Genomic DNA, 57,671 nt, shown 5'->3' on the forward strand with positions numbered 1-57,671 from the left:
TTACCTTATAACCCAACTTACACACGAGTGAAACAGGAAACATAACTGGTAAAAACTTCAATTGGCCTGATTCATTGCCGAACCACCCGGATTAATAACCTGGCGTTTCTTCTGATAATGGGAAAGTTTCTGTTTGACACTGCCCATTTTCACCGGCTTACTGATATAATCGTCCATTCCTGCCTCGGTACAGCGCTGCTGTATACCTTCCATTACGTTAGCTGTCATGGCTATAATGACAGGTTGGTGCTTCTGAGACACGCTTGCGCGTATTTTTCTCGTACATTCCAGACCATCCATCACTGGCATCTGCAGATCCATAAAAATAAAGTCATATGGCGACGAGTTTTCGAGCACCATGTCGAGAGCCTTCTGCCCATCTTCCGCAATATCTGAGAGAAGTCCAAGCTTGTGCAACATGATGGCCATCAACTTCTGATTGATCGGATGGTCATCCACGATTAATACCGTTGCATGTTTATCTTCATGATTAACGTCTGTCAGCTTCTCTTCGCCGCTACCCTGGACCAGTTCCGTTTCAATGTAACGCTTGGCCTGAATGGTAAACACGAAGGTAGCCCCCCGCTTTTCAGAGATATCAAGATAAATCTGCCCACCCATCATTTCGACCAGTGTTTTACAGATGGCAAGGCCAAGGCCAGTTCCACCATATTTTCGAGTCATGGACGTATCAAGCTGAGAAAACGGCTGGAACAAACGATCCACTTTCTCAGGTGCGATGCCTATTCCTGTATCTTTAACAGCAAATTCCAAAGACATATTGCCGTCCTTCTCTTCGTTCACGGACACAATGAGATACACACCGCCCTGCTCCGTAAACTTCACCGCGTTGGCAATCAAATTCAGCAGCACTTGGCGGAGACGTGCCATATCTCCATAGATTAATTCAGGCACAGCATCTTCAAGGAAAAAATCCAGTTCCAGACTTTTCTTACCTGCTTCTGCAGCGAACAGACCGAGCACTTCACGTATGCAGGAAACGAGTTCAAATGGATGCTCCTCCAGCTCCATTTTGCCGGACTCCATTTTGGTGAAATCTAGAATATCATTGATTACCGTGACGAGTGCATCGGCACTGCGGCGAACGATATCCACATATTCCTTCTGATCTTCCTTCAACTCGGTTTCCATCAACAGGTCAACCATGCCAATGACTCCGTTCATGGGCGTACGAATCTCGTGGCTCATCATGGCCAGAAACTCCGTTTTGGCATTAGCCGCAATCTCGGCTTCTTCTTTGGCCTGCACGAGTTGCTGATTCATCTTCTCCAGTTCCTGTGTCTTCTGGTGAAGCAACATTGTCTGTGTCTTTAGTCTTTTGTTGGAGATAAACATCTCTACAAAACCCTCGATTTTGGACTTCAAAATCTGGGGAATAAACGGTTTGACCATATAATCAATGGCTCCCGCTGAATATCCGGCAAACAAATGCTCAGCCTCTCTGCTATTCGCCGAAATGAAGATGATGGGCACATCTTTGGATTTGTCTCGTGCCTTGATTAATTTAGCTGTCTCAATCCCGTCCATCCCAGGCATCTGCACATCAAGTACAATGACCGCAAATTCGTCTTTGAGCAGACACCGGAGTGCCTCTTCTCCGGAATTTGCCTTGACGAGTTTGTATTGCTCTGATTCCAGAACCGCTTCGAGCGCAAGCAGGTTCTCAGGGCGGTCATCTACCAATAATATGTGGATTGGTTCATTGAGCCCCATAACTAAGCCTAACCCCCTATTTGATTTTCCGGTATATTTTTTCGGTCCGGTCTAACGGCTCATAGGCATCACTATATTCTGTAAAATGAATGGATTCTTTCGATCCCAGAACGAGTATGCCAAAGTGGCTCAAGCTCTCATGAAACAGCCCGTGCACATGGTTCCGCAGCTCATCGTTGAAATAGATCATGACATTGCGGCAAAAGATAACGTTAAACTCATTAAACGACCTGTCAGTTGCCAGATTATGTTCGGCAAAAATAATGTTTTTCTGAAGAAACGGGTGAAATATAACGGAATTATATTTCGCTGTATAGTATTCGGAGAAGGCTTTCGTGCCCCCTGCCTCCAGATAATTTGTTGTAAACAACTTCATTTTCTCAATACCGTATACGCCTTCCTTGGCCTGTTGCAGTGAGCGGTCATTCATATCCGTCGCATAGATTCGTGCCTTGTCATACAGACCTTCCTCATGCAGCATAATTGCCATGGAATACACTTCTTCACCCGTAGAGCAGCCTGCATGCCATATCCGAATATAAGGATAGGTTCTCAGAATAGGAATGATCTTCTCCCGAAACATGCGAAAAAGTGATGGGTCTCGGAACATTTCCGTTACCGGAATGGATAAATTCTGTACAAACCGTTCAAACGATGAACGATTGTGCAGTACCTTTTCCTGTAGTCCGGATATGCTTTTCACTCCTTCCGCATGCGCATAATGCCATATTCTTCTTCTTAGGGATGGCAACGCATAATTTCTGAAGTCATACCCATACAAACGATGCATTCCTTCCAGCAGCAATTCAATCTCGATCAGTTCCCGTTCTTCATCTTGCGGTATACGGATCGTATCTGCTCCCGTCTCGTTAGGTTCCCACGGTGTCATAACTTCTCTCCACTTCGTCTTTGGTTACTTGCGTATGCGTTATTCTCCTTCATTACCCAAACCATACGCTTACGAATACAGCCATACCCGCATTAACGATAACAATTGATCGGTTTGAATCGGTTTTTTCACATAATCGGATGCCCCAGCCTCAATACATTTCCCTCGATCCTCTTTCATCGCCTTGGCTGTGAGGGCAATAATCGGCAATTTATCAAATTTCGGGTTCTGTCTGATCCGTGTCATCGCCTCGTATCCGTCCATCTCTGGCATCATCATATCCATCAGCACCAGATCAAACTCCGGATTTTTCTCGAGTGCCTCCAGCGCCTCACGACCGTTCTCAGCAAATGTAACATCCATACGGTACCCTTCAAGCACACTGGATAATGCAAACACATTTCGAATATCATCATCGACAAGCAATATCTTTTTGCCTTCGAACAAGGTTTCTTTATTATGAAGCTTCTGCAAAATACGGCGTTTGTCCTCTGGCAGGTTGGCTTCTACCCGATGCAGGAACAATGTCGTCTCGTCCAATAATCGCTCCGGTGACTTCACGTCTTTGATAATGATCGATTCCGCATATTTACGAAGTTTCATCTCTTCCTTGGAATCCAGCTCTTTACCCGTGTAAATGATGATTGGCAAATCATTCAGATATTCATCATCCCGAATCTGATCAAGCAATTCGAAACCTGTCATATCCGTTAGCATCAGATCCAGTACCATACAATCGTAACGCTGGCTGTGTAATTCATTCAGTGCCTCTTGCCCTGTAGAAACAGCCGTGATAGCCACATCATCATGACCGATCAATTCAATGATTGCTTTGCGCTGAATTTCATCATCTTCAACGATGAGCAGTCGTTTTAATTGATTTTCCGTATAGGATTGGATATGGGAGAATGCTTTATCCAACGAATCTTTGCTGGATGGTTTTTTCAGATATGCGATGGCCCCCATCATCAACCCCTGTTTCATATCATCCACAACCGAAATAACATGCACCGGGATATGACGTGTTACGGAATTACTCTTCAGTTCACCCAAGATCGTCCAACCATCCATCACAGGTAGCTGTATATCCAGAATGATCGCATCAGGCAAGTATTCCCGAGCCATCTCCAGTCCAGTATCTCCCTGAAGGGCAACCAATGCCTTGAAGCCGCGGCCTCTCGCCATGTCCATCAGAATATGAGCAAATTTCACATCATCTTCGATGATCAGCAACGTTTTATCACCTTCTACGATAGTGTTAGTATCGTCTTCTATTCGTGACAGCTCTGCACTGCGAGCAGGCGATAATTCAGCCATAAGACTTTCTTCCGGTTCAGATGCCAAAATGGATTGTTGCGGAATACGGACAGGTTGAATATCCGGCACCAGCGTTTGTTGTTGTTCTGAAGATACTGCCGCTTCTCTTGTTGCCTTTTCCTCCGCCCATTCAGCCTCTTCATGATTATCCGGCAGGAACAGGGTAAAGGTGCTTCCCACGCCTTCTGAAGATTTCACCTGTATTGCCCCACCAAGCAGACGTGCCAATTCTCGGCTAATCGATAAACCAAGACCCGTACCGCCATATTTGCGACTCGTCGTACCGTCTACCTGCTGGAACGCTTCGAAGATCAGATCCGTCTTGTCTGATGGAATGCCAATGCCGGTATCTTTGATGCTGAATCCAAGATATTGCTGATTTGTATTCAGATATCCAGGCAATTCCTCTGGCTTCATACGCTTTGCAATCAGACTCACCGAACCACGGTTTGTAAACTTGAATGCATTCGATAACAAGTTCCTTAAAATCTGTTTCACTCGATGACTGTCTGTATAAATCCATTCCGGTAGTGAACTATCAAAATCAATATTTAGATCCAGTTCCTTCTTGTTAGCCATCGGACCAAAGTTCTGGGTGACAAAGCCCGTTAATTCATCCAATCGGACGGTTTCGTAGTTGATGTCCATCTTGCCTGCGTCTACTTTAGACAGATCGAGAATCTCATCAATCATCTTCAGCAAATCTGCACCTGACATATAAATGGTTTGTGCATATTCCTGCTGTTTGCTGCTGAGATTGCCATCCTTGTTCTCCGACAATAACTGAGACAATATGAGCAGACTGTTCAGTGGAGTACGAAGTTCATGCGACATATTGGCCAAAAATTCTGACTTGTACTTACTGGTCATCGACAATTGCATCGCCTGTTGTTCCAATTGTGTCTTCGTTTTCTCTATTTCATCATTTTTCTCTTCCACTTCACGTACCTGTTCTTCAAGCGCACGCGTTTTGGCAATCAGTTCGGTATTAAAATGTTCCAATTCCTCCTGCTGACGCTGTAGCAACTCCTCAGAACGTTTAAGCGCATCCGTCTGTTCTTCCAGATTCTCATTGGAACGGCGCAATTCTTCCTGTTGTGTCTGCAGTTCCTCGGATTGCACCTGTAACTCTTCCGTAAGCGCCTGCGACTCCCGCAGCAACTCTTCCACACGAAGACGTCGCCGAACATTATTGAGGATGACACCCAAATTCATAATCAACTGACCGAACAACTGCTTGTGCATCTCATTAAAACCTTCGAACGAAGCCAGCTCCACCACACCGATTAATTCGTCTTCAAACACAACCGGGTAGATCATAATTCCTGCAGCTCGCGCAGAACCCGAAGCAGAACCAATGCTCACATATTCGTCAGGTGTATGATCCAGCACAATTGGACTCATATCCAGGGCTGCCTGACCAATCATGCCTTCCCCGATCCGATACACCTCTTTACCGAGCTCCCCATTTTCTTCAAAAGCATATGAACCATAACGTCTCAGCTCATCCGGATGCTTCTCTTCGTCAATCAAATACACCACACCAAGCTGTGCACCAAGCACAGGTGTAAATTCACTGATAAACATCTGGGAAATTTGACGAATGGAGCCGATTCCCCGCAGAAGTTCGGGCACTCTCGCAATGTTGGAACTCATCCAGTTTTGATCCTGCTGAGCCTGTACATAGGCTTTCTCGATCTCAAGCTTCTCTTCCAGATCGTTAGAGACTTCTTTGAACACGTTGGCAATCTGACCGATCTCATCCGTGGATTTGATTTGAATCCGGCGGATGGTTCTATATCGCCCTTTGCCAAAACTCGTAATCATCATCGACACTGTATTCAGCCCACGCGTAATGCTAGGAAGCACCCACAGGATGACTCCCAAGGCAAGCAGTAATCCCGCGACCATAATACTGATCGTAATCTGAACCGCTCTGGTATATGCAGCGTTGGCATCTTTGATCTCGGCATCAATCTCCTGATCCTGATAACGAGACAATGCATTCAAGCTGTCCACCGTTTCCTTCTGCACCGCAAGTCCAGTGGAATTACGATAACTGTTAGCGTCCTCCACCCGTTTCTGGGACATCAAGCTGGTTATTCTTGTTGCATAATTCGTGTAAGCATCCCACGCATTATTCACACGGTCTACAAGTTGATGTTCAGAAGCGGTATCTGCCCGGTCTCTCACCTGTTCTAGATAACGGACACCTCTGTCCTTCATTTTCTTCAGATCTGCTTCTGTCGCGTTGACCGAATTGCTCGGGTTTAACAACAAGTTAGCTAGCACTTTGGCAATATCATTGACTTCTCCACGTGCCGCGGAAGTAAATCGCACCTTGAGATAACGTTCCTGATACATCTGATCGATCTGTTTATTACTGCTGTTAAGCCGCTCGTAGCTTACAAAAGTAAGAGCAATCATAATGGCCATCAAGGCGGTAAAACCAATCAGCAGTTTATTTCTGATTTTCATTCCGTTACCGCCCCTTTATCTAACGTAATCCATACGAGACACTTATCATCATCCCGTTCCGGATTCAATTCATCATCGAAGAACAAAGCCTGCATCGCCTCTTCATTCCATGCATGGGAGCCTCTTAATTGTTCTTTCAAAAATTCCAACTGTTGCTCCTGATCGCCCTGAACGGCTTCAAGCAAGCCATCCGTATACAGCGCAATATGTCCATCGCCTTCGTAATGAATAGTCTGCGGTTCAATATCCATTTTGTCGAACAATCCCACTGGGTAGCATACGCTGTCAAATGAAGTTACACTGCCGTCACTGCGGAAAAACAGAGCTGGAGGATGCCCGGCATTCACATAATCAATCCGTTTCATACGCGTGTCTACGACTAAATAGATCGCTGTAAAGTAGTACTGCACCAATTGTTTTCCCAGATGCAACTGGTTAAAGCGACGATTTAACTCCTGAATAACCTTCTCCGGGTCTACATATGTCGTCACTGTATCCTTCAGCACAGATGCGATAAACATCGTGAACAGGGATGAAGATATGCCATGTCCCATCATGTCCAGAAGCAAAACCCCATATCGTCCCTCTCCAAGCGGGAACCAGGAGTAAAGATCACCTGCGAGCTCAAAAGATGGTTTATAGATGGCATGTACCTGAAACAACGGATCTTCGATGGCATGACTCAGCACGGCACTTTGCACCATTGCTGCAAGTTTAAGCTCATCCTGAATCCGCTGGTCACGCTCCTTGTGCCAGTCTTTCTCCTGTTTCAGACGTAAGGCCAGCCGGATTCGGGCCATCAATTCCACTTTGTTAATCGGCTTCGTTACATAGTCCGATGCACCTGCATCGAGCGCTTCGGCCAGCTTCTTGGAATCACCAATCGCAGTCACCATAATAATCGGGATATCTTTCAGGTTTTCATATTTTTGTACAATACTGCATGCTTCGATGCCATCCATTTCAGGCATCATCATATCGAGCAAGATCAGATCAATATCCGACGGCTTGGGACGTAGTTCGCTGTTATCTTCACCAATTCCCAATACTTCGAACATCTCCATAGCTGAGCTTGCTGTCACAATATCGCGGTAATTTTCTTTTTTCAAAATTTCTCGAATGATAATGACATTCGTCGGATTGTCGTCAACAATAAGTATTCTCATTTCTATCTCCTTATCTTTGGCGTCCGGGTTTGTCGATAGTTATCTATTCAACGAACAACCTTATTTATACAAAATTTGCATCTAGAGCGGGCAGTAGACATAACAATTCCTAGTCTAACTATAATGATAAATCCAGAAAATGACTATCAGCAAATCAAACCATTAGAGGTAGCTTTCCCTTGATTTTATGGTTTTTGCACCGGTTTATACCAGGGGTTTGGCCCATGACTGAGGCAGAACTTGCAAAAACATAGATAAGGAATGGGGTTTCCCCCATTCCTTATCTATGTTTTTGATTAAGTCTGTCCCGGTTCACCGCAGGGCACTACTTGATATAACACTCCTACGCTCAGGATGTACATATTAGTCTTTCTTTTTGGCAATGATCAGTACCTTGCCTTTATCCAATTCACTTTCATAGAAATCAGCCTCGGCTTCGGTAAAACCCATCGATACGATTTTGGCCCGAAGTTCGTCACCGCGTGAACGGAACAGATTCGCCATGGAATCAAATAAACCTTCCTCCTTGATGCCAATCTCGTTAGCATCTGCGGTATCTGCAATGCGATCTGTACGATCCTTCTCATGGGCAAGAACGAAGATATGATCAGCTAAGTATCCAGTCGTCTGCAGTTCTTTCACCGCTTCTACTGCTTGAACTCCGTTTTCTACCACTTTGGCATACGCCTGTGCATTGGTTGAATTCATCGTTTCCACTCTCCTCTGATTAATCTTCTTTATCGCGCTCTTATAGTATATAACCATACTATTTTACGTTGAAACGGAAGTTGGATCAGAATCTCAGGAAACCGTATCGTCGAAAAAGTCAACAGCGTCAATCTGCTTAGAGCCTGATTTCATATATACTTTAATCGCGTAATGACCACGAAGAAACACCTCGCCATCCTCAGCAACAGCGTAAGGCTCGCCCAAGATTTGATGAATAGCATCCATGTGCATTGGGACAGACTCCCCATTCAAGTTCAAGTAGTTATGCGAACCATCCACACGTATGAACTGAATCATGTCTGTGTCTTCACATATCCCCACATTTACATGACGAAAATGATATTCTGGACATCCCATATAAGGATCTTCTTTGATGGCATCTGGCTGACCTAACTTGGCAAATAATTCATGCTTTCCATCCTCTAGTGAAACGCCATTCAGAGTCCGAAACTGCTCGAACGTCTCGGAACGATCCATAGCCAGAGTCATCTCTGGCTCCTGTTCCTCCATTACCGTCCATTGCATGTCGTGAGCAGCTGGTGTTGCTGCCGGTTGAACGGAAAAGGGAGAAATTACGCTAAACATAGTCACTAGCAGTAGTTTCATCATGATTCTCACCCTTTCATCAAGTTCATCACCGCCCTGAAGGCTTCATCGATTATCAGAGAGCAGTCATGTTATTTACGCATCCGTTGCCACACATTAGCGGCGAGATCAATATAATTCATCCAGTTCTTCCCGCCCTTTGTTTTATCCTGATATGTAGCTTCGTAGGATTGCACGGTGCGCTCCGCAGGCGTCGCAGGTGGAGCTGTTACCTGATTGGATTCGGACGTTTTGCCTGCTTCTGCTTTGGATGGTCTATTCTGAAATCGGGTCATCAGTGTAGTGGACACCTGCTTGGCAGCTGCCGTTACTTCACTCAGAACTTCTCCCAAATTCTCAACGGATTCCATTACCGGGTCAATCTTCTTCATTTTGTGCTGTACATCAGCCGTAATGTCATTGGCATGTCGTACTGTCTGTTTTACTTCATAACTGAGTTCATCAATCGTTTTTTGTACTTCCTGCAGTGTCTGAGAAACATTGTCCAGTGAGCTCTGGGCAGATTTTAACGTGCGAATCAAAAAGAAAACCAGTACAGCAAATGCCACTGCGATTAGGGCCACGCTCAGTTGATAGATCATAAAAGAACCTCTCTTTCCATGATTGCGTTCGGTTTTGTTATTGCTATAGTTACCCGAGGCTTTCCCGGGCGAAACAAAAGAAAAATGGTCCTTCAGCGATGTATAGAAGAAGAAAAAAACACCATGTTTCAAGTCATTGGACCTCGGTTAAGGTTAGACTACACAGGGCAGTGAGACAGCACAGTTCACGCCACAAACTTTAACACGAAAGGATGAATTCTCATGTTAAAATGGTCTGTCATATTTCTGATTATTGCACTGGTTGCCGGTATTTTCGGGTTCTTCGGAATTGTTGAAGCGGCTGCTTCGATCGCAAAAGTACTGTTCTTCATCTTTGTAGTACTCTTCGTTATCTCCCTCATTACGGGACGAAGCCGAATGCGATAAAAGCGGATGTCTGAATCTGATGATTGCATTACATACGAAAGCCGATGATGCCTCCGGGCGCGTCGGCTTTGGTGCGTTCCAAGACAGGTACACCTACCTATTTTCTATATTTATGTATTACACTCCCTCCTGCTTTATTCCAAAACACACCGCCGAAGAGTCCTGAAAAACAGGACTTTAATGATATAGTCAGCCCGATTTTATGCCTCGTAAGTCTGATTTTTACAGGCTTTCTATTTACCCACATATGCGCCAGTTGACTCTGGAGGAACCAAGAAAAAATTGTTATAATTTGTGATTCATAGACCAGCTTGCTTGGTTACTTTTAACACAGGACATCAAAAACTACATATTTAACCGAGGAGGAAAAACAAATGAAAAAAATCGTAAGTTTTGCCGCTGCTTTAACATTGATGGGTTCCATGGCTGCCGCTGCAGGTGCTGAGGAAGCGGTTACCGGCACGGTAACACCAACAACTTCCGGTACTGAAGCAACTACAACTTCACCGGCAACAACAAAACCGGCTGTAGAAGTGAACAAACCTGCTGTTCAGACTGTTGAAGGCAAGGTTGAAACCGTTACAGGCAGTACCTACAGCGTAAATGGTAATAATCCTGTGCCTGGATCTGACTTAATGTTTGAAGAGCCGCTTGTAAAACCGGGTGACGAAGTTGTAATGCCAACCATGTTGCTCAACTTGCTGGAACGCACATGGTTCTATGATGCACCAAACGGTAAACCAATCGGTGCTCTGAGCGCGCAAGTTGTTGATACAACAGGTGAAATTGTTGACGGATTCGACGGCGGCGAATGGGTCCAAGTATACACTTGGAAAGGTAAAGCCTGGATTCACGTTGCGATTCAATAATATCGTATAATCGTTTCTAACATAAGTAAAGAGGACAGTACGCCACACTCGCGTCTGTCCTCTTTTTGATATATCTATTTTGTGAAAACTCCTGCTTTAAGTGATTTATGGCAGGTGTGTTTCTTCAGATCGAGGCTCTACATGTACATGAACGTGCATAATGTTATGCGAACGTTTCAGTCGTGCCTCCACCTGATTACAGATTTCATGACCTTCTACCAGTGTTAATCCTCCGTCCACTTCAATGACTACATCTACCAAAACATGGCTACCATGTACTCGTGCCTTCACATCCTTGATCGTTTCTACACCAGGAACTCGGGCAACGGCAGATCTTAAATCCGTCAACTGCTTTTGATCAAATCCATCGGTAAGCAGATGAGTCGAATCACGGAAAATTTCCCAGGCTGTTTTACAAATTAGCAGACCTACCAGGATAGCAGCCACTTTATCCAGCCAAGGGAGTCCGAATTGTGAACCAACGATGCCGACGGCAGCACCGATACTCACCCAGGCATCGGAACGATTATCTTTAGCCGCCGCGTGCAAAGCCTGGCTATTAATTTTCTGGGCTAGACGCGAGTTGTAACGGTACACCCCCAGCATAACCACAGCACAGATCAAAGCTACGCCGGCTGCCCACAGGTTCGGAGCAGTGTAATCGCCAGCATACCAGGATCGTACCGCCTCAACCAATACTTGAAGTCCTACAACTGCCATAATAAATGAGGCAAGTAATGCCGCAATCGTTTCGGCCCGAAAATGACCATAGGCATGATCCGAATCCGGCGGTTTTTGCGATATGCGCAGGCCAACTAATACCGCGACAGAAGCCACAATGTCCGTAGCATTATTGATTCCGTCTGCAACCAGAGCACTGGAAGCAAACAAATATCCACAAATCAACTTAAATGCAGATAATACGAGGTACGCCGCGATGCTAATCCAGGCTCCCCGCTCTCCTTTACGTATCTCTTCATAAGCGTTCAAGGGGACGACACTCCTTTTCACGTTTCCAATAACTAGTTTTTCCATGGTACCAAATGCAAGCCGTGTGGGTCTATAGAAACAGTGTTGCCGGGTAGCATGGCTGTAGGCAAGCCGAAACAAAGTTTCCAAGAGGCAGGGCTTTAGTGATGAAGAAACAATGTTGGTTCAGGTAAAACTGGTGGAAAACGGCATTTTATCAGGTTGCCCTTGTGAGGCCTTTATAAAACGTATAAAATGAGTACATCCCGTCCAAATTGGACGGCTTACTGCAAGACCGGGAGGGATATATAATGAGCGAAAATAATGAACCGAAAAAGGTCAGCTTGCAAGACGCGATCCGTCAAAAGCTGGCACAAAAGAAAGAACAGCAAAACTCCGGCAACCAGTCGGGTGCTTACTTTGAAGGCGGCCCTAAAGCCATGAAGAGCCAGAACAACAAAAAGCCGAACAACCAGCGTCGCCGTACAGGCGGGTCTTAGGTTCGCGCCAGCATAAGAGCTGTATATCAGCATGAGCACGACAAAAAACCGCATGCCCTCCACTAGGAGGACTTGCGGTTTTTGGCTTGCACGTAGTTAAAGTGGAATTAAGCTTCCACCGGGTACATTTTGTTGCGCAGTTCTTTGATTTCGTCGCTTTCCAGATATTCATCATAGCTCATTTGACGATCAATCAGGCCTGTAGGCGTGATTTCGATAATCCGGTTTGCGATCGTTTGGATGAACTGATGGTCATGGGAAGTAAACAACATCGTTCCATCAAAGTCAATCATACCATTATTTAGTGCAGTAATGGATTCGAGATCCAAGTGGTTCGTTGGCTCATCGAGAATCAATGCGTTTGCACCTGTCTGCATCATTTTCGCCAGCATACAGCGAACTTTCTCTCCCCCGGAGAGTACGCTAGCCTTCTTCTGGGACTCCTCACCAGAGAACAACATACGGCCCAGGAAGCCACGCAGATACGTTTCATCCTGATCTTTGGAATACTGACGCAACCAATCTACGAGTGTCATATCCACACCGTCAAAGAATTGGGAGTTATCTTTCGGGAAATAAGCCTGAGTTGTCGTCACACCCCAAGTATATTCACCGCTGTCCGCTTCCGTTTCACCCATGAGAATATCAAACAACAGTGATTTGGCATTTCCGTTCGGGCCAACAAATGCAATTTTGTCACCTTTGTTCACCACAAAGCTCACATCTTTCAACATTTCCACACCATCGACGGATTTGTGAATACGATCCACGGTCAGCAATTGTTTCCCTGCTTCACGCTCAGGTTTGAAGTTAATAAACGGATATTTACGGTTGGATGGACGAAGGTCATCCAATGTGATTTTGTCGAGTTGTTTCTTCCGGGAAGTCGCCTGTTTGGACTTCGAAGCATTCGCGGAGAAACGTTGAATAAAGGCTTGCAGCTCTTTAATTTTCTCTTCTTTTTTCTTGTTAGCATCCCGTTGCAACGCAAGAGCCAATTGGCTGGACTCATACCAGAAGTCATAGTTACCTACGTACATCTGAATTTTACCAAAGTCAATATCTGCGATATGCGTACATACCTTGTTCAGGAAGTGACGGTCATGGGATACAACAATAACGGTGCCTTCATAATCCATCAAGAAGTTCTCAAGCCATTGAATGGATTCGAGATCCAAGTGGTTGGTAGGCTCATCGAGCAACAGGTTGTTTGGACGGCCAAACAACGCTTGTGCCAGCAATACGCGGACTTTTTCGTTCCCGCTCAGCTCTATCATTTTTTTGTCATGCATGTCACGATCAATGCCCAGACCGATCAGGAGTGCCGCTGCATCCGGCTCAGCATCCCAGCCGTTCTGCTCAGCGAACTCCCCTTCAAGTTCACCTGCACGCAAACCGTCTTCTTCTGTGAAGTCTGCCTTCGCATACAAAGCATCCTTCTCTTTCATGATGGAATACAGACGAGCGTGACCCATAATAACCGTTTCGAGAACCGGATACTCATCATATTCAAAGTGGTTTTGCTTCAAAACGGCCATACGTTCGCCCGGGGTGATGTGCACCTCTCCCGAGTTGGCTTCAATCTCACCGGACAAAATTTTCAAAAACGTTGATTTGCCGGCTCCGTTCGCACCGATCAGGCCGTAACAGTTGCCTGGCGTGAATTTGATATTCACATCTTCAAAAAGTGCACGTTTTCCGTAGCGGAGCGTGATGCCGCTTGTACTGATCATTAAGCATACCATCCTTTATTCGTTAATCTGCATACTGCATGAATAGCAACCTGCGTAAAATCATGGATTCAATATCCGATGCCTATTCTGGCACCATATTATAACACAAAAAAGCGGCAAATTCGAAAATCAGCCGCTTTTTACGGATTAAAGTTTTGGTAAATATGCTGTTCATGCACGTATGTTTATAGATTACCATATCTGGCTGGCTTTTGTTAGCCCAGTTATTGTACTTTTCATGGAATTTTAATGAATAATCACTCGGTCTCATCAGCTTCATGTCGAATGCGAAGAGTCTCGCCATGTCCCAGCACCCGAATCCGTTCCTTGGCAATACCGAGCCGTTCTCTCTCCGCCTCCAGCCGGTCCAGTGCTTCCTTGGGTGTGTCGTCCGCCAGCTTGAAGGTTCCATAATGCATGGGCACCATAAGCTGTGAGCCTGTCTCCACGAATCCTTGCAAGGCTTCCTCTGGTGTCACATGCTGGGAAGTCATAAACCATTCGGGATCATACGCGCCAATCGGCATCAGCGTTACGCCAATGTCGAAGCGTTCACCAATCGTTTTGAACTCCTTGAAATACCCGGTATCCCCGACAAAATACAGGACAGGTGGATAACCTGCTGCTTGTTTGTCATCGTGAGCTTTCTGCGATTCAGAAATTGCTGAAGCGGGCTGTTCCGGCACTTCTCTTGCTGCCGCACTCTCTTCTGATGCATGTACGACATGATTTGGCTCCAATACGTAACCGCCCCAGTGGGACGTATTGGTATCAAATAACGTTCGGCGTGTCCAGTGCTGAGCAGGCACAAACGTAATCTTCACTCCACCAAGCACCATATGATCCCACCATTTCATCTCCTGACAGCGGTGAAATCCCTTACGGATCATCTTGCGTTTCAAGCCGTCCGGCACAATCAGCAGTGTCTTCGATGTAATCAATTTGCGCAGGGAAGCCAAATGCAAGTGATCATAGTGTGAGTGAGAGATAAGGATGACGTCGAGCGGTGGAATATCCTGAATCGGAATGCCGGGTTCACCCAGCCTGCGTTGGAATCCCATCTTTTCCGCCCACACCGGGTCGGTCACGATATTCAGTCCATAATATTGGATGAAAAAGGTGGAGTGTCCGATCCACGTGATCGTGGTTTCTTCCCGGTTGGCATGTAAATAATCCAGTTCAGGCTCGTGCTTCGGCACCTTGTAGGAATAGTCCTTTACTTTGCGACGCCGCTGTTCTCTCCACTGCTTGAACTCCTTCAGTGTTTTGTCTGTACTGACATTATCGATATTGTTATAACGAATTTTGGGCATGAAGGGGCCTCCTCCCTTCCTCAGTTCTTAACATCAGATTACCCGTATCGGCAGTGGACGTACCACCTGACATAAGTACAGTGTCAATGTAATCAGTCCTTTGGATTTTTGCATACCGCCATATAGATAAACAGAAAGACAATCGCGGTCACCATAATCAGAGGCGGAGCATACATGATCGTAAACGTCTCAAAAAAGCTAAGCCCCGTGATGCCCGGTATGCCTTTCACCCCTTCTTCCAAAAGCGGATGCAAGTGCAATCCCGGATAAATACCTGCGGGCCATGCAGATCTCAGCACCGAAAGTTGCCGGGGTAGCAGAGCAGACAGCATATAGAGAATATTCGAAATCGTCGTCGCAAACATGGCGAAGTCATCCTTTCTTTTTCCCGGCGTTACCGCGTACATAATTGGCATCAAACAGGAACAGCTTCATAATCAGCACCAGAGATGGGATGAGCACCAGGAGCCCGAGACTGAATGCTGTGATCAGTGCAATCCCCATCGTTCGGTTCGTGAAGCTATCGTAAATATTGATGTACGGGTACAGAATATAGGGCAGATGTGAGCGACCATATCCGTACCAAGCAAAGGCAAACTGGAGCATCACCGCGATAAAACACCAGCCCAGGTATTTCTCCTTCCACACAAGCGACACCGCGATAACAAAACAGATAAAGGATGCGATAAACATCCAGGACATGTCCACCATACGTTCAAAGTGGGCCGGATTTTGTTTGTTAATTTGTAGAAAAGCCAGAAAACTCGCAAAAATCGTGGGCAAGCTCCACAGCAGCGCATACTCCCGAAGTACACCAAAGGCCGGTTCATCCCCGGCCCGCTTCGCGTAATAGGACAGGAACATCGCCGAAATGTACAGTACACTCACCAAAGCGAGCAATACAACAGACCATGTATAGGGATTTGTCAAAAATTCACGCCAGCGAAAGAACACCTTTTCGCCCACCTGTTCGATAATCCCGCCTTCGGATATCGCCAAAATGGTGGAGAACACTGCCGGGATTAGCAATCCCGTTGCTCCGTACAATGCCAGATAGATTCTGCTATTTTTCCCGTGGTTACCATAAGTATTGTAGGCGTAATACACCCCCCGGATCGCCAGTAGCACAATCGCCAGCGAACCCGGAACAAGCAGGGCTGTACCGTAATAGAACGCACTGTCGGGATAGAAGCCGACCAGCCCCACGACAAAGAAGATGAGAAACACATTTGTCACTTCCCACACCGGTGAGAGATAACGCTGAATAATGTTATGAATTTTGTTTTCATGTCCGGTCAATATGCTGTAAAAACTGAAGAAACCCGCGCCGAAGTCAATCGACGCCACGATCAGATAACCGAACAGAAACGTCCATAATATCGCGATGCCCGCAATTTCAAAGCTCAATGCACGATGCCTCCTTCCAGGCCGAACGAATCCAGTTCTTTCTCCGCCTCTTTGTTGCGGAACAGCTTGCTGATGACGCGGATGCATGAGAAACACAGCACCAGATACAGCAGAATAAACAGCACGAGCATCCACCCCACCGAAGTCGAGGTCGTCGCCGCCTCGGACACCTTCATATATCCGCGCAAAATCCAGGGCTGTCTGCCCACCTCGGCAAACATCCAGCCAAGCTCAATCGCAATCATCGCCAGTGGCCCGAGAAGCACGATGCCAAGCAGTAGCCATTTCGGATAAGGTTTGCGTCCGGGCAGCCAGCGGCGTAACACGTACAACACGGGGATCAGCAGGATAATGACTCCTGTTGTTACTTTCAGGTCAAACATATAATGAATGGACAACGGCGGCCTGAGATCGGCGGGATATTCCTCCAGTCCCTTCACTTCTGTATCCGGTCGGTTACCAGCCAAAATGCTCAGCGCATAAGGAATTTCGATGGCATATTTGACCTCGTTGTTTTCATCGAGAATACCGCCATACACCAGCGGTGCTTCCTTCATCGTTTTGAAATGCCACTCGGCGGCAGCCAGCTTCTCCGGCTGATATTTCGCTAGAAATTTACCTGAAGAATCACCGATCATGACGGTGCTGATTGCAAATACAAGCGCAGAAACGGTTGTGAGCTTGAGCGCTTTTTTGTAATACACATGATCTCGTCCTCGCAGCAGACTGAATGCCGCAATCCCTGCCAATACACCGGCACTCAAGGTATAGGAGGAAGCAAGCACGTGGGATACTTTCGTTGGTGTCGCCGGGTTAAGCATCGCGGCAATGGGATCGATATCTTTCATGATGCCGTTAATCAAGGTGAAACCTTGTGGCTGGTTCATGAACGAGTTCACGGTTGTGATAAATATCGCGGAAGCGGATGAGCCAAGAGCGACCGGAATGAGCAACAACATGTGCGTGTATTTCTTTTTGAAACGATCCCAGGTGTACAAGTAAATCCCGAGAAAAATCGCTTCTACGAAAAAAGCAAATGTCTCCATAAAAAGCGGCAACGCAATCGCTTGACCAGCGACACGCATAAACATGGGCCACAGCAAGCTCAGCTGTAAGCCGATGGATGTGCCTGTGACTACACCTACGGCCACCGTAATGACAAAACCTCTCGCCCATCGACGAGCCAGCAAGGTGTAATGAATGTCATTGGTACGTAGCCCCCGCCATTCAGCCAAAGCAATCATGAGCGGAACACCTACACCAATGGAAGCAAAGATAATATGCACAAACAGGGTCAGACCGGTTAGAATCCGGCTGAGCAGTACAGGGTCCAGAGATGACATGGGTACACTCCTCTTTCAGCGTAATCGTTATCGTTGTTTGATTGTTTCGTTGAATCGTTATGGGTTATGTACATGCCTGAACGGATTTTTAATAACTCATAATACGAATGATGCTTTTGACTACGGCGTACAGTACAACTACAGCCGCCACCAAACAAACGATGATGAGCGTTTTCTCTTGTTTGCGAAACATATACGTGGTGCCCTCCTTTTGCACAGAATGCAAATTATGGCTCTATATACAGTGTGCAAAAGTTCCCGTTTTTTTATCCCAGATGACGAAAAACAAAGTTAGAACGATAAAAAAAGCCTTTACCTTTCCGCACGGTCACGTGCCAAAAGATAAAAGCTCAAGATATTATAATAACGATATGTTAAGAACTAGAGAACAACGTCCTGTTTGGGCAACCTGACTTTGAACGTACTGCCTTTCCCTGGCGCCGACATGAAGGTCAGACTTCCTTGATGATCCTCCACAATTTTGCGGGAAATATACAGACCGAGGCCCGTGCCACCAATCTGACGATGATCCGAATTATCTACACGATAGAATTTGTTAAACAGTAGATCCTTCTCACTCTCGGCAATCCCTATGCCATAATCCCTTACATCGATGCACAGAGCCCCCTCTTCTTCCCATAATGTGACGTCGATTCGCTCTGCTCCTGGAGAGTACTTTACCGCATTGCCTATCAGATTATGCAATACTTGAACCATCCGGTTCTGATCCGCATAAGCAAAGAGATCACCATTAAAGACATGCACATAGATCCGCTGAGAAGACTTCATGTTCCATTGTTCTGCTACACCTTCAACAAGGTCCACGAGAGGAACGTAGGTCATATGATAAGTCATCCCTTCATTATCGAGTCGTTGGATATCAAGCACATCATCCAGCAAGCTGCTCAGACGTTTGCCTTCAGACGCAATAGTCTCCATAAACTCCTTACGTTGGGATGCCGGGAGGTCATACATTAACATCAGTTCAACATATCCCATGATGGTAGCCACAGGTGTACGAAGTTCATGAGAAACAACGCTAATCAACTCGTTTTTCATCCGGTTCAGCCGCTCTTCACCCGTTAAGTCACGAAATACGAGCAGGAATCCATGATTTTTCCCTGGCACGTCCATCTGTTTCATGTACAACGAAAAAACGCTTTGTTCCACGTTATCAAAATAGAAATTGGTCTCGATGAATGCTTGTTCTCCATCCAGAAATGCTCTTGTCTGTTCTGTCAGATTGAAGTTATCCGTCTGTACCATCGAATCGATGGCTTGAGCCAAGTCAGTGATGGATTCTCCTAGAAAATTACCTAGTCCAAACATCTCTTCTATTCGGCGATTCACAATTGTAATCGTGCCTGAACGGTCAGACATGACAAGTCCTTCGCGAACCGATTCAATGAATTGTTCACTGATATCGCGCTGTTCCTGAATTGCTGCCTTCTCTTGGAACAACTCCAGGTTAAGGTGCTCCAATACAAGGGCATGACGCACCCGGTCTTCTTCTGCACGAGTACGTTCTGTAATATCTTTGATGAACAGATTGTATAACGTCTCGTTTTTCCCCAATTGAATCTCTACAATTCGATACTCAATCGGAAAAACGGAGCCGTCATTGCGAACACCTAATATTTCATCAACCGTGATATACCGTTTGCCTTCGACATACTCATATTGCTCTAACATCAACTTAATTTCCTGTAAACTAATCCCCTGGAAAAGAGATGAGGCTTCCTTCTGCAACAAAACCTCTTCCCGCCCCAATCCAAACATCCTTTCGGCCTCAGGGTTAAACTCAATGATCACCCCTTGACAATCAACCGAGATAATGGCATCAATTGAAGATTCAATAATGGCACGTTTAATGCCTTCGCTGTTCTTCAGTTCCTTCGTACGAGCAATGACCCTGTCCTCCAGTGTTAACTTATCGAGTCGAATCTGTTCGAATTGTTCGAGTAACACATCCGCCATCTTGCGTAAGTTTCCAATGAGGATCTGCACTTCGGTCACATGACTGCTCGGCCAATCCATATTTCCGTTTCGAAAAAGTAGACGAGGAAGAGAACCTGTTAACCGGGTCAAACGAAGTAAGGGACTAACCACTTTGCTACTCAAAGGAGCTGCCACAATCATGGATGTAACGATAATAACGAATAAAGATTGAAAAGTAGTCAGATAGATCTTCTCAATTTGCGTGTAATACTGGGACGAATTGGTTTCAACAAACACCTGATAAGGGGTAATAGCCGTTTCCTCAGCCTCATAGATAAAAGAAGCTTGCCTCCAATGATCCAATATATCGCTGTAATGAGCTTTCTCTGAATTTAAAAGAATTGGGCCGCTCCTGGATGTCAGCACCTGAAAACTATCCAGGTTTATGAATTCTCCCGGAAGATATTCAGGGATTCCAGAAACAACAACAGTTCCACGCTGATCTAGCAAAATCACATTCATACCCAGCAAATGGTGGTAACGCTCTACATTTTCAGCAAGGTTATCCGGTGTTACATACTGTTCATCTAAATCCTGAACCACAGCATTCGCTGCATGCTTCATATCCCGTAAGATGGATTCGTTCATCTGGCTCAATTGTCTGCGACTATCCACTGACAACAGGACAAGAGAGACAAACACAACAAAAGCAACCACATATTTAAATGCAATTCTCGCTAGGGGGATCGTGCCTGCACGTTTTGCCTGATGTTCACCCAAAGTGATCCAAAAATCAACCACAATGCCTGCAATCAGGGCGTTTACCATGCTCACGACAGCCATGTACATATATTCATATTTAGTCACTTCAACACTCAGACCTAATACGTAATATCCGTAACCAAGTACAGGAAGCAACATCGCAACCCAGAACACAGCGTTAGCTTTGATCAGACTGCCTTTTTTATAATACCTCTGCCACCCCAGCATCCAGGTCAGCTCTATAAAATGTCCAGCCATGACATAAAGGTTATGCGAATCCAGCCCAATGATTAGGCTTTTAGATAGATAGACTAACGTAAGTGATACAAAACCGTATATCCCTCCATACAAACGAAGGGCAACCAATGCTGTGGCACTAATGAGTACAAATTGAACACCATAGAACAATGTAAACGGAAAAATGGAACTTAGTGTGCCAAAGAATACCAGAAGACATGTTCCAATCCAAGGTCTTCTCAGGTGCAGTAGAATCCGTTCCAACAGGTTCCTTGCTTCCGTTATCCCATACATATACATCTGTCCTCACCGTGGATTCGAGGTACTTCTGCCCTCTTTGTTCTCTCTAACAACATCTGTTCCCCCTAATAGCTGGCGATAACTTCGAACCTTTTTTCCCTTTAAGCACTCTGATCCATTATACTTTAATTAACATTCATAATACGTATGGCAAAAATTATGATTCGGCAAAAAAAGTAATCTCATGATAAACTACACTATCAAGGTAAAGTCTTTTTGCAAGTTGGTGCTACTTCCTATATTCTGGAATAGAACCATTAAATTTTTTGCGGTATTTTTCATCATTTCATCGTAATTTCTTAACAAATCCTCGTTCGTAAGGAGTGTGAAGCTATGTCAATCAAAGTACTTCTTATAGAAGATGAAAAGAATTTAGCGGACATGATCGCTTTTTTTCTTGATGAGGAAGGATACATAACCGAGCGGGTTCATCATCCCCGTGAAGCACTTCATTTATTTTCCCAGTTTCAACCTGATATTGTGGTGACAGATTTGATGTTGCCCGAAATTGACGGTAACGAACTTGTTGATTCTTTTCGGCAACATTCCACCGTTCCTGTCCTGATGATATCTGCGAGTACGATGTTAAATGATCGACTTCGAGCCTTACATAACGGTGCTGACGATTTCCTCTGCAAGCCGTTTAGTCTGAAAGAGTTGGACGCCAGAATTAAAGCATTGTTACGCAGGTCGATTATCACTTATCAGGATAAACCCGTTAAAGAGAATCAGCCATCTGAAGTGACAGGTCACATTAGTGTAAATGAATACAGGAGAACGCTATTTGTAGATAGTGTTGAAATCGATGTAACCCATATCGAATTTGAGATTATGAAGGAATTGTATCGCAATCCGGGCAAAGTATTTACCCGAAATGAACTGATGGACCGCATCAAAGGCTCAGAACGCGCCTATCTGGATCGAACCATCGACGTACATATCTCTAGTCTTCGCAAAAAAATAGAGCCCGACCCCAAAAATCCCCGTTTTATTAAAACGGTATGGGGTACAGGCTATAAATATATGGTCTAGTTGGTCGTAGGTACAGCCATCACAAAACATAAACATAACAAAGCTGTATAAAAACAGTTGCAAGCACCATGCTTCTTTCGTTTTACCTGATGTGTAAAGCGGAAGGCATGGTTATTGGTGTTTCGTACCCGAAAGTTTGCAGCCACTTCTCGATGCCGCTAACCAATTGATCGGGGTCTTGTTCATTCCAGAGCATCAACTTCATAACACCAATACCTGTAATCTGTTGCAGATGACGCTTACGGACCAAGGATGTAAAATCGGTAATGACCAGTAGAGGAACATCTGGTACAAAAGCACGGATGGCTTTCGCCGCGGCTATGGCCTGATCAGCGTTCCTATAATCCACAATGCAAAAACGGGAATTCTCCCAATCCCCTCTTCCTGTTCCCTTTACTGAATCTGATGGCGCAGAAGCAATCCAATCCTCAAACAAAGGTTTGATTTTCTCAAAGTTAATACAACGCTCTCCATCCGTTAGCACAGTAACAGGCTCCATAGATATAACCTCCAATAGCTTCTTACCTATATTGTGTCAGGTTTCATTTAAAAATGTTTGTGCACGAACATGAAAGAAGTGTTAACAATCTTCGCACTTCTTCACATACCTGCGCTAATGCTTCTCCTCGGCATGTAATTTCGCAGTTTTCCTGATTTCATGTAAAATAGAGGTGTCCGTTAAAATAAAGGTACTGTGTGATTTATTTTACGGGAGCTTATGTATCAATCTGCTATTATAGGAGGTTTCACCCATGAATATAGTTTCCATTGAACCAACACCGAGTCCAAATACGATGATGTTACATCTCGACGAACGTCTGGAAGACGGGATTCGCAGAACCTATACACTGGACAACGAACGTTCAGCCCCGGCGTTTATTCGCCAGATGTTACACATTCCAGGCGTGAAAAGTGTATTCCACACGACCGACTTCGTTGCTCTGGATCGTAAAGGCAATGCAGACTGGTCTGTGATTCTTGGTGAAGTACAGAGCCGTCTGGGTCAGGAAAGCGTAAATCTGGACTGGATTGAATCAGAAGATGCTTCAGGTGAACACTTTGGAGAAGCACAAGTTTTTGTTCAGTTTTTCCGCGGAGTGCCGATGCAAATTCGCGTCAAAGCCGGAACGAAAGAGGAACGGATCTCACTGTCAGACCGTTTTGTCAAAGCCGTTACGGAAGTTGCCAGCGCTACACTGATCAAAGAACGTAAACTGAGCGATTACGGGGTACGGTACGGTGAACTACCGGATATTGCGCGTGAAGTTGAACAAGAACTGGAAGCGGCTTATCCACCGGAGCGATTGGAGCAGGTTATTCAGCAAGCTATTGCGCATGGTACAAATACAGAAGAATTCGTTGAGCATCGGCGTGCTCTGGCTGGACCGGAACTGGAAGAAGCTCTTCAGAATGAAGACTGGAATGTACGCTATGCCGCACTGGATGGTATGGAACCAACAGAGGAAAGACTGCATCTGGTAGCAAAGGCACTGCGTGACAGCAAAATGCAAATTCGTCGCTTGGCCGTTGTCTATCTGGGGGATATTCGTACACCTGAAGCGATGGAACTTCTGTATGAAGCGCTTCGGGACAGTTCTCCCGCTGTACGGCGTACTGCCGGGGATACTTTATCAGACATCGGCGACCCTGTTGCCACACCGGCCATGATTGAAACGTTGACGGACAAGAGCAAACTTGTGCGCTGGCGTGCGGCTCGTTTTCTGTATGAAGTCGGAACCGAAGAAGCGGAGCAGGCTTTACGTCTCGCCGCGGAAGATCCCGAATTTGAAGTGAGCTTGCAGGCCAAAATGGCGCTAGAACGTATCGAGTCTGGTGAACAGGCAGCTGGAACGGTGTGGCAGCAGATGGCAGGACGAAATAAAAAGCAGGATTAGATTTATCTTTTAGTTTTGTCCTTTAGGAACCTTCCAGGGAACAATCCAACATTTGTTATTGCACTGTAAATCGATGAGCGGTATACTTGTTGTCTGTTTGATTAACAGGTTACACGCTGCTCAAAGCGTGATTTCTAATTTCATAAACAATAGATACACCTCATCCATTGCATGGTGAGGTAGAGGTCGCGGGTGCGATCAGTAAGCTGAAGAAGGCGCTAGGAGCCGCTGTTGAGATCAGCCGAAAGGTGTGCCCGCCGAAGTTTACTGGACGTTCCTTTATCGGTCCGGTGAGCTGGGGCTGCAGCCGAAAGGTGCAGAACTGTCACAGAAGTATTCGTATCTTTTTCTAAAAAAGGTATGACTTCTTCTGTGTTGAGCTATCTTAATCATCTGGGACATGGTGCGGATATAAATATCAAGACCGCAGGCTCATGCCTGTGGTCTTTTTTTGTTTATGGATCTATGATCTGCATCAGCAATACAATTGAAGGAGTGTTTTCATGCAAGACCGCAGCAACCAATCACACACAACAACAACTGGACCTACACTGAAAAAAGGATTGCGTGCACGTCACATGACCATGATTGCCCTGGGCGGCTCCATTGGTACCGGACTCTTTCTGGCAAGTGGTACAGCCATCTCAACTGCCGGCCCTGGCGGTGCATTACTTGCCTACGCGGCTGTTGGAATCATGGTTTATTTCCTCATGACCAGCTTGGGAGAACTCGCAACCTTTATGCCGGACTCCGGTTCTTTTAATACGTATGCGGCACGTTTCGTTGACCCCGCACTCGGCTTCGCCATGGGCTGGAACTTCTGGTACAACTGGGCGGTAACGATTGCCGCCGAACTCGCTGCGGCTACCGTTCTGATTAAATATTGGTTCCCGGACAGCTCATCCATGTTGTGGAGTCTGCTATTCCTGGTACTGATCTTTGCCTTGAATATCCTGTCCGTCAAAGGATACGGGGAATCGGAGTATTGGTTTGCCATTATCAAAGTGGCCACAGTTATTATCTTCCTGAGTGTCGGCGTATTGATGATCTTTGGTATTCTAGGCGGTGAAGCTGTTGGCTTCAGCAACTTTACAATCGGTGATGCACCATTCCACGGGGGCTTCTTCGCTGTGCTCGGCGTGTTTATGGCCGCAGGTTTCTCCTTCCAGGGAACGGAATTGATCGGTGTCGCCGCAGGTGAAAGTGAGAATCCACGCGAAAACGTACCTCGTGCCATTCGCCAGGTCTTCTGGCGCATTCTGATCTTTTACATTTTGGCGATTACTGTAATCAGTTTGATTATTCCTTACACTCACCCGAATCTGCTCAAAGGTGATCTGGAGAACATCGGGGTTAGTCCGTTTACGCTTGTCTTCGAAAAAGCAGGACTTGCGATTGCGGCTTCTGTCATGAATGCCGTCATCCTGACTTCCGTGCTCTCTGCCGGCAATTCCGGCATGTATGCTTCAAGCCGTGTGCTCTATGCACTTGCCCGGGATGGCAAAGCTCCACGTTTCCTTGGCAAGCTGAATAAACGAGGCATTCCGATGAACGCGCTGCTTGTCACAACCGCTGTTGGCATGCTTGCATTTTTGGCTTCCCTCTTCGGTGACGGTATCGTCTATACTTGGTTGCTGAATGCATCCGGCATGTGTGGATTCATTACGTGGCTAGGTATTGCAATCAGCCATTACCGCTTCCGAAGAGCCTATGTCGCACAAGGTCGGGATCTGAGAGATCTGCCTTACCGTGCGCGGTGGTTCCCGTTTGGTCCAATCTTTGCCTTTGTACTGTGTATTATCGTTATTCTTGGACAGAACTATCAGGCATTCACAGGTGACCAGGTCGACTGGAGTGGAGTCCTTGTTGCTTACCTGAGTGTACCGTTATTCCTGATACTATGGCTCGGTTACAAATGGATTAAAAAGACCAAAGTTGTCCCTCTACAGGAATGCGACTTCACACCTGCTGAATCTTCAGGTATTAAGGAGTAAAAGACTAATCCTAATCCCTTGTTCTACAGAGCAATCTGTTTGGAACAGGGGATTTTTCTGTCCATATTTTGTATAGGTTGATCCGTACAATAGATAAGGGAACACCTATTATACTCTCAACCGAAGGAGAGATGTACTTTGAAAAAGTGGTCTGTCCTGCTTGTGCTATTAGGCCTGTTGACGATCAGCTTTCCAACGCTGCAAGGAATGTATTATGACTGGCAGCAGAGCCGAATCCTGAGTGAACTGAAACATCTTCAGTCCGGCCTGTCTCAACTGAATCTTACCTTTGAACGCAGTATAGATACCGGTCATTCAGACCAAGAGGGAACTACCGGGGACATTGCCGCCAATAATTCCCTTGCACCCGGAACACTTGGAATTATCTCTATTCCGGTTATTGATGTGCGCTTGCCTATTCTGGAAGGTGCGACTCAGGAAAATATGAAGTTTGCTGCAGCCCATCTGATGGAGACAGCTTCAATCGGACAATCTGGTAATGCGGCGATTGCTGCTCATCGTGCTCATCGAAAAGGTCGATTATTCAACCGGCTGGGTGAGCTTCAAATGGGCGACTCTGTAGAGATCATACTTGCCAATCAAACAACCATACACTACAAAATCGATCAGATTTCCGTTGTAGAGCCTTCCGATGTATCTGTTCTGGAAGACCCGGGCCTTGGAGAAGTTCTAACGTTGATCACCTGTGATCCGCTGATCGATGCAACACATCGGCTCATTATACGCGCTGTGAAAGTAAACACTTAAATGGACTGCTACACCGTGATACAGCCTTAACCAAGAAAAAAACGTCAAAACACCCTCCCGCCTGCTCACGAAGATCAATTCTTCGTGGCATAGGCCGGAGGGTGTTTGATTATACGTTATTCGTATTTGTCCAGATCAGGGTGTCCAGCATCTCACTTTAGCGTTGGAACTGCTCTCTGCGCCGGAAGTACAAGTACCCTGCACTTCCCATAACCATCAGCATTAATCCCGAGACCGTGTAAACGATGGAGCTCTCTTCACCTGTCTTGGGCAGCATGCCTTGAGCTGACGTATGGCTGCTGTTCCCTGATGAAACCTCACGATCAGAATCTGTACCCGTAGGACGTGTAAGATCACCATCTTCGCCCGTATCATTGCCTTCTGTCACCTGAGGCTGCGTCTCATTTCCATCGACCGTTTCAGGCGCTGGAGGCGATGTCTCGGAATCATCATCCGGCTTGCTTCCACCCACGCTTCCTTCTGCGGGTTCCGAAGGCTTCGTTACAATCGTACCAGGCACGGATATTTCCGGTGTTTTCCCATCAGGTGTATTTGGTTTCGTTGGTTCTGGAGTGTTACCAATGTTAGGCGTACCCGGATTATACGGCTCACTCGGCCCGCCTGATACCGGAATAGCCCGGTTTGTCTTTTCTACAACAACGGCCTCGGTTTGTCGATTGGTAATTTCAAATACAACTGGCGTCTGATCCAATTGATAACCAGAAGGGGCCTTCACTTCAACTAACTGATACATATTGGGTTCAAGCTGCTGTAATTTAATCTCACCGTGGAGATCGGTTGTCAATAATGTCGGGTTGATGCCTGTAACCACATTAAACAGCCATTCTCCATCCGGCCCCATAAGTGCTGATTGGGCACGTAATTCAAAGACCGCACCTTGCAGATGCTGCGTTCGGCTTGCATTATATTTCACCAGCTTTACCGAACGGTCATTTTCCTTGTTTTCGATCGTCACTTGAGTGTCTGGCTTGGTAATGGATACCGAAGTCTCCGGGGTTTCTATCACGAAACCTTCAGCTTTGGTTTCCACCAGTGTATACACATCATAAGTCAGATTGCCAAATTCAATGATACCCTGTTGATTCGTAACCCCGGTATCCACAATCGTGTTGGAGGAATCACGCAGTTCGAACTCAATTCCGCTCAATGGAGCTTGATCCTTGGCATTTACTTTCGTTACGGTCAGTTTACCTCCCGTACCGATGTGGTTCGTTTTTGTAAGTGTCACAATTTGTGTCTGGTTCGCAGTAATCGTGAACGGAATAGGTGTACTATCCACTGTATAAAATTTCGGCGCCTGAATTTCAATTAATTCATACGCCCCTGCTTCCAAATCTCCCTTGGTGATTCTGCCGTTCACTCCTGACGTGAGTTCATTAAGCTTCTCACGCGTTGAGCCCTGAATGTGATATAACTCAAAAACGGCCCCCTCCAGCGTCTTGGCTGGATTTGCTGCATCTACCTTGGTCAGTTCAAAGCCCTGACGAATCTTTTCGTTTACAATCTCGAAGGCTGCATCCGCATCCTTGAACTGTATCGTTTTGCCTGAAATAGAACCATACTCAGCGTCTGTTAGATATCCAGCGGGTGCTGCAACCTCCTTGAGGCGGTAGGGTACACCACTCGTGAGATGCAGTCGATAATTCCGACTGCTTTCGGCCATTCCGTTCGCATCTGTCGGTTTCAATGTTTCCAAAAGAATTGTTCCAGATGCATTATAGATCGCGAAGATGGCTCCTTCCAGCGGTTGTCCGGTGTCATCCACCTTATGCACTTTGATTTTCCCCACTCCGGTGGATGCCCCTCCGCCTGCACCAGCCATCGATACCTTGATACCAGCCTGGCTGCCTTCTCCCGCAACGGAAGAGGACTGTCCTGCAAAATCAACCTGATTTTGAATTCTCTCGCCATCATCAGCATTGATGTAGGACTGATATTCCAGAAGATATGCCGTGTTTAAGTCATGCTTAAATGTGAAAGTAAATGTGTTACCGTCCACTGCCAATTCATATTCCGATGGATCAACCAGCCGATCCTTCACCGAAACATCGCCTGAATTGTTTGCAGGCAGTTGAATTTCATACAGCTTCATTGAATCGGCAAGCAAAATCTGGTTGCCGGATAACGTGTCCGTTAATTCAGAACCCGCGGCAATGAATGACTGACTTGGATTAATGTTTACAACCCATGAGGCCAGATCTGATGTCCCCACCTGACGGCCTGTTTTGTTCACATATACTCCGCCATGGGCTGGAGTAACTACAGCCTTCTTGTCAAAACGTACAGGCCCGCCTTCAGCATCCGTCAGAACAGCATGATTGCTGTACGAACCCTCCACTGCATACGCTCCGTCCAGACTCGTTTGATACACCACGCGATAAGCTTTTTTGCCGATGTCACCCAGATTCAGCGTAAAACCTTTGCCATCCGGGTTAAGCTGGAATTGACCCGATGTCAACGTGACCTCATCACCAACTGATGTAACATTGTTGGCACCCCTCAATTCAAGCTCATTCACTTTCAATGATCCATCCACAAAGGATTGATTCCCGATATAGGCATCCTTGAGAATGGCCTCCTGAAGATCGAACAGATTGTAATTCACATCAATGGTCCAGGTAATCGCTTTGTCCCTGGCGCTGTATTCGCCCCTCTTGTTACCATTCTCAATTGTGTAATTCTGGGGTCTGACCACAGCAAACTTTGTTATAGCGGTCTGCGGAATGCCTGATTCATTCCAGTTTAGCGTTGCCGTGTTGCGATATTCATTGTTTGTTGGCATTCCAGCCGTTGGATCAAAGCTTGTTTTATAAGTGATCAGATGTTCTTTATTAATCATACCGCCAGGTTTCAGGCGAATCGTAAACCCTTTTTCATAATTCACATCCGCCGGGTCTGCTACAGGTTCTGCCTCGAACTGATCCTGCTGATCGCCACTGATCTGCAGACTGCCCGGAATAAGCTTCATATGTCTGCCTGTATAATCATCTGTGATGACGATGTCCGTCATCTCCTTCTGATCCCGGTTCAGCACAATCTGCCACTCGATTTCCTTGGCATTGAAATTTTCATTTTTTACACTCTTCGCAAAAATAACTTCCTCAATATTTTTTTGACCTTCCTTGGTCGTGCCATCCTGTGTGTTTACTGTATTAACTACAGTCTCATTTTCGTATATCCGCTGTATGGCCTGGGTGTCATATTCAATCTCATAGGCTTTATCAATATCGTTGTTGAACTGCAGCTTAAAACCTTCATTAAAACCGGTGCCGACACCAGTCACCGTGTAGTTTGCAGGATCAACCTCTGTTCTTGTACCAGGGCGACCATCCGATTGAATCTGTACTTCATATACGCGAAGTGAACTTGCAATCAGCCTCTGTTTTGCCGTATCGAAACGGTCTTCAAGCCATGCACTTGCCTGTGCAATGGTTTGCTGATTATAGTTGTACTGAACCTTCCATGTAATCGTCTGAGTAACTGGATCGTATGCACTTTCTTGTCCCGACTTGTTCAGCGGTTCATTGAAACTAACCGTAACACGTCCAAGATCGGATTCATTATACTCGCTCTGATCTGCTGTCAGCGTCACTTCATTGGAATAAGTTACACCTGTATAGGGAGCACTAGTCGGTGCCTGAATGTTCGTCTTGTATGTGACACGATATGCTTTGTCGATATTGCCCAGGTTTACAGGGAACTGGGTTGCTGTATTAACAACAGGACCTTCCTTCACGGAACCATTTAACTGGACCTCCAGCTCGCGGATCTCAATATCCCCTTGAAGTGACAGCCCCAGCGGTAATGTATCCTCCAAAACCACATTGTTCATGATCTTTTCGGCCTGATTAAAATCTACGGTCCATTCAATCTCATCCGAATTGAAATTATTTTTGTTTGCTTTCCCTGTCTTCTGAAGTTCATCCTTCGCGGTGTTTGCAAAATTCACATCAATAATGCCTTGACCTGCACCACTAAAATCAATCTTCTGTTTCAGTCCATCTTGCATCTTGCTCTCGTCAAATTTGATCCACACATAGAAGTTTCCTTCCAGCTTGGCATGTTCGAGCATTTCATTAAAGGTAAATACAATGGTGCCGTCCGGGTTCACGACGTATTCTCCGACGCCCCCGTCCAAACTGCCCCTCAGCTGTGAGCCTATCATAAACTTGTCAGGCAGGTGGAATGTGAAGGTCGATCCATCCCCGTAAGAATGGGTATCATCCCCAAATCCCCATTTAAAAACAACCGCAACTTCATCCGATATCCGTGGGCGAATATCCTCAATCTTGTCTCCCTTGACTTCGATCTGACCGTTGCCGTCATAATCCGGCTTCTGGTTGTACATCTGCACACTCGTAATCAGATTCTCCTGAATCTCGGGAGCTGCAGCAGCGGTAGCCATAAGGCTTACGTTTGTATGGTTCGCTTCCTCTACAGATGCCGTTTGATCCACATCTCCCTGGACTGATTCATCATCCGTAGCAGTATCCGTATTGTCCTGTTCCTCAGGAACCATGTCATCCTCTTCTGGTGAAGGTGGTTCTAAATTATTCATTGTACCCGCCGAGATCAGGTTCGTGTCATCCTGAGCATGCACAGTTGATGTTAACACCATCCCTTGTAGCAATTGCGTAACCAGCAAAAGTGCAATCATCATGATGCCCACTTGTCTCTTCATGTTCCGCATATCCTCCTCGCTCATAATGTTGGCAGACGCCGAGGAATAGAATAACAGGGGAACCTATACAAAAAATAGACAATGGACATGCTGGCAGACTGGACAACAAAAAGAGCACCCGTCATGCGGTGCTCTTGGTACGAAGATACGTTGATACAGCTATATTTGACGCCACTGAACCTGAACCAGACTATATGCTCCTGCCCTCTATTACAAGGTCCAGTTAATTTTGACACGCAGATCTGTTGTATCTTCCATCTTGGAGACAAAATAAGAGATAGACTTCATACCCAGCTGGTACAGATCCTGCAAATCTTCGATCAAACTGCTCTCTGTGCCCTTATATCTGAAGGTTAACGAAGTTCCGCCCTCATTTAGCACACCCTGAACTTTGGTTTTGAGCACTGCGCGTTCCTTGACTGCATCCTGTTCATTATACAGAGAATACTCCAGTGCATGGTACAGCTTTTGGTATACCTCCTGCTTGTTTCCGTCCGTCTTCGCCAGTTTAAGCAGAGCATCACGGTAAGGTGCATAGGCTGCAGGGTACTTGTTTTTGCCTGTCCAGACATGGTCACGCACCATCTCTTTATCACTTAACAAGTAGTAGCTATGACTCACAACGCCTTTGCGATCAGGTGTTGGATCATCCCACGTCGTGTCCATATGGTACCACTTTCCATCCAGCTTCACCAGGTTCCAGGCATGAAGTTGCCCGCCTGCTTGACCTTCGACGATGCGATTCTCAATCCCTACCCGCTCCAGCATGCGGTAAGTAAGCAAGGAGTATCCTTGACATACGGTACTGCCTGTCGCAAGTCCGTCATAAGCCGTATATTTTTGTAATGAAGTATCATAAGCAAGATTCAGCACAATCCAATCATGAATAACTTTAACCTTCTCATGACTCGTCATGCCGGGTTTAATAATTTCTTTGAGCACACTAGCTACTTTCCGATTCACATAATCGGTCTGCGCCTTCGTTTCCCGGTAAGAGAGGGTCACATCCACCTCGGCCGATGTATTGGAGCCTTTATAGTTAAACGCATAACTTTTCACTGTATATTGAATATAAGGATCACTCTTCATTGCTTCATCGATAGAGGTCTGCAACTGTTTCTTGAGGCCCTTCACATTCCCCTTATAGGTAAACACCACTTTCTCTGTACGCTGCGACATCGCATTCAACAGTGTCTGACGCAAATCCGTCGCTGTAGATAGTTCGGACGTGCCTGACGCTGCATACAATTGATCCAGGTCAACTGTACGCGGCAACCAAGCGGCAACAAGACAGCCTGCCAGCAACATGGTGATCACTCGTTTACCGTTCTTACCCATGAAAGGACCCCACCCTTCTTCGTAGCATTCTCATGCCCTATTGTATCATAAAAGGTCTTGCTTTCATTGTTGTATATAAGTTGAATTAAAAATTTCACACAGTCCACTTCGTTAACGTGTAAAAGAATAATTCAACTTGTATCTTTCCAATCTTAGTGGAATCAAGTGGAAAAGGGACCTTCTCGGAAGGCCCCTTGAACTTTAGTTGCAGTCATCATGTTTGCCGCTTCACTTCATCCTATGTCTTCCTGGAGCAAATTATGAGTGGCTTTGCATGCGTACAGATTCGTACACATTAATGCAGTTCAGCCTGCCTGGAATCAATAAAGGCGGCTACCCGTCATGAACGTGTCCGTCTTCCCTTGCAACTTGGCAAGTCGTTCAAGAACTTGAGATGCCTCAGCTACCGTTACTTTGCGCGCAGGCATGAATCTTCCCTCAATAGAAGGTAACAAGCCAAGCTTCAAGCTCAGAGAAACAGCACCCTTATTGTTGATCGCACCGGCATCGGCAATGTTAGGCAAATCTGACGGCTGCATATAGAATCCAGCGAGCTTCTCATAACGTAGAATACGCATCAGCAAGACCGCCAATTCTTCACGTGTCATTTCTTCCTCAAGTTTTAGCTGCTTCTCAGGGTCAGCTCCACCGATCCATCGTTGATCTATAAGGACTTTCACTGCCTTGTAATCCGGACTTTCTATCGTTACATCAGCAAAAAGTTTTTCATTGCTCTCGCTGTTATAGTACATGTCCATGTTCGGATTAATTGCTCTTGCCAGATAATTGAACCAATCTCCCCGGGTAATGACCCGATCCGGAAATACACGTCCCTGCTCGTCAGCAATCAACACCTTATGCTTGGTCATGTTACGCAAAGCTGATTCAGCAATATGACCCGCAATATCTGTCGGTTCAATCTGAGATGCCGCATGGTCTAGACCGTACATGAAGAACCATTGACCTGTATTAGCATCCAGCAATTCGTTCAAATTGTATAGAGATTTCTTACCGCTTACAGGTACATAAGCCAAATTCACCCCCACAGGTACAGGTTCACTAGTACCCAAACCGAACCCACCGTAACGAGCATAATTCAACGTTAACGTATATTTCTTCAGATAGAGTTCTTTAGCTTTTTCGTAAGAGATTGCAGGTGTAATATCTGCCGGTAGTTGCTCAGGAGATGCCGCCAAGCGTGTATAAAATTCAGTAATATCCCCATTGTTCCTTACCTGCACCTGTGCCGTGTCATCCTGAACCCGAATTCCGTTCAAATAACGCTGAAATACAAATGTACGAGCATCGTCTGCTTCTATCATTGTGGCCAGTTGATACTGCTCTTTGGCTTGTGGTACAGCGGCAATGATCGTATTCATCGCAAGTTTCTCGGCCTGTGTTGAAGTAACCGTCTTTTTCTCCTTCTCTTGAGAAGGTTTTTCCTGCCCCATCTCTGGTCCAACCCGTTGTATCAAATTGTAGCTGTAGACCTGTCCGGTAACCGCATCGACCTGTGCCGAAATATCACGCATGAACATATAGGATATGTTTGCATTACGATTGCTCCAGCTCAGACTCCAGACCTGGCTGTTCGCATTGCCATAGTAACCTTTGGTTAATTGACTGTGTTCGAGTTTGTAATCCTTGGGAATGTCAAAATTGGCTGCAACCCGCTCTACTGCCTGTTGCACATTTAAGCGCTGACCGCTGGCTGCAACAAATGCCGGCCCATTGCCTGTTACTTTTTTATTTTGTTGTGAACTGCTCTTGTCCACGGCTTTTCCTGTCATCACGTCAATTCGGTCTAACGTGTTAGCGTTGATCGGCCCCATACTATCACCTTTGGGCAAATAACCGAGAACATATTTTTGCCCTTGTCTGGATGACCATTGTTCTTTGGAGATATAGGCAAGCTCTACATCAAATCCATCTTCAAATACCTGTCTGGCCTGCTCTTCCGAGGCCTTCGGCTTGGAGGAAGGATATTTCGCCGAGATGGTCGAACGTGAATACGATGTGGCTTGACCTCTCTCATCCACAGTTATGTAGACTGTCTCTGCATCCGACACGACGCCATCATGTTTTAAGTTATAGACAAACTGATATTCATTGCGGCCAAATAACGCTTGTTGTTCCACAGGTGAAACCGTGTCTCCTAGCGGCACATACTGTCCTTCCTGTAGTTCAGGAATTGCCTGATGTAGCAGTTCCAAAGCTGTTTTTTCAGCTTCCTCCTTGGTAAGTTGAACATCTGAACCGGATGACAGCTGACTCTCCACAAATTCAGATGGCAAATGTACGCTTAGGACTTCCCCCGTACCTGCATGCACATTCGCGCTGAATCCCATGGAATGATTACCTTGTACAATTTGAAATCCAATATCCCATACCTTGTAATCCGGCGGTGGGTAGGAATTGGATACATCGAAATTAGCAGACGAGATCGTCGCTTTTTTTAATAACGGAAACAGCTTTAATATATTATCAGCGGCTTGCCTGGATGAAATTTTTGCACCCTCCGGCACGTCATTGCTTGTTACGTCTAGTTGATCGTTTTCCCCCGACACTGCTTCATTCACTGAGCCAGTTCCCGCCTGAGCAGCGGATGCGCTCCCCGTCAAACCCGGTACCTGTGTCGTAAACAGCAGAGTTGCCATTGCTGTTGCTGCGGCTTTGGCTGTGAACGTTTTTAGCCTTCCATTCATGTTCCAATCCCAACTCAAAATGGTTACCTCTCCCTTCAATTTCATGCAGGATGCATCATAAATACTCTCGCATGAATTTTGCCATTCTAATCTATGATACCATAAGCTTCCTTTTTAATCGCTGTTTTCCGGGTAATTTTACAATTGTGAATTTCTGTATAATGAAAAAACACAACAAAAAAACGCCAATCAAGTTGGCGTTTCCATCTATCAACCTGCACTATGATGCATATCTGTTCCGTCCTGATTTATTGTAGCTTCATCATGCGTAACTCGCTCTGGAGCAGAACGAACATGCATTTTCAGGAACGGAATCACCGTGTCCCAGAAAGCCGGGTCTTCCTCTGAGCAACTGTGTCCTTCACTGTTAACCCATAGATGCTCTACCGGCGGATCGGCTTTGGACATAAAATATTCCAGTTCACTCGGCGGAATAAAGTTATCCCCTTTGGAGTGTACCATCAGGAATGGCAACTGCATGCTTCTTCGCCGCTCATTCAGCATCATTACGGCATCATTCTGCTGATAAGTCTTTAAAGACTCACCTAACCGCCAAAACCAGATTCGGGGGATCAACTGTGCCAGTGGGAACAGCGGCAGGCGCCGGCGTCTCAGTTCCGAACTGACGATCACCTGAAATTGGGATGGCATGGAGTCGGTAACCACGGCGGAAACTGGAATGCCTTCTGTAATTGCTAGAATCGTCCCCAGTCCACCTAAGGAATGCCCCAACACGCCAATAGCTTCGGGATCAATCTCGGAACGGCCTGATACATAGGTCAACGCAGCCAGTAGATCGTCCCTGAACAGATAGGCCGATGCAGCACGAACAGGATCACTGGCTCCATGACTACGTACATCATACATAAACAGTGCATACCCGGCCTCCCAGATGGGGCGTGCATAGCGTAATACACGAGAACGATTGGAACCCCAGCCATGTGCGATGATTACGAGCGGCCAGGGCTTAGGAACATCGGGTCTCGCTGGAATGAACCAACCTTGCACCTGTCCCCCTCCACTTTCAAAGGTAATATCCTCAAAAGGCATCGGCGGTGTTAACGTAATCGGAATTTTTTTGGGTGTCTGGCTTTTTACCGCCGCCTTCCATAAACCACCCGCAGTTACAGCGGCCACTGCCAACATACCGCCAATCATCGTTCTCGCTTTCACAAGGCCTCTCTCCTCTCTGGCTACTGACATACGCTTATCATACGATAACAGGATCAACTACACGTTAAATGATCTCTACTTTTTGTTTGTTATAACGATTAACCGTGTAAACTCTTTTTATATATACCCCATTACGCCTAATTTACTTATTTGTTCTTAAATTAAAACCTCTACTCCACTGCCTTTACTCTTACCGTTACCTAACCTCAGTCTACCGGTCTGTTCTCGTTGTCGCCGCCTTCACAAATGCTCTCGCTCGCTCTGCAATCTGTGCACTATCTCCTGAATTCAGAGCTTCTTTCGGCAAAAGTGCACTTCCCAAGCCTACTGCGGCTGCACCTGCCTCATAATAGGAAGCGATATTCTCTAGCGTCGCACCACCCGTTGCGAGCAGTGGAATGTGATCGAGAGGCGCCTTGATTTCACGCAGGTATGGAATACCCAGACTAGCCATAGGAAACAGCTTAACAGCCCGTGCTCCTGCTTCATGCGCAGCAACAATCTCCGTAGGCGTCATGGCCCCGGGCCAAATCTCAACACCGTGTTCTACAGCATATTCAATGACAGACAGATCGACATTGGGGGATACCAAAAATTGTGCCCCTGCAGACACGGCCTCCTTCGCCATGCTCACATTGAGTACCGTGCCTGCGCCGACATAGGCTTGTCCTTCGTGACGTTCGCGCCAGTCAGCAATGATCTGATGCGCATTCGGTGTATTCAGCGTGACTTCCATTAGACGAATGCCGCCTTCGGTCATCCCCTGACCAGCTGTCACCGCCGCTTCCCGGCTTATGCCACGTACAATTGCGACCAGTCTGGATTCGAGTAATACTTCTGTCAGATTCATATCCATTCACTCCCTTACTTCGTTCAGATTCGGTAGCCGAGGACCCGTCTTGGTGTACACTGCTTTTCCGTTAAAAACTATTGTAATGCATATGCTCCATTGGATGAAATACATTAATCCATATTAGGGAACTGTGGACGTATTGATGTGAAGTTAGGGAATTTAAACAAAGCAACAATAAGTCCACCAGTGGTGTCAAGACATCAAGACATCAAGACATCAAGACATCAAGACATCAAGACATCAAGACATCAAGACATCAAGACATCAAGACATTTTCATTATGTGGTTGCAATTTATGAAAGCCGATTCGGTTTAGGCATAGCATTATAGCATTTAAATCTTTTAACGATCACCAGTGAGCTTATTTGGCCTGATTAGCCACTTTTTATTTTCTAACGATCTCCAGAGAGCTTATTTACTCAAATTAGTTATGATTTCACCCGATTTTGTCCATTTTTGGCGAAATAGCGTCTGTGGTGATCATTAGAATTTTCAAACCCCCAAAAGTCTTGAAATAAGCTCTCCTGTGATCGTTAGAATAAAGTCGGAGCCAATTACCCATGCACCATGAATCCCATTAACGTAATGTAATAACCGCTCCGACATTTTAACATCCACTCCGAGATACATTCTCCAAAGAAAACTCTGAGCGAGGGTTTTCCACAAACTTATCCTTCGGGATATTAAGTTCTTCCGCGAGATCCCCAAGCGCCTTCGTTTATGTTTCGGATAAATTTCACCGCTTGTTACTTAAATTCTTCATTTATAACACTGCCGATTTTCTCCCCTGTGAGCACACTACCTTAATTTTGGTATTTAAAATAGAAACAAAAAACCTCTTCATCGCGAAGAGGTGGACTCTTTTAACCTTGGGATTCATTCTAGTTTTTTTGAAAAGGAGGAGTTACACATGCAACATTTCCGTGCATTACATGCATTATGGCAACTAACGTGCTGATCATGTATCGCTATTCAAACCCATTAAACTAAACTCTATGCGTTCTCCATTACACTTTCCTTCGCCAAATCCTTGAAATATCGATCATTGTACAACATGCTTGGGTGAGTTGGATGATAAGTTAGGGCAATATCGTTGTGCTCCTTCGCTTTCGCTCGATTGCCCATTCGATCATAACATACACATAATTGCAGATGCGGCATCCAAGTCCATGCGGCTTCATTCAGTACAACCATCGGATCACCTGGACGGTTCGCCTGCACAGCCTGTTCGTACCAGAATATAGCTTGGCGATAGTCTTCTCTATCTGCAAAATATCCCCCCAGTCGGCAACACACCTCTGCTCTAGGCAAATCATAGGCAAAGGAACGGAACAACGCGGCTGATTCCCGTTCCGGACGTTTCAGTACTGCCTCGCAATCCGCGATTTTCTGGCAGGCGGCGATCCGATCCTCCACCCATCCCAGTCCGGTGTCCAGAAATTTCTCATAGTAAGTTATGGCTTCCTCATGAAAAGCATGGTCTTTCAGTTCATTGCCAAAATAATAGAGGTCACGCGGTGAGAAGTCTTCACCGGCCTGTTCACGTTTGCGATATATTCGCAAATTTCGATCTGTATACACCTTATCTTTCTTATGGGTCACAGCCACATCACTATGCAGCAAATTGCCTGCTACAGCAAGGTATTCATGCACTGCACCAATCCAGCGAAACTGGCGATCCCGCCGCACCAGACGATTTCGCCGTAGACTATACGAGACCTTGCCCTCTGGCGTGAAGGAGAGGTTGTAATCCATCGTTACACTGTCCACAGCCGGATCAAGCGACTGTTTCAATGCGATCAGCTTGGCGCGATCCTGCGGTTCAAACACATCATCGGCATCCAGCCACATAATATATTCGCAGGAAGCTTGGTCGAAGGCGAAATTACGCGCCGCCGCAAAGTCATCCACCCACTCAAAATCGAAAATACAGTCGGTGTACTGAGCCGCAATTTGCCTTGTACGATCCGTGGAACCTGTGTCCACAATGACGATCTCATCGGCAATTCCTTTTACGGAGTCCAGGCATCTGGCGAGGGAAGTTTCTTCATTTTTTACAATCATACATAAGCTAATTCGAATTCCCTCTTCGCCTCGTTTAATTCTGCGGTTATAGGCCGCCGCCCCCGGTAAATCGGACAAACGATAGATATGATAGGCTGGGTAGTGGGTATCCACAAACAGTTGAAACCCGTACGCCTGAGCACGAATGCAGAAATGACGATCCTCTCCCCAAAAAGAAACATTCGGAATACGGTCAAAATTCACTCCCGCTTCAAGTACAGATCGCCGAATTAGAGTACAAGCGCCTAACCCGCCCACCTCATAACAACCCGGAATACGTAGCTGGTTTAGAAAGGCGCTCGCCTGTGCGTCCTCATCCTGCGCCTCTGTTGCTTCGAGAGCTGAACCCCCCCGCCGATAAAGTGCATATTCATCCTGAAGCCATACCTGCGGCATTTCCTTTGTTCCCGGTTGCCAGCTGGTCCAAAAAATATTGGATACAATCTCGTTTTGACTCGATACCAGTTGTTCCAGCGTTCGAGGGTGCAACACCAGATCGGAATCGATCAGAAACACGCCATCATATTGATGTTCACGTGCGTACTGTAAAATGTTATTTTTCAGCCTGGCCACTCGCCATACCTGTTCGTTTCTCCAGTAGTGACCACCTTCATCTTTGTTGTAGTTCCCTGGATCGTCCGCGTCTCCACTCTCCGTACCATTCATATCGCGAACATGGATCACCTTACCGTTATGTCGAAGTACAAAATCGTTCAGCATTTGGGAGGAGACTTCCTCCTCATTATCATCTACAAACAAATAGTCTGTACGCACCGTCTTTCGCTCAAGGCTCTGCAGGGAATTCAGAAATTCATTCAGAATGGCAGCTGTCTGCCGCACAGGGCTAGCAATAAGGATACGCCCATGGGTACTTGGTAGGATGTTCTCTCCCTCTCCCTCTTTCTCTTTCATGTCCTCTTGTGCTTCTTTTTGTTGTGGCTGTAATTGTTGGTCCCCCTTTTGCCCTGTCATTTGTTTGGACTGCTCCCTTTGCTTCTGTATTCGTTTTTCCTCTTGGCCTTGCTCTTGTTTGTGTTCTAGCTCTTTTCCTTTTTGTTTCTCTTTTTCTTGTGATATCCTTAACGTTTGCCCTGTTTCCTTCTCAGACTTGGAGGGTATGGTATCCGCTTGTGGTTCACCTTGAACACTTTTGTTACTGTTTTTGCTGTCTAGCGGGTCTTTCACCAATGATGCTCACTTCCTTCCCTTAATCAGACCATGGAATAAGCCGAGGCTCTGCATCCAATATCGATTCATATTGCTCTTTCCAGCCATACCTTGCTTCGGGGTCCAGTGTTTGGTATCTCTCATATTTGCGAACGCGGTCTTCTTCTCTTGCCCAGCCATAATGCTTTACTCGCGGGGTGTGACAGGCATAGGGCAGATGCTGAATGCTCAACGGGAATCGTCCGCAATGCTGCGGTGTTTCCTTCCATTCATAGACCATCCCGGGACGATACTTGACTAGAAAAGGTCGATAATACATATGAGCCTGCCAGTACACATCTTCCCGGTACGCAGTCTCACTCCACATATCATATAAACGGAAGTAAATCGCTTCTTCCAATCCACTTAAGAGGTCATCCCTCAAAACACCAAAATCCGGCGTTAAAACCTCGTCTGCATCTAAATTAAGAATCCATTCCGGGTTAGTTGAAAGGGTCTCCTCCCATTGTTGCTTTCGCAGACTCACTTCATCAGAAAAACGCGAGACCGGATTCTGCACTAGTACAAGAGGGATACCGTGTAAAAGTTCTCTGCACATGGCAGCCGTCCCATCCGTACTTCCATCATCAATAATGACAGCCCGATCAATCCATGCCCGATGTGTCATAAGTGCCTGCCTAAGATATCGCTTCTCCTCGTTGCATACAATCATGGATAAGGTGATATGCGGCCTATTCCTAACTGGTTGTTCCTTGCCCTGTTCCCGTTCGTGTTGCTCCTGTTCTTCCAACCCCACACCCCCATGCTTCCGTTTTTTTTAGACGCAAACCCTCTATATCCAATCTATGCTAAGCTGGAATCCGGTTATGCAGGGCAAGTGTTCCGGCATAGCCACCTCGGGATTTACTTCACACCTAACACAAAAAAAGCACTCGCTTACGCGAATGCTTTTGGATCAGGATACTTCTATTCAGTTTATTTTTGAATACGGACTACTTATGAAACCTTCGATTTAACGATATGCCGCCAAACGATCATTCAAGCCGCGTGTCTGTCCGTACACCTCTTGATAAAGGGCAAACAAACCGTCATATACCGCTACTGTCTCCGGGTTTGGTACGTAAGATTTCGCTGGACGAATAAACGCCGCCGCACACTCTTGCATTGTCGGGAACCAGCCACTGCCATAAGCCGCCAGCATAGCTGCCCCCATCGCCGGACCTTGCTCACTCTCCAGCTTCACAATCGTTGCATTGAAAATGTCCGCTTGCATCTGCAGCCAAGCTTCGTTCTTCGCTCCGCCTCCAATGGAGATCACCTCATTGACCGTCTTGCCTGCACCACGCAAAATATCAATCGACTCACGTAACGAGAAGGTGATGCCTTCCATTACAGCACGTCCAAAATGCTCCAGCTTATGCCCTGCATCCATGCCGATAAAACTGCCGCGAATATTCGCATCCGGGTGAGGTGTGCGCTCCCCTACGATATATGGCGTGAACAACAGACCGTTGCTTCCTGCCGGAATCTGGTCAATGCCCTGTAGAAGAGCATCAAATGATTTGTCCGCTGCGAAAGTGTCTTTAAACCAGGAGAGACTGTATCCTGCTGCCAGCGTCACACCCATAATATAGAAGGCATCTTTCTCACCATGGTTAAAAAAATGCACTTTCCCTTCGAAATCGAGATCCTTTCGTTCTTCGTACGAGAGAACAACTCCGGACGTACCGATGCTGCACATCGTCTGTCCTTCACTCAATATGCCTGCGCCAATTGCACCGCAGGCATTATCGGCACCGCCAGCAAATACTTTGGTTGCTGGCGCCAAGCCTGTTTGCTCTGCAATCTCAGGCAACAAGGTGCCGACTTCGTCGAATGATTCAACTAGGTGCGGGCAAAGCGTCATCGGCAGATTAAATGCGGATGCGATCTCCGTGCTCCATTGTTTACCTGCCACATCCAGCAGCAACGTACCCGCTGCATCGGAATAATCCATCGCGTAATCGCCAGTCAGGCGGTAACGTACGTAGTCTTTTGGCAACAGAAACAAAGACGCTTGATCCAACAATTCTGGTTCATTTTCCTGCACCCACAAGATTTTAGGTAACGTAAACCCTTCCAATGCACGGTTCCGGGCAATGCTGAGTAACTTGCTATCAAGAACCTTCTCAATCCGGCGGCACTGTGCTGTCGTTCGGGTATCGTTCCACAGGATGGCATTACGAAGTGGTTTGCCTTCTGCATCCACCAACACCAGCCCGTGCATCTGCCCGGAGAAGCTTAATCCTTCAATCTCGGAAGGCTGCACGCCAGATACTTCCAGCAATTTGCGAAGCGACACAATTGTCTGCTCCACCCAATCCTCTGGATTTTGTTCACTATATCCAGCTTTAGGCTGGTACAACGGATAGGCCTCCGATGCTTCAAATGCCACTTTGCCTTCACGATTCACCAAAACGGTCTTAACCGCGCTCGTTCCGAGATCGACGCCAATTACATAACTCATAAGTATACTCCTTTCGTTTATACAGGATTGAAACCTTAGGTGTGGCATGCTGAGCCACTCCGTGTGCAGAAAACCCTTCGATCTCCCTTACCCCCGGATTTCTTCACTTCCCCTTTTCAAGGGTGAAATCCGGTTGTAAATGCGAGCGCTTTGCTTCTCCGGGTCCTTTCTGCTCACTCCGTTTCTGCATGCCGCTTCTAACGTTGCTTTCAAACGGTACAAACGTACTCGTTTGGGGCAACTCGGGGGCTAATGACATTTCAATCGTCATTGGTTTATTTAAAAGCATAAAGCGTTGGTGCTCGGCATGCTGAGCCACTCCGTGTGCAGAAAACCCTCCGATCGCCCTTACCCCCGGATTTCTTCACTTCCCCTTTTCAAGGGTGAAATCCGGTTGTAAATGCGAGCGCTTCGCTTCTCCGGGTCCTTTCTGCTCACTCCGTTTCTGCATGCCGCTTGTAACGTTGCTTTCAAACGGTACAAACGTACTCGTTTGGGGCAACTCGGGGGCCAACAATGACATTTCAATCGTCATTGGTTTATTTAAAAACATAAAGCGTTGGTGCTCGGCATGCTGAGCCACTCTATGTGCAGAAAACCCTTCGATCGCCCCTTACCCCCGGATTTCCTCACTTTCCCCTTTTCAAGGGTGAAATCCAGTTGTAAATGCGAACACTTCGTTTCTCTGGGTCCTTTCTGCTCACTCCGTTTCTACATGCCCCTTGTAACGTTGCTTTCAAACGGTACAAACGTACTCGTTTGGGGCAACTCGGGGGCCAACAATGACAACAAACCGTCCCCGCCTTCCCAGAGGAAAGCGGGGACGGTTTGAATGTCACGCTTATTCAACGTCCAGGGTGCAACATACTTTTGCACCGAGTAGGAAGAGGTATGATTCCTGCTTTATCTGCGGCAATGATCTGATCATAGGCAGTTCGTTCGGACATGAATCTACTCTTCCTCTATGACTATTATTAGTCAGCCAGGATGTATTGGTTAAGCTTTGCTCTCAGCAATTCCTGACGTCCGGATTGGTTTTTGCGTGGGTTTTCGTTGTTCAAAGCATACTCCGCGAGGGAAGCAAGTGTTGCTTTACCTGCAACAACCTCTGCACCGATGCCTTCGTTGAAGCTGCTGTAACGTTGCTCGATGAATTCATCGAATACACGGTCTTCGATCAGCTTGGAAGCGACTTTCAGACCTTTCGCATACGTATCCATACCTGCGATGTGAGCCAGGAACAGATCCTCAGGTTCGAAGGAGCCACGACGAACTTTCGCGTCGAAGTTTACGCCACCTTTGCCCAAACCGCCGTTTTTCAACACTTCGTACATGGTCAGAGTAGCATCATACATATCAACCGGGAACTCGTCCGTATCCCAGCCAATCAGCAGATCGCCTTGGTTCGCATCCAGGGAACCGAGCATGCCGTTGATACGTGCTACGCGGATTTCATGATCAAATGTGTGACCAGCCAGCGTTGCATGGTTCGCTTCAAGGTTCAGTTTGAACTGTTTGTCGAGATCATATTTTTGCAAGAACGCAATGGAAGTTGCTGCGTCGAAGTCGTATTGGTGTTTTGTTGGCTCTTTAGGTTTAGGCTCAATCAGGAACTGAGCGTCGAAGCCGATTTCTTTTGCATAGTCAACAGCCATATGGAACATACGAGCAATGTTGTCTTGCTCCAGTTGCATGTCCGTGTTCAGCAATGTGTCGTAACCTTCACGACCACCCCAGAAAACATAGTTTTCTGCACCGAGACGTTTACCTACTTCCAGACCTTTTTTTATCTGCGCTGCTGCGTGAGCATATACGTCTGCGTTGCAAGTGGATGCTGCACCAAACATGAAACGTGGGTTGGAGAACATGTTAGCTGTGTTCCACAGCAGCTTTTTGCCGCTTGCTTTCATGTGCTCTTCCAGCAAATCAACGATCGTATCGATATTGCTGTAGAATTCACGCAGTGATGCGCCTTCTGGAGCCACGTCTACATCGTGGAAACAGTAGTATGGCAGATTCATTTTTTCCATAAATTCAAAAGCCGCTTCCACACGAACTTTCGCTTTATCCAGACCGGAGTAGCTATCCCATGAACGTACTGCTGTTTCAGCACCGAACGGGTCACTACCGCCTGCAGTTAATGTGTGCCAGTAAGCCATACCGAAACGGAAGTGTTCTTCCATCGTCTTGCCAGCGACAACTTCTTGTGGATTATAATGTTTAAAAGCAAATGGATTCTTGGAATCTTTACCTTCGAATGCAATCTTATTAACGGATTCAAAATAGGCCATGTGATAAATGCCTCCTCAAAAGTTTTAAAAGAGTTTGTTTAAGAAATCGTTTACACCGTTATCCTAACACATCAGATTTACTTTGTCTATTGGTTAAACAAAGTAAAAATAAAATTGTTTTTTCCTAGTTCGTTTACGCTATAATAGTCGAATAGCTTCTTAGCGGATATACATGAAATCCTTTGTTACAAAGAATAGGAGTGCCTTATCGATATGAAAATTACCGGAGACCAGATGCTGGTCAAAAAAATAAACAAATCGATCGTACTGGATACGATTCGCCGTCATGCCCCCCTTTCCCGGGCGAAATTGTCCGAAGTGACCGGTCTCAACAAAGCAACGGTTTCCAATCTGGTAGCGGATCTGATCAGCGATGAGTTGGTGCAGGAGATTGGGCCAGGAGAATCTAGTGGTGGACGTAAACCGCTAATGTTGCTTTTCAGAGGTACGGCTGGATATGCTGTAGGTCTGGAACTGAGCGTAACGCGTTTGAAGGGAGTACTCACCGACCTCGAAGGTCATATCGTTGCCGATTATGCCGTCGATCTGAAGCAGCATGATGCAACGTCTGTATTTGAACAATTAAAGCTGGCTGCGACGCACCTGATGGAACAGGCTCCCCCCTCTCCGCATGGAGTAATTGGCATAGGCATCGGTGTTCCAGGGATGGTCGATGAGCAAGGAACCGTACTGTTTGCGCCCAACTTAAAGTGGGAAATGGTGCCTTTGCGATCCATGATGGAAGAAAGCTTCAACCTGCCTGTCACCATTGATAATGAGGCCAACGCGGGAGCACGGGGCGAATTAAACTTTGGTGCAGGTGTTGGTGTGCGTCATCTGATCTATATCAGTGCAGGGATCGGGATTGGTTCAGGCATTATGGTTGATGGTGAATTATATAAGGGTGCGTGGGGTTACGCGGGTGAGACTGGACATATGTCCATTGAAGCAGAGGGTCTGCCTTGTTCTTGCGGTAATCGGGGATGCTGGGAGTTATACGCTTCGGAAAAAGTATACGAACACCCGGATCAGCAGCACCTGCCTGCACATACGACCAAAGAACTGATTGAACACGCCCAGAACGGACATCAGGACGTGATCGCCTTATACAATATCATCGGACGCAAGCTGGGCGTTGGCATTACCAACATCGTAAATAGCTTCAACCCGGAGCGTATTATTATTGGCGGTCCGCTTTCGGAAGCTAAGCCTTGGATTGAATCTGCCCTCAAACAGGTGGTCGAGGAACGTACCCTGCCTTATCACCGTCGAAGTCTTCAAGTGGAATGGGCTGCACTTGGTAGCCGTTCGACACGAATAGGGGCTGCTTATTCTGCAATATCCCAATTTTTAGGTAATGTAAGAGTCTCTGTTTAATATTTAGCTAAAAATCATTAAAATTGACAAGATTTCGCCCCATTTCCTCCCTTTTTGTTAAAGAAATCCAGAGGTATAATGAGATTATGTGATTTTTGTCATGGCAGCGTTCTCGTTGCCGTGTTATCCGATAATGAAACGGAGTGAAACTCGTGACCTACGTGGATACATCAGATATCTCGGCGCCAGTATTTGTCACCGTACTCCTGTTCCTGATTGTGCTTGCGCCCCTGTTCAGCCTGGGCATACTTCGTTTTTTTCAGAGCAAAAAGAAGGCTGGTCTCATGTACATGCTGTCAGGCTTACTGGTGTATGTCGTATTTCAGACATGCATGAGTATTTTTTTCTAGCGGAGAATTCTTTACGCTTGAATGTACTCCTATACTCAAAGGCAAATGATGTTGCTCCGACTAAAAAGGAGACGCTTATGCGCAATGTCCTCAAGTCCAGACGTTGTCTTACGCGTCTTCTTTTTGTTTCCCTCCCATTTCTTCCAACATCAGAAAAATTTAAAAAAAGACCGTACCTTATACGGTACGGTCCCTTCCCAATCTTACTTCTATATTCAAACGGCTCGCGCGAACCGGAATAGCTTCAATTCTGTTAAACTACATAGCCAGCAACCATAGCTAGCCAAGCATGAATTAAGCGTCCAATGCTTTAGCAAATTGTGTTTTATTCATACCCAGAATGCGGTGTTCACCGATTACGGTCAAAGGAACTGCACGTACGCCCATATCCCATACTTGTTGTGCGAACTCGTCGCTTGTCTCGATGTTGCGCTCTTCATAAGCAATACCTTTATCAGCCAGGAAAGTCTTGACGGATTTGCAGTTCGGGCAATTGGTGGATGTGTATACAATTACGTTTTCCATGTTTAGTTCACCTCAGAATTATTATTTGTTATATATGGTTAATTATTTATAAGCTAAATGAAGCACTGTTTAAACATCGGGCTTTCCGAATTACAACGCTACTGCGCTGTGCTCCAGGCTTTCAATGAATTTCTCGGTGTCCATTGCAGCCATACATCCGCTACCTGCAGCAGTGATCGCTTGTTTGTAACGTGTATCCTGAACGTCACCACATGCGAATACGCCTGGGATGTTTGTTTCAGAAGTACCTGGAGTTGTCAAAATGTAACCATGCTCGTCTGTAGTAATCTGACCACCCAAGAAACCTGTGTTTGGTGTGTGACCAATCGCTACAAATACGCCGCTTGCCGGAATCACTTCTTCTTCACCAGTTGCGTTGTTAAGCACTTTCAGTCCAGTTACGCCGTTGTCGCCAGCAATCACTTCAAGTGGTGTGCGGTTCAGTGCCATTTCTACTTTCTCGTTGCTGCGTGCACGATCTTGCATGATTTTGGAGCCACGCAGTTCTTCACGACGGTGCACCAGTGTTACTTTGGAACCGAAACGGGACAGGAAGCTTGCTTCTTCCAGTGCGGAATCGCCTCCGCCAATAACGATAATTTCTTTATTACGGAAGAAGAATCCGTCACATGTCGCACATGTGCTGACACCGCGGCCCACGTTTGTTTCTTCTCCTGGGATACCCAAATATTTAGCAGATGCGCCTGTAGACAGAATCAACGTTTCGGATACGAGTTCGCCCATACCTTCGACTTGAATTTTGAAAGGACGCTCGCTCATGTCGATGTTGTTTACCCAGCCCGTACGGAATTCTGCGCCAAAACGCTCCGCTTGTTTACGCATGTTGTCCATCAGTTCAGGGCCCATGATGCCATCAGGGAAACCCGGGAAGTTCTCCACTTCTGTCGTTGTTGTCAGCTGTCCACCCGGTTGCGGTCCTTCAATAACGAGTGGGTTCAAGTTGGCACGTGCCAGATAGATTGCTGCTGTCAGCCCTGCAGGGCCTGTTCCAATAATAATTGATTTATACATGTATAGTTCCTCCCCCATGTTCTGCAAAAAGATCAAGCTCTCCGGCATCAAAAGCGCGAGCCTTTGCATACACTAGAACGGATAGCCCACATCATGTCCATAAGAACTGCCTACGAATATGACGATTCACCTATGCAGAAACGGAATTCTAATTTATAATCATTCTAATCTGTTGTTCATTATGATCTCTTTTATGTACGGTGTCAATGCTCGGCAGCGATTATGAAGAAGTCTTCATCAGGAGGGAAAATGGAAGCATGAACGACGCTCTACTCGGCAGTATTATTTCGGCCATGTCTACCGGACTTGGGGCCGTACCGATCTTATTTATGCGTAAAATATCACATCGTCTGCGCGACATTCTGCTCGCTTACGCAGCGGGTATTATGACTTCAGCCTCGGTGTACAATCTCATTCCCGAAGCACTGGGACAATCTAATTTATTTGTTCTTGCTTTTGGCATTATGCTCGGCAGCTTGGTTCTGCTGGTGCTGGAGATGCGTATTCCACACGTAGATCTGGAAAACCCCGAAAAGATGCCTTTCAAAATTGAAGGCAAAGCTTTCATGATTATCGCAGCCATCACAATGCATAACTTGCCGGAAGGCTTGTCTGTCGGTGTAAGTTATGCAAGTACGGATGAAAACTTAGGGAACCTGATTGCCTTTTCTATCGGTTTGCAAAATGCACCGGAAGGCTTTCTGGTCGCTCTCTTTCTCGTCAATCAGAACATCGGTCGCTTTAAAGCACTTGGTATTGCAACATTAACTGGGGCTGTAGAGATTATAACGGCCATGATCGGATATACACTCAGTAGTCTTGTTGCCGGACTGGTGCCTTACGGTCTCGCGTTCGCAGCAGGTGCGATGATGTTTATCGTTTATAAAGAGCTCATCCCTGAGAGTCATGGTGACGGCAATGCACGCGCAGCTACGATCTCCTTCCTGTTTGGTCTGATTACGATGATCGGACTAACCGAACTGTTCTAGATGTGTGAAAGGCAAAAGAACCGGACCACAGCGGATGCTGAAGTCGGGTTCTTTTTTTAGCCACAAATGAAGATTCCATGAAATTACTGAAATTGCTGAAATCATCTGTAAAGCAATTTATATTTTCTTTTTATTTAAACGATCAAGATTGAATAAATCGAATTAGTTCAGCATTGAATTTTTCCAACTCATCGTAAAATGCACCGTGTCCACTCTCTTCAAACACAACCATTTCAGCCGAAGGGATCGCTTTGTGCACCTCTTCAGCGAATTCGAACGGACAGATTTCGTCTTTTTTACCGTGGAAAATGGCTGTAGGCACCTGGATCGTTTCCAATTCCCCGCGCAAATCCTCATCACGCAACGCCATCGCACTGTTAATCGTACCATAAGACGAAGCTTCCATGCCTAGTGCATGGAACCATTGCATGAAAGGCTGGCTGTGCTTCTTCGCAAAAAACATTCCGCCGAACGTATCCAGTAGCTTCGCACGATCCGTGAAAATCGGCTCAATAATCTGCTCATTCAGCTCATCCGGCGTCAAGCCGTATGGATATCCATCACGCTGTGTAAATACAGGTGCCGCCGCCGACAGCAGTGCCAGCTTCGATACTCCGTGTCCCTGATGACGCGCCATATAATGTGCCGCGATAGCACCACCCATGGAGAAACCAGCGAGTATGGCATCTGTCAGCCCCAGGTCGTCAATAACAGCACGAACATCGTCTGCCATGCGGTCATATTCATATCCAGTAGACGGCTTATCGGATAAACCATAACCTCTGAAATCCATTGCAATGGTACGAATGCCGTGGTTCGGTAGCACATTCAATTGGTATTCAAACATTTTATAATTGACAGGCCAGCCGTGCAAAAACAGTACCGGAGTCCCTTCACCAATATCTTCAACATATACTTTTACATTCGGTTCAACTTGTACATAACGGCCCATTGTTCACAGCTCCCTTTATCGTTAAAAGTAATTATCGTCAGTGAGATACATTGCATTACATTGTATCGTCTCTTCGACTATTACCCTCTGACAACAGGTTCAAACGGGAGCTGCTGGGGCACTGTGCGTTAAAGCACAACTTAACGCAACAGTCGAAGTCCATTCAGAATCACCAAAATGGTACTGCCTTCATGACCAACCACTCCAAGTGGCAAAGCAATATCTTGTAAGAAGTTACCTGCGATTAACGCTAAAATAACTGTAATGGCAAACCACATATTATGCTTCACCGTGCGTTCGGCTCGCCGAGCTTGCCCGATTACCCAAGCAATCTCTTCGATATTATCATTCATAAGCACCGCATCGGCCACTTCGATTGCTGTCCCACTGCCTGATAACCCCATGCCCATCCCCACTGTTGCTGCCGCAAGTGCAGGCGCATCATTAACCCCGTCACCAACCATCAGCACATGACCATATTGCTCACGGAGCGCTTGCACCTGTGTGACCTTATCTTCAGGTAGCAGATCAGCATAGACCAGACTAACCCCGGTTTCACCGGCAATGACCGAAGCTGAACGAGCACGATCACCGGTTAACATTGCTACTTTGACACCCATACTCTCCAGCTTCTTCACAGCTTCAACCGCCTGTGGACGGATCATATCCCGCATCGCAATCAAACCCGCAAACTCACCATTGACAGTTACAACAGATATCGTTTTGCCTTCCTGCTCCAGTCGGGTACATACCGCTTCCCAGTCTGCTTCACCGTTTACAAGTACATCATTGGCTATAGACTCCACAGCTTTGCCATTCTTAAATTCGCCAGTTGGCGTTACAGCTAGTGTTTCCGTAGCTTCTCTCTCTTCCATCGTCTGATTTTCTTGTATCTCTTGTGCCCAAACTGTTCCATCCAGCCGCCCAATCTTCCACACGACGCCATTTATGCTTCCTTGAATGCCGTGTCCTGTAATAGACTGCACATGCTCTGCCTCTTGTAGAGGTAAGTTTTCTTTACTCGCCTGTTCCACGATAGCCCGAGCAAGGGGATGCATCGAGAGATTTTCAACAGACGCCACTGCGGACAATAATTGCTCTCTGCTTACGCTCGGTGCAGTTAGGATATCCGTTACTTTGGGAGTTCCCATCGTGAGCGTGCCTGTTTTGTCAAAAGCGACCACTCGGGTATGAGCAATATTCTCCATATGCGCCCCTCCCTTGAACAAAATCCCGCGGCGAGCGCTGCTGGACATTGCAGACAGCATCACAGGCATGATGGAAGACACCAGTGCACAAGGTGATGCCACGACAAGAAAGACCATGGCTTTGTAAAAAGCTTCATTCCACGTCCATCCCAAGAGTAGTGGTGCTCCTACAATAACAAGAAGCGTAACACCTACAACAATTCGTGCATAGATACCTTCAAAACGTTCCATAAAACGTTGCGAATCCGGTACCTCGGCTTGCGCTTCCTCCACCAGCTTGATGATTTTTCCGAATAGTGAGCCCTCGGCCGACTTGGTGACTTCAACATATAACGCGCCCTCACCATTCACTGTACCAGCGTAAACTTCGTCCCCTGCACTCTTATCTACTGGCATCGATTCCCCGGTAATCGACGATTGATTGATAAAAGAACTTCCCCGATAAACAACTCCATCCGCAGGAATCAGCTCGCCTGGCTTCACGAGTAGCAGATCCCCTGGCTGCAAATCCTCAATCGCCACGATATTCATTTGTCCATCCTCGATCCGCAATGCCGTCTCCGGTTTAAGTGCCAGTAAGGATGAGATGTCTTTGTGACTGCGCTCCGTGGCGTAGCTTTCCAATGCTCCACTAAGGGCGAAAATAAAGATTAGCATTGCGCCTTCATTCCAATAACCAATTGTCGCCGCTCCAAGTGATGCGGCAATCATTAGCAAGTTAACGTCCAGATCACGATCCTTAACCAAAGTTTCGACACCTTCTTTGGCCTTCGTCCAGCCACCAATCCCATAAGCGGCAATGTAGATTATCACAGACATCGTGGCAAAATAAGGTGCTATCCCCCATGCAATCAGCATCATAATGCCACTGCCCAGCGCTGCCTGCATCTCCTTGTTCTGCAACATCGCGCGAAAATTCGGTTTCTTGCCCCGTTTGGGTCCAGGAGTATGGGCCGATTGTTGCTTGGCTTGCTGTTTCCCTTGTAAAGGTTGATGTATCGCTTGCATATAAATCACGTTCCCTTCGGAGGTTTTATTCTTATCTGACTGCATTATCCAAGTTGTATTGAGAATGAGAGCCATTGTTATTGCCCTAAAAATGGCACATGCTGCTGCGGGATTCCCGCAGCAGCATGGTTTTGAGACGATCGGCACTTTCATTAGATCATTGATCCAGTGAGAATGATAATCATTTTTGTGCTTATGCAATTATTTTTACTCAATACAACTTTTTCTCAATTATATGCCTGTGTTGTTCATTTGTAAATGGGTGTTTCAGGCCAACGATCATGAGAAACCTTATTTCATCGAAAATGCATCATTTTTAATGCTATCGATGACTAGGAACGCTATTCTTTGCATTTAGCCCATTTCTCGCCCCTAAATGCTGAAAAATGAATAAATAACATCTCTGCTAATCGTTAGATTTTAAATCTCGGTAAAAAAGGCAAATAAACTCCGTGGAGATCGTTAGCGCTTGCTCCTCATTCTCCTCGTTCCAATGACCTAAAGATAAAGGCATACTCGTTCGTTATGTACCTACCATAAAGCTTTTGCCACAAAGAACTCTCCATACAAAAAGGCCAAAGCCCGCTGAACGTGGCTTTGACCTTTCAAGTACGACATACTTTGATACACCAACTTATTTTTACGCGCCAACGCTTGCACCTTGACTCGCTTTAATCGCCTGCTCCAGATCATAGATGATATCCTGAATGTTCTCCGTACCAATGGACAGACGAATCAATTCCGGATTTACGCCAGCTGCTGTTTGTTCTTCTTCCGTCAATTGAGCATGGGTTGTGCTTGCCGGATGGATGATCAATGACTTGGAGTCACCTACATTAGCAAGGTGAGAGAACAATTTTACATTTTCGATTAATTTACGTCCTGCATCTACGCCGCCTTTAATCCCGAACGTCAGAATCGCACCTTGGCCTCTTTGCAGATATTTCTGTGCAAGTTCATAAGAGGGATGACTTGGCAGCCCTGCATAGCTCACCCACAGGACATCCTCATGTTTCTCCAGATACTCTGCAACTGCCAGCGCATTGCTACTATGACGTTCCACGCGAAGATGCAATGTCTCCAAACCTTGTACCAACAGCCAGGAGTTAAATGGTGAAATGGACGCTCCCAAATCACGTAGCAACTGTACACGTGCTTTGATAATATAAGCAATCGGGCCAACCGCTTCTGTGTATACAACCCCGTTATAACTTGGGTCCGGTTCAGTCAGTCCCGGGAATTTGCCGCTTGCTTTCCAGTCGAATTTACCACTGTCCACGATGACACCACCGATGGATGTACCATGCCCACCAATGAACTTGGTTGCCGAGTGAACGACAATGTCCGCTCCATGTTCAATTGGACGAAGCAAATACGGGCTTGGGAACGTGTTATCCACGATCAACGGAATCCCATGTTCATGGGCAATAGCTGCCACGGCTTCAATATCAAGTACATTACCTTTTGGGTTACCAATCGTTTCAGCGTACAACGCTTTTGTTTTCTCCGTAATCGCCGCTCGGAAGTTCTCCGGATCACTGGAATCTACAAATTTCACATCAAGGCCCAATTTCGGCAACGTTGTAGAGAACAGGTTATACGTACCGCCATACAGACTTGCCGAGGACACGATCTCGTCTCCAGCACCGGCAATGTTCAGCAAAGAGAACGTAATAGCTGCCTGACCCGAAGCCGTAGCCAATGCGCCTGCTCCACCTTCCAATGCCGCAATCCGCTGTTCGAATACATCCGTTGTTGGATTCATTAGACGTGTATAGATGTTGCCAAACTCTTTCAAACCAAACAGATTAGCAGCATGCTCCGTATCACGGAATCCATAAGATGTTGTCTGGTACAAAGGTACAGCTCTAGATTGGGTTGTTGGGTCAATCTCTTGACCTGCATGAATAGCTAATGTTTCAAATGAAAGCTCACGTTCGTTTGACATAATTCTGAATCCTCCCTTGATATATGCATTCTTGTGCATCCTGATCTCAATTACTGGCTTCTTGATGTCTCATCATGGCGGCTTATGTTTTCCATATTCTCTCACAAGAAGTCGGTTTTGAAAAGAGTTATTTCCGATTTTTCCGATAAGAAATGTTAATATGTAAAGTATGATCCTGCTGTACTAAAAAAACCTTTGCCATGGCAAAGGTTTTTCAGTTCATTCATCGTTAAAACTTCTTCTACCTCATCTTACCTTCACAGCGTCCCATACCGCTCTCAGGTGCTTGGCAGCAGGCACAGCTTCTTCTGCATTCACACCTTCCAGCGAGATATCAATGTGTGGTTTATACGTCTTGAGCAATTCGAAGAACAAAGGATAATCCAGAATGCCCGCACCAGGAACGGGATTATACTTCTCACCCTGTGCATTGAAAGCTACATCTTTCGCATGAATAACGATCATCTTCTCATACAGCTTCTCCATTACTTCACGCAGAAAAGCTCCTTGATCTGCTGTATGATGGTGTTTAATCAGATTACACGGATCAAACAACATGCCCAGATTGGATGACGGAATCTCTTCAAACAACCGGGTCATATGTTCATGCGTATGAAGTGTATGGGTCGCCACGGGTTCAATGGCAGCATGTACGCCCCATTTTTCAGCTTCCTCCGTGATCTCCTCCAGCGTATCTTTCAGAATACTCCATGACTTTTCATCATATGTGTCTGGATGAGAATCCTTATAAGTCGTTCGTTCTCCTGTTTCTGTTGCCACCATACTGCACCCAAAATCCCGGGCATAACGCAGATGTTCCTTGAACCGGTTAATATCTGCGCGACGGCTTACAGGATCAGGATCAATCGGGTTGATGTAACAGCCTAGAACGGCAATTTTCACCCCGCGGCTGGCAAATTGTTCTCCTACCTCATTAGCGAATCCAGGACTCAATTTGCCATTCGCTGAATCCATGTCCGACAACGCTTTGGCAAGAGCCAGTTGCACGGAGTTGAATCCGGTTTCCGCAATGATTTGCGCCAGCTCAGCTGTAGGCCGTTTACCAAACGTATGGGCCAGAACACCAAGTTTCATCTCATTGCCTCCTTCTGCAAAACGGATCTTGGATGACGGATTAACGCGCCATCCATCCGCCATCCACATTAAGTACGTGACCATTCAAATAATCCGATGCAGCAGAAGCCAGGAACACCACTGGACCTTTCAAGTCCTCAGGTGTTCCCCAACGACCTGCTGGAATACGTGCTGTGATATCGCGGTAACGGTTCTCGTCCGCACGAATTTGAGTTGTATTATCCGTTTCCATATAACCTGGAGCGATACCATTAATCTGAATACCCTTGCCAGCCCATTCATTAGCCAGGGCTTTCGTCAACCCGGCAACGCCGTGTTTACTAGCCGTGTATCCTGGAACATTAATGCCACCTTGGTAGGAAAGCATCGATGCAATGTTAATGATTTTGCCGCTTCCACGTTCAATCATATGTCTCCCCGCCAGCTGGCTCAGGAAAAATACACTGTTCAGGTTCAACGCGATGACATCATGCCAATCCTGATGTGCGTGATCCGCTGCCGGAGTACGACGAATAATGCCAGCATTGTTGACGAGAATATCAATTCTGCCTTGGAAAGAAAGTGCTTTTTTAAACACAGCTGACAGTTCCTCTTCCTTGCTCAGATCAGCTTCGATGATATACGCTTTACGTCCCAGTGCTTCAATTGCACTTGCCGTCTCTGCCGGTTTGGAGTAAGACACCAGCACCACATCTGCCCCCGCTTCAGCGAGGCCAACTGCCATTCCTTGCCCGAGTCCTCCTGAAGTACCTGTCACCATTGCAACTTGTCCGCTTAAATCAAATGGGTTCATGAACATTTCCTCCACATGTCTTTGATATGCAAATTACAACTGTATCGTTCGTTATTTCATCCCGTTAAAAATACATGAAGTTAACTTGTGTAATCCACGTTGACACCACTCTGCCTGTATAAAGCCGCTGTCTCTTCGTCCAGATTTCGGTCGCTGATAATATAATCCAGTTCAGAGCACTGTGCGAAGGTACGGAGTGCAAATTGCCCGAATTTGTAATGATCCACTACGCCAAATACCTGCTGTGCAGCAGCAATCATTGCTTTCTTCAGAGGAACCAGATCGCCTGTATAGATGGACAAGCCAAATTCAGGATGAAGCGCCGTTGTTGAAATGAAGGCTTTGTGAATGTTCAGACCGGAAATAAATGCCGCCGTATCTTCACCCACCAGCATATTACGCACACGCGCTCCACCAGGAACGACCAGTCGCACCTGTTCCTTTTTCGTCAGCTCTGCAATGATGTATAAATCACTTGTGATCACCGTCAGCGGCTGGTTATCGAGCCGCTTGGCCATCTCTAGCGTGGTGCTGCCACCATCCAGTGCTACAATATCCCCAGGCTTAATATAAGCAAGTGCTCGTTCGGCAATCTCGGTTTTCTCGGACTGGTGTTTCTCCAGTGCCCCGCGGCTGTTCAGAATCCCA

43 protein-coding genes and 1 riboswitch (1 of these 44 cut by a window edge) are annotated in these 57,671 nt (G+C 46.3%); of the genes, 10 read left to right on the forward strand and 33 right to left on the reverse strand.

What is annotated here, in order from left to right; translation table 11 throughout:
* Positions 1-57 precede the first annotated feature (57 nt).
* From MKY23_RS23770 to MKY23_RS23800, 7 genes are all read right to left on the reverse strand, one after another.
* Positions 58-1,734, reverse strand: coding sequence for a response regulator (locus MKY23_RS23770; RefSeq protein ID WP_339832647.1), 1,677 nt, complete (start codon positions 1,732-1,734; stop codon positions 58-60).
* A gap of 16 nt (positions 1,735-1,750) precedes the next feature.
* Entirely contained in the window at positions 1,751-2,623 is an 873-nt protein-coding gene (locus tag MKY23_RS23775) for a protein-glutamate O-methyltransferase CheR (protein ID WP_090924482.1), read from the reverse strand.
* A 69-nt stretch (positions 2,624-2,692) separates the two neighbouring features.
* A complete protein-coding gene (locus tag MKY23_RS23780) occupies positions 2,693-6,418 on the reverse strand; it encodes a response regulator (protein WP_336121872.1) in 3,726 nt (1,241 codons plus the stop codon).
* A complete protein-coding gene (locus MKY23_RS23785; protein ID WP_154891721.1) occupies positions 6,415-7,584 on the reverse strand; it encodes a fused response regulator/phosphatase in 1,170 nt (389 codons plus the stop codon). Before MKY23_RS23785 ends, MKY23_RS23780 begins: the two co-directional genes overlap by 4 nt.
* 363 nt (positions 7,585-7,947) lie before the next feature.
* Complete coding sequence (locus tag MKY23_RS23790; protein WP_090924479.1) at positions 7,948-8,292, reverse strand: general stress protein; 345 nt, start codon at positions 8,290-8,292, stop codon at positions 7,948-7,950.
* A 93-nt stretch (positions 8,293-8,385) separates the two neighbouring features.
* Complete coding sequence (locus tag MKY23_RS23795) at positions 8,386-8,898, reverse strand: hypothetical protein (protein WP_222592199.1); 513 nt, start codon at positions 8,896-8,898, stop codon at positions 8,386-8,388.
* Between the two features lie 92 nt (positions 8,899-8,990).
* Positions 8,991-9,500 (reverse strand): DUF948 domain-containing protein, encoded by a 510-nt coding sequence (locus tag MKY23_RS23800; protein WP_090924477.1) that lies wholly within the window; start codon positions 9,498-9,500, stop codon positions 8,991-8,993.
* A gap of 222 nt (positions 9,501-9,722) precedes the next feature.
* On the opposite strand from MKY23_RS23800, the gene MKY23_RS23805 reads away from it, so the two are divergent.
* Together MKY23_RS23805 and MKY23_RS23810 are read left to right on the forward strand one after the other, a co-directional pair.
* A complete protein-coding gene (locus tag MKY23_RS23805; RefSeq protein ID WP_090924476.1) occupies positions 9,723-9,887 on the forward strand; it encodes a DUF1328 domain-containing protein in 165 nt (54 codons plus the stop codon).
* Between the two features lie 374 nt (positions 9,888-10,261).
* Positions 10,262-10,756, forward strand: coding sequence for a hypothetical protein (locus tag MKY23_RS23810; RefSeq protein ID WP_154891724.1), 495 nt, complete (start codon positions 10,262-10,264; stop codon positions 10,754-10,756).
* Positions 10,757-10,861: 105 nt separating this feature from the next.
* On the opposite strand, the gene MKY23_RS23815 is transcribed toward MKY23_RS23810, so the two are convergent.
* A complete protein-coding gene (locus MKY23_RS23815) occupies positions 10,862-11,791 on the reverse strand; it encodes a cation diffusion facilitator family transporter (protein WP_090924474.1) in 930 nt (309 codons plus the stop codon).
* A gap of 245 nt (positions 11,792-12,036) precedes the next feature.
* Here MKY23_RS23815 and MKY23_RS23820 point away from each other — a divergent pair, with 245 nt between their 5' ends.
* Complete coding sequence (locus MKY23_RS23820) at positions 12,037-12,225, forward strand: hypothetical protein (RefSeq protein ID WP_090924473.1); 189 nt, start codon at positions 12,037-12,039, stop codon at positions 12,223-12,225.
* Between the two features lie 107 nt (positions 12,226-12,332).
* On the opposite strand, the gene MKY23_RS23825 is transcribed toward MKY23_RS23820, so the two are convergent.
* The 6 genes from MKY23_RS23825 to MKY23_RS23850 form a co-directional block, all read right to left on the reverse strand.
* Positions 12,333-13,958, reverse strand: coding sequence for an ATP-binding cassette domain-containing protein (locus MKY23_RS23825; RefSeq protein WP_090924472.1), 1,626 nt, complete (start codon positions 13,956-13,958; stop codon positions 12,333-12,335).
* Positions 13,959-14,215: 257 nt separating this feature from the next.
* Positions 14,216-15,271 (reverse strand): MBL fold metallo-hydrolase, encoded by a 1,056-nt coding sequence (locus MKY23_RS23830; protein WP_339832657.1) that lies wholly within the window; start codon positions 15,269-15,271, stop codon positions 14,216-14,218.
* Positions 15,272-15,363: 92 nt separating this feature from the next.
* Complete coding sequence (locus MKY23_RS23835) at positions 15,364-15,636, reverse strand: hypothetical protein (protein ID WP_154960158.1); 273 nt, start codon at positions 15,634-15,636, stop codon at positions 15,364-15,366.
* A gap of 7 nt (positions 15,637-15,643) precedes the next feature.
* Positions 15,644-16,678, reverse strand: coding sequence for a cytochrome d ubiquinol oxidase subunit II (locus MKY23_RS23840; protein ID WP_090924469.1), 1,035 nt, complete (start codon positions 16,676-16,678; stop codon positions 15,644-15,646).
* Positions 16,675-18,021, reverse strand: coding sequence for a cytochrome ubiquinol oxidase subunit I (locus tag MKY23_RS23845; RefSeq protein ID WP_339832664.1), 1,347 nt, complete (start codon positions 18,019-18,021; stop codon positions 16,675-16,677). The genes MKY23_RS23840 and MKY23_RS23845 overlap by 4 nt, the downstream gene beginning before the upstream one ends.
* A 381-nt stretch (positions 18,022-18,402) precedes the next feature.
* Complete coding sequence (locus MKY23_RS23850; RefSeq protein ID WP_339832666.1) at positions 18,403-21,252, reverse strand: ATP-binding protein; 2,850 nt, start codon at positions 21,250-21,252, stop codon at positions 18,403-18,405.
* Positions 21,253-21,591: 339 nt separating this feature from the next.
* On the opposite strand from MKY23_RS23850, the gene MKY23_RS23855 reads away from it, so the two are divergent.
* Entirely contained in the window at positions 21,592-22,290 is a 699-nt protein-coding gene (locus MKY23_RS23855; protein ID WP_090924466.1) for a response regulator transcription factor, read from the forward strand.
* Between the two features lie 82 nt (positions 22,291-22,372).
* On the opposite strand, the gene MKY23_RS23860 is transcribed toward MKY23_RS23855, so the two are convergent.
* Positions 22,373-22,789 (reverse strand): hypothetical protein, encoded by a 417-nt coding sequence (locus MKY23_RS23860; RefSeq protein ID WP_154960162.1) that lies wholly within the window; start codon positions 22,787-22,789, stop codon positions 22,373-22,375.
* A gap of 253 nt (positions 22,790-23,042) precedes the next feature.
* Here MKY23_RS23860 and MKY23_RS23865 point away from each other — a divergent pair, with 253 nt between their 5' ends.
* The 3 genes from MKY23_RS23865 (at position 23,043) to MKY23_RS23875 (ending at position 26,947) form a co-directional block, all read left to right on the forward strand.
* Positions 23,043-24,185 (forward strand): virulence factor, encoded by a 1,143-nt coding sequence (locus MKY23_RS23865; RefSeq protein WP_339832670.1) that lies wholly within the window; start codon positions 23,043-23,045, stop codon positions 24,183-24,185.
* A gap of 172 nt (positions 24,186-24,357) precedes the next feature.
* A riboswitch (Lysine riboswitch) is annotated at positions 24,358-24,576 on the forward strand.
* Between the two features lie 112 nt (positions 24,577-24,688).
* On the forward strand, positions 24,689-26,179 hold the full coding sequence (locus MKY23_RS23870; RefSeq protein ID WP_339832672.1) for an amino acid permease: 1,491 nt from the start codon (positions 24,689-24,691) through the stop codon (positions 26,177-26,179).
* Between the two features lie 138 nt (positions 26,180-26,317).
* Complete coding sequence (locus MKY23_RS23875; RefSeq protein ID WP_339832675.1) at positions 26,318-26,947, forward strand: class D sortase; 630 nt, start codon at positions 26,318-26,320, stop codon at positions 26,945-26,947.
* A gap of 157 nt (positions 26,948-27,104) precedes the next feature.
* Here the strand turns inward: MKY23_RS23875 and MKY23_RS23880 are convergent, their stop codons facing one another.
* From MKY23_RS23880 to xylA, 10 genes are all read right to left on the reverse strand, one after another.
* The gene (locus MKY23_RS23880) at positions 27,105-31,649 is read right to left on the reverse strand and encodes a collagen binding domain-containing protein (protein WP_339832677.1); all 4,545 of its coding nucleotides are present in this window, start codon (positions 31,647-31,649) and stop codon (positions 27,105-27,107) included.
* 210 nt (positions 31,650-31,859) lie between these two features.
* Entirely contained in the window at positions 31,860-32,987 is a 1,128-nt protein-coding gene (locus tag MKY23_RS23885; protein ID WP_339832679.1) for a transglutaminase domain-containing protein, read from the reverse strand.
* 320 nt (positions 32,988-33,307) lie between these two features.
* Entirely contained in the window at positions 33,308-35,692 is a 2,385-nt protein-coding gene (locus MKY23_RS23890) for a YcdB/YcdC domain-containing protein (protein ID WP_339832681.1), read from the reverse strand.
* Positions 35,693-35,902: 210 nt separating this feature from the next.
* Positions 35,903-36,865, reverse strand: a complete 963-nt coding sequence (locus MKY23_RS23895) for an alpha/beta hydrolase (RefSeq protein ID WP_244159466.1) — start codon at positions 36,863-36,865, stop codon at positions 35,903-35,905.
* A 211-nt stretch (positions 36,866-37,076) separates the two neighbouring features.
* On the reverse strand, positions 37,077-37,715 hold the full coding sequence (locus MKY23_RS23900) for a bifunctional 4-hydroxy-2-oxoglutarate aldolase/2-dehydro-3-deoxy-phosphogluconate aldolase (RefSeq protein WP_308723217.1): 639 nt from the start codon (positions 37,713-37,715) through the stop codon (positions 37,077-37,079).
* 996 nt (positions 37,716-38,711) lie between these two features.
* On the reverse strand, positions 38,712-40,967 hold the full coding sequence (locus MKY23_RS23905; RefSeq protein ID WP_339832686.1) for a glycosyltransferase: 2,256 nt from the start codon (positions 40,965-40,967) through the stop codon (positions 38,712-38,714).
* 22 nt (positions 40,968-40,989) lie between these two features.
* Positions 40,990-41,745: a glycosyltransferase family 2 protein gene (locus MKY23_RS23910; RefSeq protein WP_339832688.1), complete on the reverse strand. Its 756-nt coding sequence runs from the start codon at positions 41,743-41,745 to the stop codon at positions 40,990-40,992.
* 216 nt (positions 41,746-41,961) lie between these two features.
* Positions 41,962-43,455, reverse strand: a complete 1,494-nt coding sequence (gene xylB, locus MKY23_RS23915; protein WP_339832690.1) for a xylulokinase — start codon at positions 43,453-43,455, stop codon at positions 41,962-41,964.
* Between the two features lie 364 nt (positions 43,456-43,819).
* Positions 43,820-44,038 carry a hypothetical protein gene (locus MKY23_RS23920; protein WP_339832693.1) on the reverse strand — a complete coding sequence of 73 codons (219 nt, stop codon included), beginning with the start codon at positions 44,036-44,038 and terminating at the stop codon, positions 43,820-43,822.
* A gap of 391 nt (positions 44,039-44,429) precedes the next feature.
* Positions 44,430-45,746, reverse strand: coding sequence for a xylose isomerase (gene xylA / locus MKY23_RS23925; protein WP_090924454.1), 1,317 nt, complete (start codon positions 45,744-45,746; stop codon positions 44,430-44,432).
* 213 nt (positions 45,747-45,959) lie between these two features.
* On the opposite strand from xylA, the gene MKY23_RS23930 reads away from it, so the two are divergent.
* Positions 45,960-47,123: an ROK family transcriptional regulator gene (locus MKY23_RS23930; protein WP_339832698.1), complete on the forward strand. Its 1,164-nt coding sequence runs from the start codon at positions 45,960-45,962 to the stop codon at positions 47,121-47,123.
* A 152-nt stretch (positions 47,124-47,275) separates the two neighbouring features.
* Positions 47,276-47,473 (forward strand): hypothetical protein, encoded by a 198-nt coding sequence (locus MKY23_RS23935; RefSeq protein ID WP_090924452.1) that lies wholly within the window; start codon positions 47,276-47,278, stop codon positions 47,471-47,473.
* Between the two features lie 294 nt (positions 47,474-47,767).
* Here MKY23_RS23935 and MKY23_RS23940 read toward each other — a convergent pair whose 3' ends face one another.
* Together MKY23_RS23940 and trxB are read right to left on the reverse strand one after the other, a co-directional pair.
* A complete protein-coding gene (locus MKY23_RS23940; protein WP_090924451.1) occupies positions 47,768-47,998 on the reverse strand; it encodes a glutaredoxin family protein in 231 nt (76 codons plus the stop codon).
* A gap of 90 nt (positions 47,999-48,088) precedes the next feature.
* Positions 48,089-49,030: a thioredoxin-disulfide reductase gene (gene trxB / locus MKY23_RS23945; RefSeq protein WP_090924450.1), complete on the reverse strand. Its 942-nt coding sequence runs from the start codon at positions 49,028-49,030 to the stop codon at positions 48,089-48,091.
* 257 nt (positions 49,031-49,287) lie between these two features.
* On the opposite strand from trxB, the gene MKY23_RS23950 reads away from it, so the two are divergent.
* Positions 49,288-50,019 (forward strand): ZIP family metal transporter, encoded by a 732-nt coding sequence (locus tag MKY23_RS23950; RefSeq protein WP_090924449.1) that lies wholly within the window; start codon positions 49,288-49,290, stop codon positions 50,017-50,019.
* Positions 50,020-50,161: 142 nt separating this feature from the next.
* Here the strand turns inward: MKY23_RS23950 and MKY23_RS23955 are convergent, their stop codons facing one another.
* The 6 genes from MKY23_RS23955 to MKY23_RS23980 all read right to left on the reverse strand — a co-directional run.
* Positions 50,162-50,971, reverse strand: a complete 810-nt coding sequence (locus MKY23_RS23955) for an alpha/beta hydrolase (protein ID WP_339832706.1) — start codon at positions 50,969-50,971, stop codon at positions 50,162-50,164.
* Between the two features lie 140 nt (positions 50,972-51,111).
* A complete protein-coding gene (locus tag MKY23_RS23960) occupies positions 51,112-53,187 on the reverse strand; it encodes a heavy metal translocating P-type ATPase (protein WP_339832708.1) in 2,076 nt (691 codons plus the stop codon).
* A gap of 640 nt (positions 53,188-53,827) precedes the next feature.
* A complete protein-coding gene (locus tag MKY23_RS23965; protein WP_339832710.1) occupies positions 53,828-55,135 on the reverse strand; it encodes a homocysteine synthase in 1,308 nt (435 codons plus the stop codon).
* Between the two features lie 246 nt (positions 55,136-55,381).
* Positions 55,382-56,230 carry a sugar phosphate isomerase/epimerase gene (locus tag MKY23_RS23970; protein WP_339832713.1) on the reverse strand — a complete coding sequence of 283 codons (849 nt, stop codon included), beginning with the start codon at positions 56,228-56,230 and terminating at the stop codon, positions 55,382-55,384.
* Between the two features lie 40 nt (positions 56,231-56,270).
* Positions 56,271-57,023 carry a 2-dehydro-3-deoxy-D-gluconate 5-dehydrogenase KduD gene (gene kduD, locus MKY23_RS23975; protein WP_339832716.1) on the reverse strand — a complete coding sequence of 251 codons (753 nt, stop codon included), beginning with the start codon at positions 57,021-57,023 and terminating at the stop codon, positions 56,271-56,273.
* Between the two features lie 80 nt (positions 57,024-57,103).
* On the reverse strand, positions 57,104-57,671 hold the 3' portion of the coding sequence (locus tag MKY23_RS23980; protein WP_145334811.1) for a DeoR/GlpR family DNA-binding transcription regulator. Its footprint extends 191 nt past the window's final position; 568 of the gene's 759 nt are visible here — the last part of the coding sequence; its start codon lies beyond the right edge, outside the window; it ends in the stop codon at positions 57,104-57,106.

It is taken from the genome of Paenibacillus sp. FSL R7-0272 (assembly GCF_037969905.1).
Lineage (GTDB): Bacteria > Bacillota > Bacilli > Paenibacillales > Paenibacillaceae > Paenibacillus > Paenibacillus polysaccharolyticus.

What these genes read in the sequence shown, in the direction of transcription:
- MKY23_RS23845 (WP_339832664.1), bottom strand. Translation starts at nt 18,021, where the DNA reads ATGTCATCTCTGGACCCTGTACTGCTCAGCCGGATTCTAACCGGTCTG.
- MKY23_RS23970 (WP_339832713.1), bottom strand. Translation starts at nt 56,230, where the DNA reads ATGAAACTTGGTGTTCTGGCCCATACGTTTGGTAAACGGCCTACAGCT.
- MKY23_RS23825 (WP_090924472.1), bottom strand. Translation starts at nt 13,958, where the DNA reads ATGATCAGTACAAGCGGCATCACGCTCCGCTACGGAAAACGTGCACTT.
- MKY23_RS23940 (WP_090924451.1), bottom strand. Translation starts at nt 47,998, where the DNA reads ATGGAAAACGTAATTGTATACACATCCACCAATTGCCCGAACTGCAAA.
- MKY23_RS23885 (WP_339832679.1), bottom strand. Translation starts at nt 32,987, where the DNA reads ATGGGTAAGAACGGTAAACGAGTGATCACCATGTTGCTGGCAGGCTGT.
- MKY23_RS23800 (WP_090924477.1), bottom strand. Translation starts at nt 9,500, where the DNA reads ATGATCTATCAACTGAGCGTGGCCCTAATCGCAGTGGCATTTGCTGTA.
- MKY23_RS23930 (WP_339832698.1), top strand. Translation starts at nt 45,960, where the DNA reads ATGAAAATTACCGGAGACCAGATGCTGGTCAAAAAAATAAACAAATCG.
- MKY23_RS23835 (WP_154960158.1), bottom strand. Translation starts at nt 15,636, where the DNA reads ATGTTTGCGACGACGATTTCGAATATTCTCTATATGCTGTCTGCTCTG.
- MKY23_RS23960 (WP_339832708.1), bottom strand. Translation starts at nt 53,187, where the DNA reads ATGCAAGCGATACATCAACCTTTACAAGGGAAACAGCAAGCCAAGCAA.
- MKY23_RS23890 (WP_339832681.1), bottom strand. Translation starts at nt 35,692, where the DNA reads ATGAATGGAAGGCTAAAAACGTTCACAGCCAAAGCCGCAGCAACAGCA.
- xylA (WP_090924454.1), bottom strand. Translation starts at nt 45,746, where the DNA reads ATGGCCTATTTTGAATCCGTTAATAAGATTGCATTCGAAGGTAAAGAT.
- MKY23_RS23865 (WP_339832670.1), top strand. Translation starts at nt 23,043, where the DNA reads ATGAATATAGTTTCCATTGAACCAACACCGAGTCCAAATACGATGATG.
- MKY23_RS23860 (WP_154960162.1), bottom strand. Translation starts at nt 22,789, where the DNA reads ATGGAGCCTGTTACTGTGCTAACGGATGGAGAGCGTTGTATTAACTTT.
- MKY23_RS23815 (WP_090924474.1), bottom strand. Translation starts at nt 11,791, where the DNA reads ATGGAAAAACTAGTTATTGGAAACGTGAAAAGGAGTGTCGTCCCCTTG.
- MKY23_RS23780 (WP_336121872.1), bottom strand. Translation starts at nt 6,418, where the DNA reads ATGAAAATCAGAAATAAACTGCTGATTGGTTTTACCGCCTTGATGGCC.
- MKY23_RS23790 (WP_090924479.1), bottom strand. Translation starts at nt 8,292, where the DNA reads ATGAATTCAACCAATGCACAGGCGTATGCCAAAGTGGTAGAAAACGGA.
- MKY23_RS23785 (WP_154891721.1), bottom strand. Translation starts at nt 7,584, where the DNA reads ATGAGAATACTTATTGTTGACGACAATCCGACGAATGTCATTATCATT.
- MKY23_RS23870 (WP_339832672.1), top strand. Translation starts at nt 24,689, where the DNA reads ATGCAAGACCGCAGCAACCAATCACACACAACAACAACTGGACCTACA.
- kduD (WP_339832716.1), bottom strand. Translation starts at nt 57,023, where the DNA reads ATGAACCCATTTGATTTAAGCGGACAAGTTGCAATGGTGACAGGTACT.
- MKY23_RS23795 (WP_222592199.1), bottom strand. Translation starts at nt 8,898, where the DNA reads ATGTTTAGCGTAATTTCTCCCTTTTCCGTTCAACCGGCAGCAACACCA.
- MKY23_RS23820 (WP_090924473.1), top strand. Translation starts at nt 12,037, where the DNA reads ATGAGCGAAAATAATGAACCGAAAAAGGTCAGCTTGCAAGACGCGATC.
- MKY23_RS23775 (WP_090924482.1), bottom strand. Translation starts at nt 2,623, where the DNA reads ATGACACCGTGGGAACCTAACGAGACGGGAGCAGATACGATCCGTATA.
- MKY23_RS23810 (WP_154891724.1), top strand. Translation starts at nt 10,262, where the DNA reads ATGAAAAAAATCGTAAGTTTTGCCGCTGCTTTAACATTGATGGGTTCC.
- MKY23_RS23770 (WP_339832647.1), bottom strand. Translation starts at nt 1,734, where the DNA reads ATGGGGCTCAATGAACCAATCCACATATTATTGGTAGATGACCGCCCT.
- MKY23_RS23855 (WP_090924466.1), top strand. Translation starts at nt 21,592, where the DNA reads ATGTCAATCAAAGTACTTCTTATAGAAGATGAAAAGAATTTAGCGGAC.
- MKY23_RS23830 (WP_339832657.1), bottom strand. Translation starts at nt 15,271, where the DNA reads ATGCCCAAAATTCGTTATAACAATATCGATAATGTCAGTACAGACAAA.
- trxB (WP_090924450.1), bottom strand. Translation starts at nt 49,030, where the DNA reads ATGTATAAATCAATTATTATTGGAACAGGCCCTGCAGGGCTGACAGCA.
- MKY23_RS23955 (WP_339832706.1), bottom strand. Translation starts at nt 50,971, where the DNA reads ATGGGCCGTTATGTACAAGTTGAACCGAATGTAAAAGTATATGTTGAA.
- MKY23_RS23850 (WP_339832666.1), bottom strand. Translation starts at nt 21,252, where the DNA reads ATGTATGGGATAACGGAAGCAAGGAACCTGTTGGAACGGATTCTACTG.
- xylB (WP_339832690.1), bottom strand. Translation starts at nt 43,455, where the DNA reads ATGAGTTATGTAATTGGCGTCGATCTCGGAACGAGCGCGGTTAAGACC.
- MKY23_RS23880 (WP_339832677.1), bottom strand. Translation starts at nt 31,649, where the DNA reads ATGAAGAGACAAGTGGGCATCATGATGATTGCACTTTTGCTGGTTACG.
- MKY23_RS23950 (WP_090924449.1), top strand. Translation starts at nt 49,288, where the DNA reads ATGAACGACGCTCTACTCGGCAGTATTATTTCGGCCATGTCTACCGGA.
- MKY23_RS23900 (WP_308723217.1), bottom strand. Translation starts at nt 37,715, where the DNA reads ATGAATCTGACAGAAGTATTACTCGAATCCAGACTGGTCGCAATTGTA.
- MKY23_RS23965 (WP_339832710.1), bottom strand. Translation starts at nt 55,135, where the DNA reads ATGTCAAACGAACGTGAGCTTTCATTTGAAACATTAGCTATTCATGCA.
- MKY23_RS23805 (WP_090924476.1), top strand. Translation starts at nt 9,723, where the DNA reads ATGTTAAAATGGTCTGTCATATTTCTGATTATTGCACTGGTTGCCGGT.